Origin of the sequence: Desulfovibrio gilichinskyi (assembly GCF_900177375.1) — a bacterium.
Classification (GTDB): Bacteria; Desulfobacterota; Desulfovibrionia; order Desulfovibrionales; family Desulfovibrionaceae; genus Maridesulfovibrio; species Maridesulfovibrio gilichinskyi.
The window spans coordinates 1-57671 of record NZ_FWZU01000007.1 but is presented as its reverse complement, the minus strand read 5'-3'; the positions used below and the strand labels follow the sequence as shown (position 1 = coordinate 57671).

At 43.1% G+C, this 57671-nt stretch carries 39 protein-coding genes and 2 pseudogenes (1 of these 41 running past the window's edge); 20 read left to right on the top strand and 21 right to left on the bottom strand.

The window, feature by feature from the left end:
* Window positions 1-1930: the 5' portion of an MASE3 domain-containing protein gene (locus B9N78_RS16905; protein ID WP_085104482.1), read on the bottom strand. Its footprint begins 1652 nt before the window's first position; the window shows 1930 of its 3582 coding nt (coding positions 1-1930); its start codon is at window positions 1928-1930; its stop codon lies off the left edge, out of view.
* Window positions 1923-3035, bottom strand: coding sequence for an HD domain-containing phosphohydrolase (locus tag B9N78_RS16900; protein ID WP_085104480.1), 1113 nt, complete (start codon window positions 3033-3035; stop codon window positions 1923-1925). Before B9N78_RS16900 ends, B9N78_RS16905 begins: the two co-directional genes overlap by 8 nt.
* Before the next feature lie 308 nt (window positions 3036-3343).
* On the opposite strand from B9N78_RS16900, the pseudogene B9N78_RS16895 reads away from it, so the two are divergent.
* The 5 genes and pseudogenes from B9N78_RS16895 to B9N78_RS16875 form a co-directional block, all read left to right on the top strand.
* A pseudogene (locus tag B9N78_RS16895) lies at window positions 3344-3817 on the top strand (IS3 family transposase); the annotation flags it as partial.
* 214 nt (window positions 3818-4031) lie between these two features.
* Entirely contained in the window at window positions 4032-4964 is a 933-nt protein-coding gene (locus B9N78_RS16890; RefSeq protein ID WP_085104475.1) for a glycosyltransferase family 2 protein, read from the top strand.
* 18 nt (window positions 4965-4982) lie between these two features.
* Window positions 4983-6479 (top strand): glucosyltransferase domain-containing protein, encoded by a 1497-nt coding sequence (locus B9N78_RS16885; protein WP_170921461.1) that lies wholly within the window; start codon window positions 4983-4985, stop codon window positions 6477-6479.
* Window positions 6480-6487: 8 nt separating this feature from the next.
* Window positions 6488-6877, top strand: a complete 390-nt coding sequence (locus B9N78_RS18580; RefSeq protein ID WP_085104471.1) for a GtrA family protein — start codon at window positions 6488-6490, stop codon at window positions 6875-6877.
* Window positions 6878-7139: 262 nt separating this feature from the next.
* A complete protein-coding gene (locus B9N78_RS16875; RefSeq protein WP_085104470.1) occupies window positions 7140-9563 on the top strand; it encodes a bacteriohemerythrin in 2424 nt (807 codons plus the stop codon).
* A gap of 38 nt (window positions 9564-9601) precedes the next feature.
* Here B9N78_RS16875 and B9N78_RS16870 read toward each other — a convergent pair whose 3' ends face one another.
* The 6 genes from B9N78_RS16870 to B9N78_RS16845 form a co-directional block, all read right to left on the bottom strand.
* A complete protein-coding gene (locus B9N78_RS16870; protein ID WP_085104468.1) occupies window positions 9602-10720 on the bottom strand; it encodes an AI-2E family transporter in 1119 nt (372 codons plus the stop codon).
* A 26-nt stretch (window positions 10721-10746) separates the two neighbouring features.
* Complete coding sequence (locus B9N78_RS16865) at window positions 10747-11844, bottom strand: FUSC family protein (protein ID WP_085104466.1); 1098 nt, start codon at window positions 11842-11844, stop codon at window positions 10747-10749.
* Window positions 11841-12938, bottom strand: a complete 1098-nt coding sequence (locus B9N78_RS16860) for an FUSC family protein (protein WP_085104464.1) — start codon at window positions 12936-12938, stop codon at window positions 11841-11843. Before B9N78_RS16860 ends, B9N78_RS16865 begins: the two co-directional genes overlap by 4 nt.
* Window positions 12939-13081: 143 nt before the next feature.
* Window positions 13082-13846 carry an amino acid ABC transporter ATP-binding protein gene (locus B9N78_RS16855; RefSeq protein WP_085104463.1) on the bottom strand — a complete coding sequence of 255 codons (765 nt, stop codon included), beginning with the start codon at window positions 13844-13846 and terminating at the stop codon, window positions 13082-13084.
* Window positions 13847-14884, bottom strand: a complete 1038-nt coding sequence (locus tag B9N78_RS18225) for an amino acid ABC transporter permease (protein WP_085104461.1) — start codon at window positions 14882-14884, stop codon at window positions 13847-13849. It abuts the gene before it with no gap.
* A 3-nt stretch (window positions 14885-14887) separates the two neighbouring features.
* A complete protein-coding gene (locus B9N78_RS16845) occupies window positions 14888-15679 on the bottom strand; it encodes an amino acid ABC transporter substrate-binding protein (protein WP_085104459.1) in 792 nt (263 codons plus the stop codon).
* Window positions 15680-16023: 344 nt separating this feature from the next.
* On the opposite strand from B9N78_RS16845, the gene B9N78_RS16840 reads away from it, so the two are divergent.
* The 3 genes from B9N78_RS16840 to B9N78_RS16830 all read left to right on the top strand — a co-directional run bounded on the left by B9N78_RS16840 (window position 16024) and on the right by B9N78_RS16830 (window position 19804).
* Entirely contained in the window at window positions 16024-16446 is a 423-nt protein-coding gene (locus tag B9N78_RS16840) for an Hsp20/alpha crystallin family protein (RefSeq protein ID WP_085104457.1), read from the top strand.
* 19 nt (window positions 16447-16465) lie between these two features.
* The gene (locus B9N78_RS16835) at window positions 16466-18955 is read left to right on the top strand and encodes a Lon protease family protein (RefSeq protein WP_085104455.1); all 2490 of its coding nucleotides are present in this window, start codon (window positions 16466-16468) and stop codon (window positions 18953-18955) included.
* A 129-nt stretch (window positions 18956-19084) separates the two neighbouring features.
* Window positions 19085-19804, top strand: a complete 720-nt coding sequence (locus tag B9N78_RS16830) for a phosphorylase family protein (RefSeq protein WP_085104453.1) — start codon at window positions 19085-19087, stop codon at window positions 19802-19804.
* A 133-nt stretch (window positions 19805-19937) separates the two neighbouring features.
* Here B9N78_RS16830 and hpnH read toward each other — a convergent pair whose 3' ends face one another.
* The 5 genes from hpnH to B9N78_RS16805 all read right to left on the bottom strand — a co-directional run bounded on the left by hpnH (window position 19938) and on the right by B9N78_RS16805 (window position 26808).
* On the bottom strand, window positions 19938-20951 hold the full coding sequence (gene hpnH, locus B9N78_RS16825; protein WP_085104451.1) for an adenosyl-hopene transferase HpnH: 1014 nt from the start codon (window positions 20949-20951) through the stop codon (window positions 19938-19940).
* A 39-nt stretch (window positions 20952-20990) separates the two neighbouring features.
* On the bottom strand, window positions 20991-21848 hold the full coding sequence (locus B9N78_RS16820; RefSeq protein ID WP_085104449.1) for a tetratricopeptide repeat protein: 858 nt from the start codon (window positions 21846-21848) through the stop codon (window positions 20991-20993).
* Window positions 21845-22639 (bottom strand): PhnD/SsuA/transferrin family substrate-binding protein, encoded by a 795-nt coding sequence (locus tag B9N78_RS16815; RefSeq protein WP_085104580.1) that lies wholly within the window; start codon window positions 22637-22639, stop codon window positions 21845-21847. Before B9N78_RS16815 ends, B9N78_RS16820 begins: the two co-directional genes overlap by 4 nt.
* Window positions 22640-22647: 8 nt before the next feature.
* Window positions 22648-25338: an MMPL family transporter gene (locus tag B9N78_RS16810; RefSeq protein WP_245805580.1), complete on the bottom strand. Its 2691-nt coding sequence runs from the start codon at window positions 25336-25338 to the stop codon at window positions 22648-22650.
* An 87-nt stretch (window positions 25339-25425) separates the two neighbouring features.
* Window positions 25426-26808, bottom strand: coding sequence for an aspartate aminotransferase family protein (locus B9N78_RS16805; RefSeq protein ID WP_085104447.1), 1383 nt, complete (start codon window positions 26806-26808; stop codon window positions 25426-25428).
* A 218-nt stretch (window positions 26809-27026) separates the two neighbouring features.
* Between B9N78_RS16805 and ispH the strand changes: the two genes are divergently transcribed.
* Window positions 27027-27875 carry a 4-hydroxy-3-methylbut-2-enyl diphosphate reductase gene (gene ispH, locus B9N78_RS16800; protein ID WP_085104445.1) on the top strand — a complete coding sequence of 283 codons (849 nt, stop codon included), beginning with the start codon at window positions 27027-27029 and terminating at the stop codon, window positions 27873-27875.
* 98 nt (window positions 27876-27973) lie between these two features.
* Here ispH and B9N78_RS16795 read toward each other — a convergent pair whose 3' ends face one another.
* Genes B9N78_RS16795 through B9N78_RS16785 form a run of 3 tightly spaced genes read right to left on the bottom strand, consistent with a single transcriptional unit; the run spans window position 27974 to window position 32812 of the window.
* Window positions 27974-31057: an efflux RND transporter permease subunit gene (locus B9N78_RS16795; protein ID WP_085104443.1), complete on the bottom strand. Its 3084-nt coding sequence runs from the start codon at window positions 31055-31057 to the stop codon at window positions 27974-27976.
* Entirely contained in the window at window positions 31054-32133 is a 1080-nt protein-coding gene (locus tag B9N78_RS16790; RefSeq protein ID WP_085104441.1) for an efflux RND transporter periplasmic adaptor subunit, read from the bottom strand. The genes B9N78_RS16795 and B9N78_RS16790 overlap by 4 nt, the downstream gene beginning before the upstream one ends.
* 4 nt (window positions 32134-32137) lie before the next feature.
* Entirely contained in the window at window positions 32138-32812 is a 675-nt protein-coding gene (locus B9N78_RS16785) for a CerR family C-terminal domain-containing protein (protein ID WP_085104439.1), read from the bottom strand.
* 203 nt (window positions 32813-33015) lie between these two features.
* On the opposite strand from B9N78_RS16785, the gene B9N78_RS16780 reads away from it, so the two are divergent.
* Entirely contained in the window at window positions 33016-33537 is a 522-nt protein-coding gene (locus B9N78_RS16780; RefSeq protein WP_085104437.1) for a cysteine hydrolase family protein, read from the top strand.
* 73 nt (window positions 33538-33610) lie between these two features.
* Here B9N78_RS16780 and B9N78_RS16775 read toward each other — a convergent pair whose 3' ends face one another.
* Window positions 33611-35776 carry a RelA/SpoT family protein gene (locus B9N78_RS16775; protein ID WP_085104435.1) on the bottom strand — a complete coding sequence of 722 codons (2166 nt, stop codon included), beginning with the start codon at window positions 35774-35776 and terminating at the stop codon, window positions 33611-33613.
* Between the two features lies 1 nt (window position 35777).
* Window positions 35778-37442: a peptide-binding protein gene (locus B9N78_RS16770; RefSeq protein ID WP_085104433.1), complete on the bottom strand. Its 1665-nt coding sequence runs from the start codon at window positions 37440-37442 to the stop codon at window positions 35778-35780.
* Window positions 37443-37679: 237 nt separating this feature from the next.
* Here B9N78_RS16770 and B9N78_RS16765 point away from each other — a divergent pair, with 237 nt between their 5' ends.
* The 7 genes from B9N78_RS16765 to speB all read left to right on the top strand — a co-directional run bounded on the left by B9N78_RS16765 (window position 37680) and on the right by speB (window position 47769).
* Complete coding sequence (locus tag B9N78_RS16765) at window positions 37680-40889, top strand: DEAD/DEAH box helicase (RefSeq protein WP_085104432.1); 3210 nt, start codon at window positions 37680-37682, stop codon at window positions 40887-40889.
* Between the two features lie 149 nt (window positions 40890-41038).
* Window positions 41039-41701, top strand: a complete 663-nt coding sequence (locus B9N78_RS16760) for a PilZ domain-containing protein (RefSeq protein WP_085104430.1) — start codon at window positions 41039-41041, stop codon at window positions 41699-41701.
* A 41-nt stretch (window positions 41702-41742) separates the two neighbouring features.
* Entirely contained in the window at window positions 41743-42270 is a 528-nt protein-coding gene (locus B9N78_RS16755; protein WP_085104428.1) for a tetratricopeptide repeat protein, read from the top strand.
* A 308-nt stretch (window positions 42271-42578) separates the two neighbouring features.
* Complete coding sequence (gene speA / locus B9N78_RS16750; RefSeq protein ID WP_085104426.1) at window positions 42579-44492, top strand: biosynthetic arginine decarboxylase; 1914 nt, start codon at window positions 42579-42581, stop codon at window positions 44490-44492.
* A gap of 48 nt (window positions 44493-44540) precedes the next feature.
* A complete protein-coding gene (locus tag B9N78_RS16745) occupies window positions 44541-45731 on the top strand; it encodes a saccharopine dehydrogenase family protein (RefSeq protein ID WP_085104424.1) in 1191 nt (396 codons plus the stop codon).
* Complete coding sequence (nspC, locus tag B9N78_RS16740) at window positions 45710-46900, top strand: carboxynorspermidine decarboxylase (RefSeq protein WP_212637033.1); 1191 nt, start codon at window positions 45710-45712, stop codon at window positions 46898-46900. Before B9N78_RS16745 ends, nspC begins: the two co-directional genes overlap by 22 nt.
* A gap of 11 nt (window positions 46901-46911) precedes the next feature.
* Complete coding sequence (speB, locus tag B9N78_RS16735; protein WP_085104420.1) at window positions 46912-47769, top strand: agmatinase; 858 nt, start codon at window positions 46912-46914, stop codon at window positions 47767-47769.
* Window positions 47770-47860: 91 nt separating this feature from the next.
* Here speB and B9N78_RS16730 read toward each other — a convergent pair whose 3' ends face one another.
* The 3 genes from B9N78_RS16730 to B9N78_RS16720 all read right to left on the bottom strand — a co-directional run bounded on the left by B9N78_RS16730 (window position 47861) and on the right by B9N78_RS16720 (window position 53127).
* Window positions 47861-49219: a dihydrolipoyl dehydrogenase family protein gene (locus tag B9N78_RS16730; protein WP_085104418.1), complete on the bottom strand. Its 1359-nt coding sequence runs from the start codon at window positions 49217-49219 to the stop codon at window positions 47861-47863.
* Window positions 49220-49318: 99 nt separating this feature from the next.
* Window positions 49319-51814 (bottom strand): plasma-membrane proton-efflux P-type ATPase, encoded by a 2496-nt coding sequence (locus B9N78_RS16725; protein ID WP_085104416.1) that lies wholly within the window; start codon window positions 51812-51814, stop codon window positions 49319-49321.
* 725 nt (window positions 51815-52539) lie between these two features.
* Entirely contained in the window at window positions 52540-53127 is a 588-nt protein-coding gene (locus B9N78_RS16720; RefSeq protein ID WP_085104414.1) for a PDDEXK family nuclease, read from the bottom strand.
* A 118-nt stretch (window positions 53128-53245) separates the two neighbouring features.
* Between B9N78_RS16720 and B9N78_RS16715 the strand changes: the two genes are divergently transcribed.
* From B9N78_RS16715 to B9N78_RS16700, 3 genes and pseudogenes are all read left to right on the top strand, one after another.
* On the top strand, window positions 53246-53500 hold the full coding sequence (locus tag B9N78_RS16715) for a helix-turn-helix domain-containing protein (protein WP_212637032.1): 255 nt from the start codon (window positions 53246-53248) through the stop codon (window positions 53498-53500).
* 543 nt (window positions 53501-54043) lie between these two features.
* A complete protein-coding gene (locus tag B9N78_RS16710) occupies window positions 54044-56677 on the top strand; it encodes an AAA family ATPase (protein ID WP_085104412.1) in 2634 nt (877 codons plus the stop codon).
* A 651-nt stretch (window positions 56678-57328) separates the two neighbouring features.
* Window positions 57329-57671, top strand: a pseudogene (locus B9N78_RS16700) (transposase); the annotation flags it as partial.

Here is a 57671-nt window from a genome sequence, read left to right as displayed (position 1 = left end):
TAATATATACATTCATGATGTCCAGAATAGTCTCAAGCCGCAATTCAGCCTTCTTCCGGTCGTCAATATTTCTGGCCATTTGTATCGAGCCGATGATCTGGCCTTGTTCCGAGACAAGTGGAGTTGCAGACATCTGATAATATCCATTGAATTGTTTCTCATACATTTCCGCCTGATGAATCTTACCGTCTTTGAGAAGCTGCATGGTTGGTGAATCGCTTGGTGGTATAGAGCCACCATAAAGAACTTCAAGAATATTTTTTCCGGTTAGCTCGTCCTGTTCAACACCAAGAACGGTTGCCAATTGCTTGTTAGCGCGAACTATATTTTGAGAGGTATCAAGGATTGCGATCATGTCCTGCACGGTATTGAATGTCATCTCCCATTCATTTTTGGCCCGTAATAATTCTTCCTCTGCCGCCACCTGTTTGGTCACATCCGCGACCATGCAGATGGCATATAAAGGCTTTCCGTCCCAGCCCCGCACAGCTGAGGCGCTTAGACGTCCCCATCGGGTTTTTCCGGCACCGGTGATATATCTTTGTTCCAACATGTAACTATCCCGCTTCCCCTCCATGAGTTCCTGAAACAGTTTCAAATCCGCTTCAACATCATCAGGGTGAGTGAGCTTTGCAAAGGACAATGATGTCAGTGTTTTTTTGTCATATTCCAATATGCTGCACATTTCGTTGTTGACCATGGAAGTGTTTGCATCCGCGTCTACAATCGCCACACCGATAGGGGCGTGATCGAAAATAGCTCTTAATTGCTTTTCACTTTGCTCCAAAGACTGCTCGATCATTTTCCGTTCGGTTATGTCTGTTACAACAGCAATACTGCCTGAAAACTTACCTGCCTTATCAAACAAGTAACTCGGGTTAAGGATGGTAACATACTTGCCCCCGCCCCTGTTGGTCCATGTCAACTCATAAGAATCAATTGTCGCCTGTCTCCGAAGAAGTAACTGCTCCTGAAAGATTCTACTTTGTTCTGAGTCCAGATAATTGAAGATATTGTTCCCGACCAGCTCTTGTCTGGAATATCCCAACATGTCGCAAAGGCTTTGGTTAACGAGCGTAATCATGCTATTATAATCACAGCCAAGGACCCCCTCGTTCATCCTTTCCACGATGTTTTTGTGATTTTCTTCGCTTTTTTCCCAATCCCTGAACAGAGTGCTGTACGGTTTTTCAAAACTGGCCAGAATAATTGTCCGATAAAGAAAATAGAAACCGATTAACTTTAATATATGTCCGCCAAGATAGGCAAAATCAGTAAGGCTGAGATAGAGTGTGAAGCATAATTCCGATGCAATGAACAAGACTAGCGCCCATGTGAGGAGTCGCTTTGTAGCATCATCAAATGAAGTCCTCCCCCAGTGCAATAGATATATGGTAAAAGCTTGCACCACGCATACCGCATATTCGCCGCCCGTCTTAAAGGGAGTAATGCCTACTCCTTCTAGAAAGCATCTTGGAAAGATAGAAAAATATACTGTGCCCAATAGAACGGCCATAGCCGATATAGCCCAAAACATTGCATAATCTGGCCGGACAGATTTGTTTGCCAGCATGATGGCTGCCAGTAGCCCACCAGCCTGCAGGAATCTCGCAACCATCCAAAATTGTGCCGTAAGATCTTTACCCATTTCCGGTATGTATATGACATCGACAAAGGCAAGAGTGTGAAGTAAATCGACAAACCCTACGCAAAGAAACACCGGACCGATAATCGTGCAGAATGAATTGTAGGCAAATTTAGAGGAATGCCAGGACACCAGAAAGATGCTGCACGAAATAATGATGCATGCGATCTCGGCAATGAAATGGAAAAATATATAGTTAATTGAGGAACTCCATATAGCGCCAATCAGCAACGCGACCCAAAGCAGATTGATGAATATTTTCTCGGACAATATATTGTTATTCATTGCCCACTCCGGGACTTAGTATTGAATACACCTTGACCTCGTCATGACCATTGGAGTGCGCCCTAAAAATAGAAAGGACTTCGTCCTGCGCGGCAAAGAAGGCATCAATCACCTGCGGGTCAAAATGGGTTCCGCGTCCCTTTTCGATAATCACGAAGGATTCTTCAAGTGAAAAAGGTTCCTTATAGGGACGTCTTGTTGTCAGCGCATCGAAGACATCGGCTATGGCCGTAATACGCCCGACCAAAGGGATAGTCTTTCCTTGGAGACCATTTGGATAACCACTTCCGTCCCATTTCTCATGATGAGTGAGGGCAATGATCGAAGCCAACTTGAGAAAACCATGTTCTGCTCCATGGAAGACGTTACTTCCGATGGCTGGATGCTGTTTCATAATAATCCATTCCTCCGGGGTTAGAGGGCCGGATTTCAAAAGAACATTGTCCGGGATACCGACTTTGCCGATATCATGCATTGGAGCGGCATACAGGATTGATTCCTGCGTGTGAACATGAAGACCGAGCTGTCTAGCCGTTGCCACAGAATACAGGCTCATACGGAGGATATGGCCGGCTGTATCCTTGTCCTTGTATTCCGCAATTCTGGATAGCCGATTTATGGTGTCGAGAGAGGCTCCCTTGAGTTTACCTAAAGCCCACTGCAATTCTATGTTTTTTTTAGCCACTTCCTTTACGAGCATGGCCTTAGAATCACGCATATAGTCGTTGTACGCCTTTACTTTTAAAAGGGAACGTACACGCGCCACAAGCTCGCTTTTGTCAATAGGCTTGGACAGGAACTCATCACCACCCGCTTCAAGCGCCTTGACCCTGCTTTCCACATCCTTGAGGGCTGTAACCATGACAATAAGAATGTCTTTGGTTGCTTCATCTTTTTTTAGTTGCCTGGCGACTTCAAAGCCGTCTATTTTCGGCATCATAATGTCCAGCAGAACGAGATCAGGTGAGTGCTCATGTGCCATGGTCAACGCATCTTCCCCGTCTTTTGCGGTGAAAAGGATGTAATCTTCAGGTAACAGCATAGCCTCAAGCAGGCGGATATTGCGCTCTTCATCGTCAACTAGAAGTATCTTTGCTTTTTTCATAACAGTCTCATGCCAGTGAAAATACAATTATGTTGTTGCCAATAATTTTGCCTCATTCAAGTGCCTCTGGAAGTGTTACTGAGAAGAATTGATCACAATAGCTTGTCAAAACATGAAGGGATCTTTTATAATATTTATACTACACCAAACGAAAGGTGAGTCCATAGAAAGATTGTTGCGGCGAACTGCTCTATAGATGACGGACACAGCGCGAGAGGTTAAGGTCAGCTCATGCAGGAGAAACAACGGGAAATAATTATTGAGGCTGCACGCCAGTCTTATTTGGACAGTGGGAAGGTGTATGGGTTTCGGAGATAACATACATCCCGACGAGAGAAGGTTGGCTCTACCTTGCCGCTGTGCAAGATATCTTTTCCAGGAAAATAGTGGGTTGGGCTATGTCTAACCGTGTTGATGCAGAGTTGGCTTGTAAGGCTTTAGATATGGCGTTCCGCAACAGACGGCCTTCGGGAAATGTGCTTTTTCACACGGACCAAGGGAGTCAGTACACGAGTTCTTCTTTTTCATCGGCTCTTCGCAGATCCGACTGTATAAGCAGTATGAATCGTAGAGGAAACTGTTGGGATAATGCTGTCGCAGAGAATTTTTTCAGTAAACTGAAAAGGGAACGTGTTTATCGTACGACGTACAAAACCAGAGAACAAGCAAGGCAGGATATTTTTATTTACCTTGAAATTTTCTACAACAGGAAACGAAGACATGCCAGTATCGGTTATGTTTCACCGGAACAGTTTGAACAAGAATATAACCGTAAACAATAAATAGCTGCCTAACCTAAAACTGGCTGTCCGTTATTTATGTAGCATTTCAGTAATTGCCACTTTAATTGATCACAATCAACAAATGACAACAATCAATGAGCTTATACAGGTATACCTCTCTCCCCCTCTATCCTTGACTTCTCCATACATTCACAATAAAAGTTTCACGATCCCAAAGACATGTGCAACACAATACACTCAAGGACCGTAACAAGTGGCAGAAAACAAATTATTATCCCTTATTGTTCCTGTATATAATGAAGAACATGTTCTGAGCATGTTTATGAAACGTGTTGCCGAAGTACTTAAAACCATCCCTGATATTCAGGCCGAATATATTTTCATCAATGACGGCAGCACGGACCGCACTCTGGAAAACCTCATTGCCTTAAAAGCAACCTATCCGCAGATTAAAATTATTGATTTCAGCCGCAACTTTGGCAAAGAAGCAGCTCTGACCGCTGGTTTGCAGCATGCAAAAGGTGACATAACCATACCGATTGATGTGGATCTGCAAGACCCGCCTGAACTTATTGCTGAGATGGTGGTTAAATGGCGCGAAGGTTTTGATGTTGTCCTTGCGCATCGCAGCAACAGAGACAGTGACTCATTTTTAAAGCGTTTCAGCGCAAAATGGTTTTACAAGTTGCATAATAAAATCTCATCACCGCCGATGCCTGATAACGTGGGGGATTACAGATTAATGTCCCGCCAAGTTGTGGATGCACTTAACAGCCTGCCGGAATCCACGCGGTTTATGAAAGGACTTTTTGCATGGGTGGGCTTTAAAAGTACCCAGATTGAATATGTACGTGAAGAAAGAGCTGCCGGAGAATCCAAATTTAACGGCTGGAAATTATGGAATTTTGCGCTGGAAGGATTAACCAGTTTCGGAACTGTCCCTTTACGCATTTGGACTTATGTAGGCATTCTGGTGGCAGGAATATCTTTTATTTTAACACTCAAGATTTTAATACAGGTCCTTTTCATGGGTATTGATGTGCCCGGTTACGCGTCACTTATGGTCGCAGTCACATTTTTAGGCGGGCTGCAACTGATAGGAATAGGAACGCTTGGAGAATATCTGGGCCGCACCTATATGGAATCAAAAAACAGACCTGTTTTTATTATACGTGAAATTTTATAAGGCAATTCTGGAGAAATGATGCAAGAGTTTAAACTGACCAAGGAAGATAAGATTTTCATCCTGCTCTTTGCCGGACTGACATTGCTGTATGTTCTGCCGATGCTTATATCGAACTGCCCTTACAATGATGATTTTTCCAGAATCTTAAAAGGCAATTCATGGGATGATGACGGTCGTCTGCTTCCGTCGATAATCGTCCGTTTTCTGGTTCATTCAACATCCATTTTCGACCCAGCCCCGCTACCGCTGCTGTTATCCGTCCCTATATTCACCTTCGGCGGATTTATGATTAAAAGATTGTTCATTGATGTGGACAGCCCGTATATTTCAGCAATAATCGCTTTGGGATTTGTCTTTAATCCTTATTTAGTCCGCCTGTTTGTCTATCAACTGGATAGTATAGGCCTGGCCTTAAGCTTAGTATTGCTTATAATACCTTTTACTCTCGCCGTTCCAGAAAGCGGTAAAAAGAAAATTTCTTATTATGCCAAATGTATTCTCTGCATATTTTTAAGCATGAATTCATATCAGGCTTCACTAGGCTTCTTTATGTCGTTGGCTGTGATAGAACTTGTGCACAGCGTATATAAAAACCAGTTTACCGGAATTTTCAAAACACTTCTAAACCGCGTAATACAACTTGTGCTGGCTTTTGCTGCTTATAAACTTTTTTTAAAATTATTCTTTATCGCCAACATTGCACGCCGCGCCGCTAATGCAAAAACACTTAACTTTTCAAGTGACAGTGTAAGTGTCTTTTTTGATAACTGTCTGAGAATGGTTACAGCAATATTTGATTCATTAAGCCAGCAACAGACAATCATTTTGGCATTGTTACTCGTCATAAGTATTCTGTTTGTTGTTCATTTATATAAGAAAAACATCACCGCAGCAAATATCAGCGCCGGAAGTAAAACAGCTCTGCTGTTTATTGTACTTGCACCGCTGATTATATTTGTTTTTTCTTTTGTACATATGGCCTTTTTAAAAGGATCTTCCAGAGTAATCTTACAGGTTTTAACATCTTTCAGCGGCTTAACTGCGTTCCTGATGCTTGTGCCCAGCTGGGCAATTAAAAACAAGAAAATTTTATGCTGGCTGATTGTTCCCGTAATGCTGTCTGCGTATGGATTCAGTTATATAAGCGGAAATCTTGTTAAGATAGAATACGACTTTCAGCAGCCGATGATATCTTCCATTGTCTCGGAAATTAATGACACCCTACCGGATAACAGAACCAGACTTTACTATTCCGGTTACCTTCCACGCTCAAATTATTTTAAACGTATTATCAAAATATTCCCGATTATGAGCAACTTGGACACCAATAACCCTTGGGGATTTAAGTACCGCCTACCCTACTTAGGATGCGCTCTGGCAAAAGAAAATTATCAGGACATTGAACAGGAACCGCTCAAAGCAAAAATAGACATCACAACACTGCCTATTATAAACGACAGCTATTACTACACACTCTACAAGTATAACTCAGATTTATTGCTGAAATTTAAATAATATTAAATATGAAAAACATTCTCGACAGACATCTTGTTCTATATATTTTGATAGGTATATGGGGAGCAGTGGTTGATTTTGGGTCTTTTTACATCTTAAATTCAATTTTTGATGACCACTACATAATTGCCAACACAATAAGTTCATGCCTTGGCATATTGAATAACTTTATTTTTAATTACAAATTCAATTTCAAAGTTAACAATAACTTCTTTAAACGTTGTTTTATATTTTTTACTATAGGATTAAGCGGCATAGTTGCATCAAATTTCATTATGCTTACGCTGGTGGAATATTTCCATATCAACAGTGTTCTTGCTAAGATGGCAGCACTTTGCATTGTAGTTGCCGCGCAATACACAATTAATCGTTTTTTTACTTTTAAAAAAGATATGTAGGCGGACTAAAACAAAATAACTTCAAAGGGTTTACAGTTAAGGCTGTAGACCCTTTTTTATTGCTAAAGCATAAAATTATATAGTCCGGACTATTCTCAGAAAATAAATCACCACGCCTTCACCTTTCAAGATTATAATACAGCAAGCTTGAACTTATTTATGAAATATGTATTATTAACTATCGTTATCTACTTTTTTATCGGACGTATACAATACTAAATGCGGCCTTGCCACTTAATCACCTGATGCAGAAGGGATAAACATGAAGAAAAAAAATCTGAACGGTCTGCTTCTGAAGCGCTTACTGCTGATTACAGGAGCTATAATCATAGTATGCTGTGCAGTCTATTACTACAAAAACAAAAAAATCACAGCGGACGTGATGCAAGAAAAATCGCAGGAATTAATTCGAATCCTTGAACAACGCATCGATAAAGGGAAAAAAATCGCCATCACAAATACCATTTCCCTCGCAAACTCCGGCGAGATTCCTAAACTGCTTGCAGGTCAGAATCGTTCAGAACTGACGAGGATTGTCGATAATATCGTCGCAGCATTCAAAACTGAATCAAACTTTCATGACATAAGAATTCAAATATTGGATTCCGAAGGGAAAATTTTTTTCAAAAGCTGGGCCCCGGGACAATTCGGTGAAACATCTGAAGAAATAAAGCCAATACTTATGCAAGTCAGGAAATCAGGTAAAGCTGTAGCCGGATTTGTAGTGGACAAAAGCGGCATAACTCTGCGAGGAACCGCACTTTTGAACTATCAGGGTAAACATGTTGGATATCTGCAATTCATTCAAGGATTAGGAAATATTGCCAAAGACTTTGAAACTGAAAACAGTTTGTACATGCTGCTTATCACACCTGAAATATCAAATAGCATTGCAAAGATTAATAAGAACATCAAAATCGGCCAATACCACTCTGCAAATGACGAATGGTTTTCCAAAAATGTTTCCAATTACTTCAGCAGAATTGACCTGCCGACACTGCTCGCAAACACATACGGAATACAAAACGGATATTTCATTACATCAAAAACGCTGAGTGATGTTAACGGCAACCTGATGGGAATTAATCTCATAGCAGAACCCAGTGCTGGAGTCTTAACCAGCCTGAATCAGACAATGAAGACTGCAAAGCTGCTCATACTCATTATATTCTGTGCGCTCCTGACAATCATAGCCAGCGTATTTTTTTTCGTAAATCGCAACGTAACCTATCCGATGAACAAAACCATTGACTTTGCCAGAGGTATAGCCCGTGGTAAAGTCACAGAGAGGCTAAGCTTGGAGATGAACAATGAAATTGGTATTCTGGCGAATTATCTCAACTCCGTTACTACGGAAGTTGGAGGGATCGTATGCAGGATTCAAGATATAGTTAACAACTTGACTTATAACGGCAAAGACATGGATCACGCATCAAAAAAGCTGGATCAGGCCTTTTCTATTCAAGCCGCCGGCCTAGAAAACATTTCATCATCCATGGAACAGATGACTGTATCGATCCAGCAGAACACAAAGGACGCAAGTCAGGCTGAAGAAGGTTCATTACGCCTTTCCGAAGACGCTGAAATAAGTGGTAAAGCAATGACAAAAGCCGTGGATTCCATGAAAACCATTGCAGAGAAAATCACGGTAGTCGAAGAAATAGCACGCCAGACCAACTTGCTCGCCCTCAATGCAGCAATCGAAGCCGCGCGAGCAGGCGAGATGGGCAAAGGGTTTGCGGTGGTTGCGGCAGAGGTTCGTAAACTAGCAGAACTGAGCAGAATAGCCGCCTCCGAAATCAACAACCTTGCAAAATCTACGGTTCAAGTGGCAACGCAGGCCGGCCAACGGCTGGAAAAACTGGTTCCGGATATCAAGGGCAACTCTGAGTTGATACAGAAAATAGCTGCGGCCTCTGTTGAACAAAGAGAAGAAACAGAAGAAATAAACAGCGCCATACAGCAGTTAAGTCATGTAGTACAAGATAATGTTTCTACTGCGGAAAATCTCACGTCCATGTCGGAATCGTTTTACACTCAGGTCAACACATTGCAGCAGACTATGGATTTTTTTGAATTAGATGAAAATAGCGCATATGACGTTAACGAAGATTCAAAGGATCACGAACCGCTTGAATTGGTATCGAAAGTGCTGCCAATCGAAACTAACACATGGCTGAAATCCTCGCCAAAGCGCAAACCTGCGCAGCCGGTTCCACCGGTAAAACCAGTTATTGCAGTTCCTTCTTCACAAGTAAAAAAGGTTAGATTGAAAGAATACAAAGATCTTATCAAGTGGAATGATTCCCTTATGCTTGGAATTGATGAGATCGACAGCCAGCACAAACGGTTGGTGGAATTAATTAACCTCCTGAATGGCGCCATGAGCCAAAGCAAAGGAGCTGATGTTCTTGCGGAAATTTTCAAGGAATTAAGGGAGTACACAGTCAGTCACTTTGAATTTGAAGAGAACATGTTGGAAAAACACGGCTACGAGGACATCGAGCAACATAAAGAAATTCATAGTGACCTTGTTGCCCAGGTTAAGACATTCGAAAAAGAGTTCAAAAACGGCAAGATAGCCATGAGCTCTGAACTCATGGCTTTTCTTAAACACTGGCTCACTGACCACATAAAAGGAATTGACACAAAATACGCCCCTACCATCAAAAGTGCCATAGAATAAGGCCTCTAAAGAACAAAATAACTTCAAAGGGTTTACAGTTAAGGCTGTAGACCCTTTTTTATTACATCCCGCCCCGCAACATACTGCCGATAAAGAGCAAGCGCCATACAGCTTAGCGGCAATGCCATAACAAGCCCTAAAAAGCCTAACAGCTTTCCCCATACGGACAACGACAGCAGAATCATCCACGGCGACAGTCCCAGACTTTCACCCTGAAGCTTAGGAACCAGCACAGCATCCTGTATAATCTGCACAACTACAAAGACCGCGGCAACTCCGGCAAATCCAGCCCACAAACTTGTTCCTGTTGCAAGCGCGCTCACTCCTGCAAACAGAAATGCAGGTATAAGCCCTGCTATCTGTAAATATGGAACCATATTGAGCACGCCGATGAGAAGCCCTAACAGGATGGCTAGCGGCAAGCCTATAATAAGGAATCCTGTTGAAAAAAGACACCCGATAATAAGAGCAATGAAAGCCTGCGTGCGAAAATAGCGATTAGATATATGGGTGAATTCGTCAATAAATGAGGATACCCTGTCACGATATTTTTCAGGAAGCTGTGAACGCCAACTGCGAAGTTTATCATAATCAGCCAGCAGAAAAACAAGATATAAAATTATCACAAATATACCGGCGAATGCGACAAGAACCTGCGCGGAACCGCTTACCAGATTTACAATTCCCGGGACAGCCTTATGCGCTAAAGTTTGAAGCATATCGGTCACGCCTGCTTCGCTCAAAAAACTACGGACATCGTCATTTTTCGCCAGATCCGTCACAAACTTCCATAAGTCTGCCGGTAAATATTCTGCAGCGCGTTTTGCCGCAGCCGAGTCATTAACAAGAATAGCAAGTAACTGCCCGATATGACTTAGTTCTGATCCAACCATTCGCAAAGCTACCCAGAGAAGTTTGCCAGCCGGAACAATTATTACTGTCAAGGTGACGAGCACCGCAGCCATCCGGTTTTTAATGATTTTACCAGTCAGTTCAACAAGCGGATTAAGCAGATATGCGAGTGTCAGCGCAACCGCAAAAGGAAGCAACACTTCGCTTAAAGACGAAAGTAAAAGGACCGTAAGCCAAAGAGAAGTTCCCGCCAGCACAAGCCGGACTACCCTGTCAAAAGTATATGGAGTATCGCTTTGCGACATTTATCACTTTCCTTGGATTAAAGAGGTTAAGACGATTCCTCGCGACCGTAACGAAGTTCACAGATTCTGCGCCCTGCGCGCGCTATTTCTCCGCCAAGTGAACGGATATTCCATATGAACGCTGAAATATTGTTCCGCCTTTCAAGCGGCACATCTTCAAAATCACCGCGAACGCGGGCATCCCCGACTGCGAGCATAAAATCGTTAATAACATTTTCAAAATCAGGATGAATTTCGCAGTGCTCAGACTCAAGAGCGTAATTTTCAAGCCATGCATAATGCTGCTGAGTCATCAGCAAAACATTTCGCATTCCGTCAGCTATAGCTGGAAGAGGGCCGCCATATCCTCTGCGAATAATGGTAGACATTGCTATAAGCAAACTGTGCATGCGAACAAAAACTCTGATTAATCGAGTGAGGTTCTCTCTTTGCCATGATCTTAATCCCGGCTCAGCGCAAGCTTCGCGGAAAGCTTCAGCACATTCATCAAGCTTTTGAGATGCGGCAATGCGGGATTCAACCAGCTCGCTTTCACTTACACCGCCGGAAAGATATGACTCACTTAGTTTTTCAAAGTGAACACCCTGCGAGTGTATAAGGTCAGCCATCTTCTGGCGAAGATTTTTCCTGGCCATGTTAGGCCACACACCGAAAGAAGCGGCAATTCCTATGGCAACTCCAAGAACAGTATCGAGAACACGCTCTACCCCGAATTGCCAGCCATCAACAAAAAAGATGCCCAGCAGTAAAATGACTCCGGCCGTTAATGCGCATGAAAAAGCCGTATAGTTATAGACGCGGAGCAAAATAACCAGAAAAAATGAAAGTATTATCAACCCGGCTAAAATTTTATTCCCCGGATCAAGAATAAGGATTCCTACTCCAAGAGAAGCCCCGAGAACTGTCCCCCACAGCCTGCGCCAACCAAGCCGAAGTGTTCCTCCTACAGAAGGGCGCATGATCACGATAACACTTACCGGAAGCCACATGGCGTGACGTAGGCCGAGATATCTTGAAGCAATGACTGCCACGGTAATTGCTATCGCCGCCCGCACCGCATGTCTGAACGGAGGGGAATCAGAGCGCATTTCTTTGCGTAAAGTATGTAAAGCCTCCTTTATCACACCGCCCCCCCGCCGAGGGTAACGCGGCTCATTTCATCAAATTCAAGACTTAAATTTCTAAGACCGTACAAGGCTCCCCACGCTTCCAAAAACTCATCACGAAGCCCGCCATCCCTTTTATATGCGCCAAGATCCAACAATTCTCGTTCAAGCTCTGATATTCCAGAATTTATCTCACTAAGATCAATATTCCCTTTACCGGTAGAAACTTTTGCAGCCAGAACATCAAAAACAATCGAACTTTTCAAAGTTAATTCTGAAAATTTAAATCTAAGCATGGTAAAAGCATGGCTATGCTCAGCGAAATTAGCACTGTTCGCAAGTCCCACAACGGCTTCTAGCAACCTTATCAGCAAAGCATAAAGAGCAGACGGTCCTTCGTATTTACCAAGATTCTTCACAGGATCAATGTTCATGGCCTCCATAAATCTTCTGTAACGCCTAAGCGACTCAATTGATCTGTCATGAATTACCGTAATGCGTTTACGGTCTTCAGGAGTACCGTCCGACTCTGCCACGGCCCTGAAATAATCGCCTATATCAGACAGCGCGACCCCGCCTGCTTTTGAAAGAATTTTCTCAGGATGCAAGGGCCAAAGGTGGAAAATAACAAAATATGAAATTGTACTGCCAAAAAGAATACACCCTGACCGCAAAAGTCCGGCTGTGAACGTATCAGGCGAATTTAATGCTATAAGATTGACAATTAACACCCCGATTCCTGTCGATGCAGCCGTTCCGCCGATAACAGGCGTAAAAAAGATCAAAAAAGATAAAATAAAAAGATAAGCAGCAGAAAGATATAAATGACTGGCTAAGACGGTGGTAACAGGTACAAGGATGATAGTGGCAAAACAAATAGCAGCCGCTACCATTTTGCGTTTTTTAAGTGTGTTACCGGCCCTGAAGATAACAACAATCAATGATCCGTACACGCACCAAGCCAAGTTATGACCACGGAAACCGACCAAGTACGAAAGAGCGAGGGCAACAATACATGCAACAACAGATTTAGCTGCATATTTTGTTATAAATAAGCCTGGATCAATTGGGTGGATGAAGACTCTATAGAAGTCTGATATTATTTTATTCATTACCTACATCATTAAAACAGCATAGCCTGAACTGCAAGCACGCAAAACCTGAACTAACCGAAAAACAAAACGCCCGCGAAATAATTCGCAGGCGTTTCTACTTTCAGCTCCGACTCGTTATCGGTTTCCCCGGGAGGAAAAGTCTACAACAACTTATCTAAAAATTCGCTGATTCTAGGGTGCAACTCTGTAGCGGAGAAAAACTCGCCCGGAGTTCCTTTTGCGATAAAATCGCCTTTTTCCATAAAAATTACTGTATCTGCAACTTCTCTGGCAAACCCCATATTATGAGTGACTATTACCATAGTCATTCCATCGTTTGCAAGCGAACGGATTGTATCAAAAACTTCTCCGACAAGTTCAGGATCAAGTGCAGAGGTCGGTTCATCAAACAGCATCATTTTAGGCTGCATAGCAAGTGCGCGCGCAATGGCAACACGCTGTTTCTGTCCGCCTGAAAGAGTCACCGGAAAAACATCCGAGCGATCAGGAAGGCCGACTTTATCCAGCATCTTGTATGCTGTATCTTTAGCTTCTTCCTTACTTTTTTTCAGGACAGTAATCTGCCCTTCCATAACATTTTGCAGAACTGTCATATGCGGAAAAAGATTGAACTGCTGGAAAACCATGCCTATTTCAGAACGTAACGCACATAGATTCTTTTGAGAATCAAGCACCAGCTTACCGCCGCGGGTGACATATCCGCATGGTTCTTTCTCGAACAAAATTTCACCGGAATCGATGGTCTCAAGAAAATTCATAGTCCGCAAAAGAGTCGATTTACCGGACCCGCTCGGTCCGACAATAACAACCTTCTCTCCGCGCTTAATTTTCAAATCGATATGGTTCACCGCAGTGAGAGAGCCGAATCGTTTAACAACCTGTTTTAATTCTAAAATGGTTTCCATTTAACGCCTTTCGTATACCCCCACCCTGTATTCGATTTTTTCGAACGCAAAGGTGAACACGGTTGTAAAAACAAGATAAATAAATGCAGCAAGAACAAGCACGGTAATATTGAAATATGCGTTGAACATCTGGTCTGCCGCGCGCATGAGCTCAACCATCGCAATGGTTGAAACAAGTGCTGTATCCTTAATAAGAGCAATAAATTCATTAGCAAACGGAGGAATAATCCGCTTATACGTCTGAGGGATTATAACCCGGCGCATGGTCTGAGCGTATGTCATACCAAGAGCTTTCGCTGCTTCTGTCTGGCCGTGATCTATTGACTGAATTCCGGCGCGGATGATTTCGGCGAGGTATGCGGAATAGTTTATTCCTAAACCTATCAGAGCTGAAAGAAGCGGCGACAGAGTTATCCCCATTGCAGGCAACCCGTAGTAAATAAAGAAAAGCTGTAAAAGAAGCGGAGTGCCGCGGAAAAACCAGATAATAAACCAGCTTATACCAGAAAACGGCTGCATCTTGCTTATCTTGCCAAGGGCAATAAGCAGCCCTCCGACAGGAGAAACTATCATCGTAAAAAATACGAGCAGAAGCGTCATCGACGCGCCTTTCATCAGCGACGGCAAAAAGCGTAAGCAATCATCAATGACTTTACGCCACTGCGGACGTACAGCCCTGTCGACAGAAACTATAAAATTTTTAGCTTCAATATTATCCGGATAAACAGCAATAATTTCTTCGCTATATTTTTTAGCTTTACTCAGATTTTTTAGAGAAAAACTCATCCGCGCGAGCTGCATGCGGGAATATACAAACTCACCGTCGTCACCTTCAGGACCGGGAGCGGGAATCTGCTCAAACAACGATTCAGCCTGATCGATATGACCAAGCGCAAGAGCATCACGAGCCTGTTTTAAAAGCACGTCGGACTTTTCACCGGCAACGGAAACAGCTGCAACAGTCAGGAGAGTAAACAGCAGAAAAAGCGAGGCAAAAAAAGCCCCGCTTTTTCCTAATCTATTAACTAATATAATCATTTTTTACCATTTAGCAGGATTGGTAATATCTTCACCAAACCATTTACGGGAGAGCTTGCCCATGGTTCCGTCAGCGACCATTTCATCAATGGTTATCTGAATTTTTTCTTCAAGTGACTTATCATTCATGCGGAAAGCTACACCGAAAGGTTCGCTGGAAATGAATCCGGGGAGACCCATGTATTTTCCGGGACGTGTAGCCATATAATAGCGGCCGGAGATATTATCTACAACAACAGCGGCTATGCGGCCTGCTTCAAGATCAAGAAATGCTTTAGGGTTGGTATCGTATTCACGGATTTCAGAAGGAGCAGGTTTGAGGCTCTTAGCAGCTTCTAAAGCAGGTGAACCTTTCTGAACACCGACAATTTTTCCGCCAAGGTCTTTGAATGATTTAACAGCCTTGCTACCCATAGACACAACTGCGATCTGTCCATCCATAATGTAAGGTTTTGTGAAAAGAACCTTAGCCTGACGTTCAGCAGTGATTGTCATTCCGTTCCAGATGCAATCAAATTTATCGGAATTGAGTGAGTGGATGACGCCGTCCCATGCAGTTGGCTGCCATTCAATCTTGAGTCCAAGACGCTTTCCGACTTCTTCAGCTGCGTCAACATCAAAGCCGACAAGTTTGCCATCGTCAAGACGAAAACCCATTGGCGGGAAAGCATCATCAAGCCCGATTCTGAGCTTTCCGCTTTCTTTGACCTTGTTCCATGAATTGTCAGAAGCCTGAGCCATAACCGCGAAGGCCAACATCATAGCAACCATAAGAATTACTAATAATCTTTTCATGTGCACTCCTCAAATATTTGTTACATTCCACACCGGCAAAAGAATTAAAAACATCACAAAAAATAATTTTAACCCTTCCTTAATAATCCTGAAGCGATAAACCAAATATCTTATGAACCATGAACATGCAAGGCTGAACCGATACAAAAAAGCAAATTCATACTGTTTATAACATTAAAGTCATTTTCCCACTTAATTATTATACGTGCAACCTCCAAATAAATCATTTTTTACAAAAGAAACTTGAAACTACTTTTATTTGCTAAAGCGGTTGCTAATCTTTTCAGCCATATGATAACTTATTCTCAGATTATATTTCCACTCGAAAAGAAAGGAGATCACAAATGCCCAACCTGAATTCGTGGGGAAGCCGGGAAATAGAAAAACTTAAAAATGACATGGATAGACTCTTTGACAGTCTGTGCCTTGATTACGGCATTCCTTCAGTTTGCGGAATAATTGACTGCACCCCCAGAACAGAAATGCGCGAGCAGGAAGGATCACTTGTTGTGCGAACCGTCATGCCAGGTTTTCAAGCTGAAGATCTGGGAGTTACTGTGACAGAAACAACAATGACTATTTCCGGTGATAAAAAAGTCACCTTTCAAGGCGGCAGGAAAACCGATCATTTCAAAAAGACTATCCCTCTGCCGTGCAAAGTAGATCCGGAAAATGTACGCGCCACGTTTAAAGACGGAGTACTGGAAATCGTATTGCTCAAATGCATCATTAAACCGCAGAGAAAAATCTTCATAACAGCTGAATAGAATAAAGACGGAGATCAGTATGACTTCTATAATCAAACGCAGAGAACTCAATCACGAACAACTACGATGGACCCTCGCGCCCGAAGAGTTATCTTTCAACTCGACAAAAGATCTTGCAGCTGACGAAGAAATTATCGGACAGAACCGCGGTGTTGAAGCTTTTAAATTCGGGATGGGTATGGGCCTTAAAGGGTATAATATCTTTGTAACAGGCCCGGCCGGGACAGGTAAACAGGCAACAGTAAAAAAGCTTCTGAAAAATCTTTCAAAATCTGATAAGATTCCGGATGATCTGATTTATGTTAATAACTTCAAAGCAAACGAATCTCCCATCCTCATACGCATGGCGGCAGGCGAAGGTAGCATATTCAAAAAGGATACTCACGACTTTTTAGAGAGCATTAAGCGTGAAGTTCCTCAACTGTTTGAAAGTCAGGAATACATTGCCCGCAAAAATGAAATTATTGAATTACACGAAAAACAAACCCGTGAATTCTTTCAGGGAATTGAAGATAAAGTTAAAGATTCCGGATTAGTTATTGTAAATATGCAAATGGGCCCGTTTCAACGGCCTGACGTAGTTCCGTTAGTAGACGGAGAACCGATGCGTATGATTCAACTGGAAGAAAAAGTTGAAAAAGGACGCTATCCGCGTGAAGAATTTGAAAAACTTAAAGAAAAGCAAAAAGAGCTGAAAGAAGATGTAGATAATATACTGAGCCAGGTCCGCAAGCTGCAAAAGGAAGTTAAGAAAAAGAGTGAAGATGTGGACAAAATGATGTTCATGACTCTGGCTCAGGATCTGATGATCCCGCTGCGCGATAAATATACTGATCCCAAAATAGTAAAACATTTCGACGATATGCTTGAGCATATGAGCGAGGATCTTGAAACCTTGCGCATGATAGGCAAACAGCCGCAACCCGGTGAGGGTGGAATGATGTTTATGCCGCCGCAGGCAGAAGCAATCATGCATCCGTATCAGGTAAATTTACTGGTGGATAACTCTGAGCAAAGCAGTCCTCCTGTAATTTTTGAATCCTATCCTACTTACCGCAATCTTTTCGGATCGATTGAAAGAGTTATGGACCGGCACGGGGGCTGGCGAACTGATTTCACTAAAATTCAGGCCGGGTCGTTTATCAAAGCTAACGGCGGATACTTGGTCATCAACCTTATGGATTCCATTGTGGAACCGGGAGTATGGCCCACCCTCAAGCGTTCGCTTAAAACTGAAAAAATTGAAATCCAGACTTTTGACCCGTATTACTTCATATCCCCGTCAGGTCTTAAACCTGAGCCGATTGATATGGACGTTAAGGTTGTTGTTTTGGGTGAACCTCATCTCTACCAGTTACTTCGTCATTATGACCCCGATGTTTCTAAAATATTCAAAGTCAGAGCGGACTTTGAAACATCTATGGATCGTAATGATGATGCAATTACAGCTGTTTCAAAATTTGTAAGCAACATGGTTAAAAAAGATAAGCTGATGGATTTCGATCGCACTGGTGTTGCAGCCATCATTGAGCAAGCTGTACGCATGGCAGGCAGGCAGGAAAAAATATCAACCTCATTTCCGTTGCTTGCAGACCTGATGGGAGAAGCAAACTACTTTGCAGGACGCAACGGATCAGAGTTTGTGACCTCATACCATGTTGATAAGGCTCTAAGCGCACACCGAAAACGTTCCAACCAGATGGAAGAACGACTTCAGGAAATGATCGACCGCGGCAGTATCTATATCAATACGGACGGAGAAAAAGTCGGTCAGGTAAACGGATTGGCGGTCTACTCACTTGGTGATTACTCCTTTGGAAAGCCATCGCGCATCACAGCTGTTACAGCTATGGGTAAAGAAGGAATTATCAACATTGAGCGCGAATCCGACATGTCCGGCCCCACTCACAACAAAGGTATATTTATTCTCTCAGGTTTTCTGCGCCAGAAGTTTGCTCAGGACAAACCGCTATCCCTTACTGCAAGTATAGCCTTCGAACAATCCTACGGCGGAATCGACGGAGATTCAGCTTCCTCCACCGAACTTTATGCACTGCTTTCAAGTTTGGCAGATGTTCCCATCCGTCAGGATATAGCTGTTACCGGCTCAGTTAATCAGAAAGGAGAAGTGCAGCCTATCGGCGGAGTGAATGAAAAAATAGAAGGATTCTATCTGTGCTGTAAACATGCAGGATTAACCGGTAAACAAGGGGTAATGATCCCCGAGCCTAATGTTAAAGACCTCATGCTGCGCAAAGATGTTGCCGAGGCGGTTAAAGACGGTAAATTCCACATCTGGTCGGTTGAAAGCATCTCGCAGGGAATTGAGATTTTAACAGGAAAACCGGCTGGAGAATTGGACCTTAAAAAGGGATACCCCGCAGATTCAATCTACGGCAAAGCTAATGTGAGATTGATTGAACTTGCTGAAGGGTTAAAAAAATTCGGCGGTGGCGATGAAACGTCCAAAGAAAAGAAACCCTCCTCCGGTGGATGTTGTTCTGGTTAAGAATCACTCTTATAAGATTACCTCAGCAAAATGAGAGCCGCAGGACAAATACAGTTCTGCGGCTCTTTACCATACAGCCCTTCTATTCTATCCTGCCGATTCATCAGTAAAAAGTATGAGGGAATATATATGCCGGATAAAATAATAGGGATTGTAGCCGCGATGGAACAGGAAGCTCAGGCTATTTGTCCTGTATCTGAGAAAAGCATGCTTGGTAAATTTGAACTGCTGTCTGGAATCCTGCCGGATGGAAATAAATTTTTGTGCATTATTTCCGGGATTGGAACCGAACGTGCAAAACAGGCTGCAACACTGCTTGCCGATAAAAAACCCAGCCTGATACTCAGTGCCGGAGTTTCGGGAGGACTTGCCCGCGGAACAGCTGCCGGAGACCTGCTGGCAGCATCTACAATTCATTCAGAATTAACGGATTTCGAACCCTGGCATGAATCTGATCAGGATGAGGAGCTTCGTAACAAGCTCCTGCCTGCCTATGGAAGAATTCCCTCCGGCCCCATGATCACAGTGTCAGCTCCGGTGCTGACGACAAAAGATAAAAATGCGCTACACGACACAACCGGAGCACTTGCCGCAGATATGGAAAGTATCGCAGTAGCAACGGCTGCCGCTACAGCGGGAATACCTTTCGCCTGTATCAGAGCTATCAGTGACGGAGCTGACAGAGCCATCCCTGCAGAATCATTAAACGGAGTAACGCCCGACGGTAAAACTCAACTTATGCCTATCTTAAAAGCGATCTTTACCCACCCTACCCTGATATTTGAGTTGATACCTATGGGGATGGATTATTCAAAGGCTCTAAAAAGCCTCGGCAAAATTTTCATATAAACTGCTAAATTATAGCTCAAAAAAATCCCGCCCGAGCAACGCTCAAGCGGGATTTTTTTAATGAATACTTTAGATAAATCAGATCAGAGAAAACACTTTTAAAAAAGGTTACTCTTTAGTCTGTGATGTAAAACTAATCAACTTTCACACCTTTAAGCGCCAGCATTGCGCCCTTAAGCGGACGCCTGACTGAATCGGCAACAGCGGTTGGTTCAAATCCGCAATGAACCATGCAATTTGCACAGCGCGGATCATTACCGACTCCGTATTTATCCCAGTCAGTTTTTTCCATAAGTTCCTTATAGGTTGAAACAAATCCGTCTTCGAGCAAATAGCAGGGACGCTGCCAGCCGTGTACGGAACGACAAGGATTGCCCCAAGGGGAGCAGGAATAGTTCTGGTTTCCGGCGAGGAAGTCGAGATAAAAGCTGCTGTGGCTGAAATCCCATTTTTTGCCTTTACCGAGTTTAAAAATTTCGCGGAAAAGTTTTTTGCTCTGTTCGCGAGTAAGGAAACTGTCCTGATCGGCTGCGGCTTCATAGCTGAATGCGGCGGAAAGAGTCATTCCGTCAACACCTAGGTCAGTTAGAAAATCGAAGAACTCAGCTGCTTTTTCAGGAGTCTGCCCGCCAAAGAGAGTTGTATTGGTATTTACTCTGAATCCCTTTGATTTAAGCAGCTTAATTGCTCTGACGGCAGACTGGAATACGCCCTGTTTGCAGACAACACGATCATGAATTTCTTCCAAACCATCAAGATGAAGATTGAAAGTCAAATACGGGCTTGGTTTAAACTCGCTGATGCGCTCAGGAATTAGAATCCCGTTAGTGCAGAGATATACAAACTTTTTACGTCTGATAAGCTCTTTAACGATTGCAGGCATTTCAGGGTGAAGGAGAGGCTCTCCGCCAGGAATAGAAACAATTGGTGCTCCGCATTCTTCAACAGCTGAGATGCATTCGTCAAACGACAGACGCTGATTTAAAACGGCTGGCGACTGATTAATTTTACCGCACCCTTTGCAGCGCAGATTGCACTGAAACAAGGGTTCGAGCATTAAAACAAGAGGATAATGTTTGTTACCCTTAAGTGCCTGTGTAAGAATATATTTACCAAGTCTAGCTATTTGTACTGCAGGAATTGCCAAAATCCTAACCTCTTTGCCGCCGCAAAAACGACGGGTTTATTATTTTTCAGCAGCAGATGGATTTTTACATGCATCTACTAACTTGTGATATGTATCATTTTTCAATGATTCTTTATTAAAACCTTTACTGCTTAGTGCTGCGTTGTACTGAACACATGCCTTATCTTTTTCACCGTCTTCAAGCAAAGCTGCTCCGTAACCAAGATGATTCAAATAAAAATCAGGAGCTAGTTTCACAGCTTTTTCAAAATGATCCAAAGACTTACCTAAATTCCCGACACTAAATGGAGGGGAAGGCGCTTCAAGATAAAGTTCGCCAAGCATTCTGTCAGGCCCTCCGAAATCTACTTCCGGAGAAAGCTTTTCAGACAGCAGTGCTTCTTGCTCTAAGACAGGCACAAGGTCAAGTCCGCTCAAGGGCGAAAGTTGCGCATGTTTACCAACTAAATAGGCATAAAGATAGTGTCCGACGCCACTTTTAGAGTTTTTATCGAGATAAGCTTTTATCGCCTTTTGTCCGGCTTCGGCATACTTGGTTTTATCAATAGATTTGCTTTCAAATAATGAAGCATAGCATGCGGCGGACTTAAGCAGATCGCTATCTTTTGTACTCGCCCCTAATTTTTCAGCGTCATCAATTGAACATGGTTTCCAAAGATGGACATCTTTATCCTCGTATACGGCTCTGGGGGTAGCGCCAGGATTAGAACTCGAATCAGAACTTTTTGCAGGACTCTTTTTTGATTCGGACTTCGCAACGGTTTTAGACGCGACTTTCTCTGTAGACGCATTTTTTTTCGTAGGTTCAGAGCTAGTTTTCGCTGTTCCCTTTACCGCGCAGCTGCACAAAAAACAGGATAAAACAGCGATCATTACGATGCGAAGTGATAAAATCATTTAAGCTCCTTGTCAGCAGTTCCGAATCCGTTTGTCTGCAAAAGTTTCAGTAAACTTTCAGCAGCAGGATCCTTTTTCATATCAAGCAAAATCGCCTGAAGTCGAAAAGCATCATCAGTCGCCTTACCGAACCATACTACCGGACTGTTAGGAAGTTTTTTTGATTCATAAACAACCTTTAAACTCGACAAGCTATCCATACCGCTGAGTACCGAAAACTGAACTGAATTCAGACACACTCCGGCAGCCTTGCCTCTATTAACCCAGCGTAACTTGCTAAGAGGCGTTGATGTTCCTTCTATAACAAGCGGTATTTCAGCTTCACCTTTACCGAAAAGGATTTTACGGGCATCAGGAGTGTAAAGCATTGAACCGTAAACAGTCCCGTTAATATCTTTCACAGAATCCGGCCCGTCAGAAGGGGCCATAATTCTCCAGATATCCTTATCCAGTCCCTGCGGCATGGTGGACGCGACAGGAGTCAGCATAAACTTATCTGCGTAACTTTTAAAAAAAGTCAGTCCGCAAATTCCCCATGCCGGTTTATTATCAGCAAGATATTTCAGAGCTGGTTTGAGTTCATTAAAATAAACTCCGCTCACAGAAGTTCCCATTTTAGCAGACAGATACTTTGCTAAGTCATCCATTACAGGCTGGGCATCAGCGGATGTTCCGGGTTGCCCCGGCTCGATAATTACAAAATCAAATGATCCGTTTTTGGGGGAAGCGTAAGCGGCTCCCGAAACTGTAACAATAACGAGTAAAGTAATAGCTAATATTTTCCTGAGCATTATAAAAATCATCCTTTCTTAAACTTTTCCATCAGTCTGAAAATAGCAGGTAACACTATCATACAACCAACCATACAAGTTGCAGATCCGGCAACCATTATCCCGCCAAGAGAAGCAAGCCCTCTGTGATGAGCTAAAAGCAACCCTCCGAATCCGATCATAGTGGTGCAGAAACTGAGTCCGACTGCAACGGGAGTACTTGTGTCATAAAGTCTCTCGCCATTTGAAAGTTCTTTCCATCTGGCAAAAAAGTGAACACCTCCGTCAACCCCGATTGCTATAAGAATAGGTATCGCAAAGAAGTTAGCCAAGTTAAAACTGAGCCCCGTGACTCCCATCATTTCAAGCAGCCAGAAAATACCGACTACAAGCGGAATAAGAGTAAGCAGGACATAGCTTAGACTGAATGACGTTAAAAATAAAATTATTGAAACCAGTATAATTGTGACCACGGCGGCGTCTGTGAAAGTGTCCCGCATCAGCAGTGAAGATTCTAAGACAACAACCGGAACTCCTGTAACTATCGGGTCAATTTTTCTAAGGTCCGCAACAAAAGATTTGAGCAAATCAAAATCCCATATATTGCCGACCGGAGATATTTTAACCATATAGCTACCGTCTCGGCCTATATATAAAGAACGCAGATGTTCAGGAAGGTCATCAGGTTTTACTGAGCGAACTTCTAAAATTTCTTTAAGCCATTTAAATGAAGACGAAAGCTCGCTGACCAGTCCCGTCTGAAGCGGTACAAGATTTTGCGCAGACGCTGGATTCTTCTTTATAAGAGCCATACACTCTGAAGTTTTATCCAAAAGAGCTGAAACGAGCTTAAGTTCATCTTTAGCTCCGGCAGAAAATAATTTTTCCTCAAGCCCTTCAAGTGAATCAGTTAAACTTTCAAGTGAACTTAGAACCTGCTCAGGCTTAAGAGCGACAGGATCGGCGTTAAAGTCCATACCGTCTAAATACTTGGCTTCACCCCGTAAAATATGAGCTTTTTCCTTTTGACTTTCGGGCAGAAAATTTAAAATAGAATCAATCCGCCCGACAGAGGGAATTTCTTTTAATTGTTGTGTTAGAGCCTTTACACTTTCAAGGTCAGGCCGTGTCATAACTGCGAACCATGTTGATTCATCGGATTCGTTAATTATTTTATGTTCAAACTCAACTGACTCAAGACCTTTTGCCTGAAGATCAAGAAGATTATAGTTGAATCCGGCCTTCATCAACCCTGGAAAAGCTACAGCCGATAATATTACCGCGACAACAAGAACGGTTTTAGGACGGGAGATAACCTTTTCCATGAAGGGCATGGTCGTCATGCGCGGATGAGAAGACGGGAATAAATTCCGCCTGCCGGCAATGAGCAAAAGTGAAGGAAGAACCGTCAGCATGGAAATAAGGCAGAAAATGATTCCTGTTCCGCCGATGAGCCCAAGCTCTGCAAGACCTACAAATTCATGCCCGAGCACTGCGTAAAAAGCGCAGACTGAAGTTATTGCGCCGAGAAGAACGCCCGGTCCTGTATGTACCAATGATTCCCTGACGGCTTCATCAGGCGAAAGACCCGCTGCAGTACCTTCAACATAACGCAGCACAATATGAATACCGAAATCCACACCGATGCCGACAAGAACAAGCGCAAAAACAATAGATAAAAGATTAAGGCTACCCAGCGAGACCAGTGCAAAACCGAATGTCCACGCCATAGCGCAAAAAAGAGAAAGCATGACCAGCGCAGGTCTCAGCCAGCCGTGAAGAACTACCATAAACAGCAGCCCGACCAGCAGAACAGAGACAATCGAAGCAATAGTCATATCATTATTAGTCGTGATCATTTCATCAGCGGAAAGAACAGGTCTTCCGGTAAGTCCGGCACTGACATCTGGAAATTCTAAACGGGTCTGATCAAGTGATTCACGTACAATTTTAAGAGCCTGACCGATAACGGTCATTGCCGCAAAATCTTTTTTCGGCAGAATGCGCATAATCAGGAGTTTGCCGTTGCGGGTATAAAAATACTGCATTCCGGCTTTATCCAGATCCAGCACGGAATCTGAGCTCTTAAAAGAATCCGCCCCGTCTTTTAGAGCATTATCCATTTTCCCGACGAGCGAATCTAAAGCTCCTATCATCGGCGTGAGCATTTCAGGAGCTGTCGCGCCGCCCATATCTTTTTTACCGCTGAGCAGTTCTGCATTCATATCCAGAAACTTTGCCAGTCCCGGACCATTAAACCATTCATGTCCAAGCGGCCCTATATTACGGGCAAGTTTGACAAAATCATGCAGTTCGCTCTCCGAAGCGAACATGAGTACGCCCGGCCCCATATCTTTTGCAGACATGGCGTAATGAACTTCTTTAATTATATTAGGCTTTTTTTGAAGCTTATCGGCAAGAGACGTTGCAAAAAGAGCAGCCTGTTTTTTACCCTGCTCAGTCCCGCCTGTTTCAATAACCACGAACATGTATTCCTGATCACCGAAATTCTTAATCTGCTCAAGATTCCGTTTCTGGAAAGGAAGATTATGCGAAATAAGGTTATCCTGATCACTGTCCAGTTTAAGGTACAGCGCGGAGGAGACACCGCAAATAATGGCCAAAATAAGACCGCATATGACCACAGTCCCCGGGCATGTGCGAACCATGCGCCAAAGACCGAGTATCAAAAAATCTTGAACTTTTTTAAATATATCCACAGAAAATACGCCCGAAACGTTATAAAATATTCGGGTCTTTTCAATATGTTGAGAAGTTTAGGCAGCCATTATATTTTGCTGAAACTATTAAGAAGTACGAGCTGTACGAATCCCCAAATCTTTAACAGTTTTCCAGCCCGAACCTGTAATTTTATGAGCTTCTTTAAGCACTGCGTCCATTGCAGTAAGGAACTTATCTACATCTTCATCGTTAATCATTAACGGAGGAAGTATTTTAACAGTATCAAGACCGTGACCTGCGACCTGACTTAAAATATCATGTTTAGCAAGTAGCGGCATGGTTATCATCTGGCAGAATAAATCATCATTCATTTTATGGAGCAGCTTCCAGCTGGCTTTAAGAGCCAAAGACTTAGGCTCTCCGAACTGCATACCGATCATTAAACCCTTTCCGCGTACTTCAGTCAGCATTTCATACTTCTCAGCAAGCTTCTTCATACCGACAAGAATTCTGTCACCCATTTTTGCTGCATTTTCTGAAAGTTTTTCATTTTCAAGAATTTCGATTGTAGCAAGCCCCGCAGCCATAGCCATATCATTCTGGCCGAATGTATTTGAATGGGCAAAACACCTTTCCATTGAATCGAAAACCTTAGTGTGTATAGCACGGGTGGTAATAATCGCCCCGACAGGGATATATCCACCGGAAAGAGCTTTAGAGATAACGAGAATATCCGGTTTAACACCCCAGTTGTCTACTGCAAACATTTTACCTGTCCGGCCGAGACCGCACTGAACTTCATCGGCAATCATCAATGTTCCGTAACGGTCGCATAATTCGCGTACACCTTGGAGGTATCCGTCTTCCGGTACAAAAACTCCCTTTCCCTGCACGGTTTCAAATATAAATGCTCCGACATCTCCGCCGGAAAGAGCTTTTTCAAGAGCACCCAAATCATTAAAAGGAACGCTTGAACAGTCCGGCAGCAAGGGTTCATTTCTGTTTCTGAATTCTTTATTACCGTTAACAGAGAGCGAACCGAGAGTCAGACCGTGAAAAGCATGATCGCAATGAACAAGTTTGTGGCGGCCTGTTGCCTGCCGAGCAAATTTAAGAGCACCTTCAACACCTTCCGTTCCGGAGTTTGTAAAGAAGACAGCTTCAAGATCACCGGGAGCTATTTCCGCAAGCTTTTCAGCAAGCATCCCGGACAGTACTCCTAAATCCATCTGTACAAGGCTGGCGGTTTTCGCATCAAGAGTATCATGCAGAACTTTTGCGACATGAGGATGGTTACGGCCAATATTATAAACACCGAAACCGGCAAGAAAATCTAAAACTTTTTTACCGTTTGCATCTGTAAGGTATGCGCCTTCGGCGGACACATAATTCCGATCATATCCGATAACTTCAAGCACTCTTACAAAAGACGGATTAACAAATTTACGATGCAGAGTATAAGCCTCTGCAATTCTTGTTTTATATTTATTTACAATCTCAGAACTCATTATTTAAAACTCCACTATAAATTTAATATTTTTTTCTATTTAAAGAAACTTACGAAAAAATACTCTGCTTGCTCCCCGCGGTCAATCTCTTGCCAGTAATTTATAATATTGACAACAACATTGCCAAAACGGCTTTTGATCTGTAGATTTGCGCCGATATTTATGATTAAGAAAACAGGCTTAAATATAATTGCTGCCTGCAAAGGAGACTATAGATAATGGAGAAAGTCGTCAGGGCTGAAACAGCCGGATTTTGTATGGGAGTTGACCTTGCTTTAAACAAGTTAGACTCATTGATTGAAAGCAAGGACCGCGGATCTATATATATTTTAGGACCGATCATTCACAACCCGCAAGTTCTTGAAGAGTATGAAAAAAAAGGTGTGATTACAGCCGAATCTCCTGAAGAAATTCCTAAAGGTTCGTTTGCGGTCATCAGAGCTCACGGAGTTCCGCAAAATGTGGAAGAAGAACTCCGCGTACGTGGCATCAACGTAATTGATGCAACATGCCCTAAAGTTAAAAAAGCTCAACTTCTTATCAAACGTAACACAACAGACGGACGAGTCCTTTTGCTCTATGGAGAAGACAGCCATCCTGAAGTTAAAGGGCTTTTGAGCTATGCTCCATCAGGCACATGCCTTTTTGACAGCACAGAAGAACTCAAAGCCATAGAGCTGGACCCGAACAGAAGGTACTGTTTAGCAGCCCAGACCACTCAAGACCGCGTTATCTACGAAGAGATTATTAAATACCTTGAAAGCAAAGGTCTTGATGTAATTGTACTGAATTCCATATGTGATGCAACCCGTCAGAGACAGGAAGAAGCTATCGCTCTTTCCAGCGAAGTGGATCACATGATAGTTGTAGGCGGGCGCATCAGCGGGAACACCCGCAGATTAGTTCAGGTTGTCGAAACAGCAGGAATCAGATGCACTCATGTTGAAATGGCTGAGGAACTGCCGCTGGAAGAACTTAAAAAATTCAAGCGAATAGGACTTACAGCCGGCGCATCCACTCCAAAGCGTCTTGTCGACAGCATTCAGCAGATCCTTGAAGAAATTTAGTTTCAGTCGAATCAGCTGAAAACAGTTAAAATTAAAACAGCCCGCAATTTTTATTTAAATTGCGGGCTGTTTTTGTATTAATTCAACTTAAACAGATTCTATACATCTCGTCCCTTATCAATAACTGCCGGATTCCATGTGTAGGATTTAAACCCCTGCTTAAAAAACAGGGAATACAAAACCGGACACAAAATCAAAGTAAGCACGGTCGCAAACATTAAGCCGGACATAATGCAGTTAGCCATTGGCCGCCACATTTCTCCGCCTTGCAGTGACAGCGGAACCATTCCGATAATTGTAGTTGTTGCGGTCATAATAATCGGCCTTGCTCTTTCAAGCGAAGCAAGCACAATGGAGTCTGCCAGATCAATTCCTCTTTTACGCTGAATTTCAATTCTATCTATCAGCATAATCGCATTGTTAACAATAATCCCGAGCAGGCTGATCATTCCGAGCATAGGCATAAATCCGAAAGCGGAATTAGTGAGTAGCATTCCCGGAGTAATCCCGCACATCATAGGCGGCAGTGTCAAAAGGATAATAAGCGGCCGTCTGAATGAGTTAAACTGGAATATCAAAACCAGCACGAGCAGCCCCATTGCCAGCGGCATATTGGCAATGATTGAATCCTGACCTTCCTGACTTTTCTCAAACTCTCCGCCGTAAGCTACCGAGTACCCGACCGGCCAATCAGGAGACTTCATCATTTTTTCTATCTTCGGGCGCACGGCATTAATTGTCTGCATTGCAAAATAACCATCATATAAATCAGCTTTAACAGTCATTGTTCTGGTCTGATCTCTGCGGCGAATATCCGAAGGCTGCCAAACCAGTTCAGTCTTGGCAATCTGACTGAGCGGTACGCTTTTCCCGTCCTGATAAGAATAAATATTTAAACTCTCAAGCTTATCAAGTCTATTACGGAACGAATCTTCGCTTCGAAGTACAATCGGGATATTTATGTCCCCTTCACGATAAGTTGAAGCCTGATAACCGGACATTCCGGACTGTAAACTGAGTGCTACGTCGAAACTTGATAATCCGGATTCGCGCGCTTTATCCTGATCAACATCAACCTCCATCTTTTTGGCCCATTGCCCCCAGTCATCCCACACACGGGAAACTCCCGGAGTCTCCTCAAGGATATCCCCGATGTTATCCCTCAGCTTATAAAGCATCTTTTGATCAGGCCCGGAAAGACGGATTTGAACAGGTGCTCCGACAGGCGGGCCGTTCATTAATTTCTTAAGACTGAAATCAGCATCAGGGAAATTGTTCTTTAGACCAGACCGAACTCGTTCAATAACCTCATCAGCATCTTTCACGGTCTTGGTGTTGACTATAAAAGTCGCTAAATTATCATTACGCTGTTCAAGGTTAAGCGGCAGATACCATCTTGGTCCACCGGTTCCTATGAAGGTCCCGATACTTTCAACACCTTTGTCTGCCAGAAGAAACTTCTCAAGCTTTGCGGCTTCCTCAGCAGTTGTGGTAATGTCCGAACCGAATGGCTGCCAAAAATCAATTGTAAACTGCGCCCTTTCGTTAGGCGGAAAGAACATCTTCGGAACAAACTGGAATCCCCAGAAAGAAACAATACAAGCCGCCACAACCAGCCCGACAAATGCAGGCCGATGCTTTAGACACAAGAGCAACAGCTTTCTGTAAAGGTTGTATATCCGGCCGGAAAAGGTCTGAATTATTACCTTTGGTTTGAGTACATAATAACAAAGCATAGGAATCATAGTCATGGACAAAACCCATGAACACATCAGGGTCAGCGTAACCACCACAAATAGAGAAAAACAGTATTCACCGACTGTGCTTTCAGCCAGCGGAATGGGAAGAAAAGCAAAAATCGTTGTCAAAGAAGCGGCAAGCAGCGGCATCCAAAGTTCTGAAACAGCTCCTACAACGGCTTTCATCCGCTCTTCTCCGGCAGCAAGCTTTACTAAGATGGCCTCTGATACGACAACACCGTTATCAACCAGAATACCAAGTGAGATAATCAATGATGCAATTGATATTCGCTGTAATCCCACACCGAAAGTAGGCATCAATGAAATACATCCGAGCATCGCCATAGGAACCAGCGAACCGGCGACAAGCCCTGTCTTAAACCCTGCAAAAGCAAGAATAACGATTACAACAAACACAAATGATTCAAGCAGATTGATCATAAAATCGTTAACAGCTGTTTCAACATACTTCGGCTGATATACGACAATATTATAATCCATCCCTTGGTAAAGATTTGCGGAAAGCTGATTAAGCTTAGCTGTAACTCTCTTACCTAATTCCATAATGTTATCACCGTCTGCCATTGAAACAGCAAGCATAATAGCAGGCTTGCCATCATAACGGGTCATTACGGACGGAGGATCGGAAAAACCTCTGGAAACCTTTGTTACATCTGAAAGTTTCATACTGGACTTCATGCCTTCAACTCTCATTGAAAGAGAGGCAATATCATCCACAGATTTGAATTCTCCAGTCGGTTCAATATAGATTCTATCCGGTCCCACCTTAGATGAACCACTCGGCCTTATGGAATTTTGATTATTAATCATCTGCGCCAAAGCAAAAGGGCTCACCCCTGCCGAGGCCATGCGCGAATTGGAAAAGTCTATATATACTCTTTCATCCTGCAATCCCCAACGCTCGACCTTACCTACGCCTTTAACTGAAAGCAGTTCATCACGGGTATAATCTGCGACATCCTTGAGCTCACGGTACGAAAAACCGTCTCCAGTCAGCGCAACAAGGATGCCGAATACATCACCGAATTCATCATTAATAACAGGCGACTGCGCTTCGGACGGCAAAGTAGACTGTGCATCTGCTACTTTATTACGCAGTTTCTGCCATATGGGATCCATATTTTTGATTGAATCATTAAATTCAACTTCAATAATAGAGATACCCGTCATTGACTGAGAACGAACAACTTTTATATCGCTTAGTTCGCGTACCTTTTCTTCAAGTTTATCAGTGACAAGCTCCTCAACACGTTGCGGAGAAGCCCCTGGAAAAACGGTTGTTACAACGGCGGTTCGGATAACAAAATCAGGGTCCTCAGCCTTCGGGATACTCATAAAAGTCATTACTCCGCCAAGCGCAATGAGCAGAAATATGGCTATAGACGTGCGATTGTTTTCGATGCACCATTTTGCAATGTTCACGAAATCCCTCCGACTGTTTTAACCTTCATACCTTCTTTAAGGGAATGAACACCGCGCGTAACAACAGTCTCTCCTTTTTTTAAGCCATCTTTAATCATTACACCTAGAGAAGATAATGCACCGATCTCTACTTTCCGGGATTTAACAACATTTCCGTCCTCGACAACCCATACATATTTGCTGCCGTCAGGATCACCGACTATTGCGGAAGCCGGAACAAAAATATGAAGCTCTTCTGTACGGGATGCAAAATTCACATTTCCTGACATTCCACTACGCAGAAGCTTCCTTGAATTATTCAAATAAACTTTAACGGGGAAAGAAGCCCGCTGAGTCGCGCCGATGCCCACTTCCATAACAATGCCTTTCAGCGTTTCTCCGGGCAGTGCATCAAAAGTTACATCAACTTCCTCTCCTTCGCTAATCTGAGAAATCAAAGTATCAGGAAGAGAAATATTCATCTTCATCTGCCTACCTGCATTGAAAATGATTATACTCTGCCCAGATTGAACATTTTGGTGAATATTAACGTTCACTTTACTGACCCAACCATCAAAAGGAGCCTGCAAAGTAGTATACCCGGTTTTCTTACGGGCTATATCGAGCATTTTGGCAGTAGCATGCAGTTGGGCTTCCTTAGACTTGAAATCGGCAACAGCCTGATCGAGTTCACTTTTTGAGGTGACTTTGCGCTCATAAAGCTGAGTGACTCTTTTCACATCAGCTTTTGCAAAGGTATAATTTGCACGGACCTGCTCAAGCTGAGCTTCAATCTGATGAACTTCAAGTTCATAGTCAGATGGGTCAAGCTTAGCTATAATCTCTCCGGTTTTGAATTTTCTACCGATCTGATCCCCTGGAAAAGAAACAATTCTCCCGCTTACACGAAATGAAAGTTCAGATTCAAGAGCATCTTCTGCTGTACCGGAAAAAGACCACTGCCTTCCGGAGCGTGATTCGCCTACTTTTACAGTTTTTACAGGACGTATCACTTCTTCAACTGTAGCTTTTTTATTTTCACATCCAGATACAACTAAAAAAGTCATACACAGTATTATAAGCAATCTTTTTTTCATTTTATTATTCCCCGCAACACACAAAAGCGACAGCTCTTCTGCATAAAATTTCTATTATCTTTTCTATGTTTTCAGGAGTGTATTCATCCCAGCCAATCCTGAAAACAAATGCTTTCCGATTCACAAAATGGAGAGCCATACCCATCAGAGCATTACCTACAATTATACGCTCTTCTTCAGATACATCACTTCCCATTACAGCTGTAAGAAGTTCAGTCAGACTTAAAAATGACGGAGAAAAAAGACCCTCTTCAAGTAAATAATACAGCTCACTCGGGGCCGCCAGCTCTCGTATAATAATCAGAGCTATCCATACATTTTCCGTGTCGCCTACAATGCCTCTGATGAACTTTGTGAAAAACCAAGTTATCAAATCACTTTTTTTAAGTTGGCCGAGTTCAAGCATAGCTATCTGACTGCGAACCTCATCGATTGCAGGAAAAACTTCATGGGTCCGATTAACGGTATGACGCAATACAGCCTCGTAAAGTCCAAGCTTGCCTCCAAAGTGATATCCGACAGTCGCAAGATTAATTTGCGCTTCAACGGCGAGAATTCGCATGCTCACACCTCTAAAACCATTAAGAGCAAACAATCTGGCTCCGACCTGTATAAGCCGCTGCCTAGTATCTTCTCCTCTCCCCATCTTACTGTTCTGCTTCTTCGATATATTCGTCATTTTGTACCTCTTACTCGTTATATTTCAGAGCAATGTAATGACATCACAGACCAAAGTCAAACGTTTGTTTAAAACTTTCGTTTAATTTATATTGATGCCTATTGATTACTATGAGTGACTACTTAACTCTTTCAATATGAATCTAAATAAATTATCAAAAAAAATCTGATCAGCCTGATTAAACAGACAAAAAGGAGAAAAAGATGAAAGCTCTTATAGTTATAGATATGCAGCAAGGTGTATTTGCTAAAAAAAGATATGATGACGTGAATATAATTAAGCGGATTAATCAACTTATAGATAAGGCGCGAGAAAAAGACATTCCTGTCATTTTTATCCGCCACAACACCCCAAGAGAAGCTGCACTTAAATACGGCTCTGACGGTTGGCAGATCCTTCCTGACATGCACAAAAAAGATCAGGATACTATCGTTGAAAAAACATGCTGTGATGCTTTTTGCAAAACAGATCTTGAAGATCAGCTAGTCAAACTTGGTGTGAAAGAATTAATTGTAACTGGATGCTGCACAGACTTCTGCCTAGACACGACAGTACGCGTCGCAGCCAGTAAAGGCTTTGAGGTTACAGTTGTTTCAGACGCACACACAACTGCTCAAAAGCCTTATCTTGAAGCACAGATTATAATAGAGCATCATAATTTTGTCTGGTCGGAAATGGATACACCGCACCCCATAAAGGTTTGCCCTGCTGCTGAAATTTTCTAAAAAAACAGCCCCGCATAAAATATGCGGGGCTGTTTTGTAATACTATCCTATTTAATTTTGCATCAGCACACTATTAACTGATTCTAGTCGTCTCAAGCACAGCGTCGATGGTTTTGAGCCTGTTTAAAGCGCGGTGCAAATGCCCCAGATCTCGGACTTCCACAGTGAATTCCAGCAGTGAAATACCGTCCACGTCAGATTTAAATGAGCCGGAATCAATATTCACATCCTGCTCAGCCAGAACTGAACATATCCTTGCAAGCAATCCTTTGATGTTTTTGCAACGGATACTTATCTGCGCAGGATGAGAGGTTTCTTCCTGCCCGCCTGACCATGAAACACTTAAGAGACGCTCTTCTTCCAGACTTTTTACATTCGGACAGGAGGCCGTATGAATAATCACTCCGCGCCCACGGCTGATATACCCTATGATAGGTTCACCCGGCAGCGGAGTACAGCATCCGGCAAACCGGATAAGAACGTTATCAACTCCTTCAATTTCAATAGAGTTGGCAACCTTTTGATTTTTCTCTTCTTCAGTCGTCTGCGGCTCATGAAGCACAGCCTCTTCCGGTTCCCCTTCAATATTATTAATTACCGCATAAAGGCGACGCAAAATTTTATTGGGGGTAATCCGTGAATAGCCGATGTTTGAAAGCAGATCATCAACTGAACCGCATGAGAATTCATCCGCAAGCATTACAAAATAACCGTCTTTGATTGCTTTCGGAACATTAAGGTTCATGCGGCGGCCTTCTTTCTCAAGCATTTCTTTAGCAAGAGTTATAGAATGCGCTCTTTCTTCTGTCCTGATATAATGCTTGATGCGGGTACGCGCTTTTGCTGTCTTTACAAACTTAAGCCAGTCGTGACTCGGCTTGCGCTTCTTGTCAGTGAAAATTTCAACGGTATCACCGTTTTTAAGGGCAGTTGTAAGCGGGACAAGCCTGCCGTTAACTTTTGCGCCGGTACAATGGTTTCCTACATCGGTATGAATCGAGTAAGCAAAGTCAACAGGTGTAGCCCCGTCCGGCAGTTCCTTAATATCACCGCCCGGAGTGAAAATATAAACTTCTTCAGTAAACAGGTCGAACCGGAGTGAAGACATAAATTCACGAGGATCTTCAAGTTCGCGCTGCCAGTCCATAATCTGCCTGAGCCATGAAAAACGCTCGGCATCTCTATTCTGTTTTGATGCACTTACACCGGACTCTTTGTACTGCCAATGCGCGGCAACACCATATTCAGCAACCTTCTGCATTTCTTCAGTACGTATCTGAATTTCGATGCGCTCCCCTTCGGGACCGACAACAGTAGTATGCAGACTCTGATACATATTGGCTTTAGGAATGGAAATATAATCTTTAAAACGCCCTGCAACCGGCATCCACATGGAATGAACAAGCCCGAGGACGGCATAACATTCCTTAACAGATTCTACGACAACCCTGAAAGCGATTATGTCATGAACTTCTTCAAGCTTGAGATCCTGACGAACCATTTTGTTATAGATGCTGTACTTATGCTTAGTTCTTCCGGTAATAGAACCTTTCAGCTCGTTACTTTCCAGAACATCATGCAGCAGCCCGAGCACCTTATCAATGTACTCCTTACCCAGAGTATGCTGGCGTTGAAGTCCGTCGGTAATATTCTGATAAATATCAGGTTTCAAATAATAAAGGCACAGATCTTCAAGCTCGCGTTTGACCATATACAGCCCGAGTCTGTTGGCCAGCGGAGAATAAATATCAAGAGTTTCCTGGGCTATTAACAGCTGTTTATAGCTTTTCTGAAAATCAAGTGTGCTCATATTGTGCAAACGGTCAGCAAGCTTAACCATAAGCACGCGAATATCTTCAGCCATAGCCAGAATCATTTTACGAATATTTTCGGCTTTGGCGATTGCTTTGGACTCAAAATCCATCATCCCGATCTTGGTCACACCATCAACAATATCCGCAACCTCTTCTCCGAAAAGATCCGCGATATCATCAATTGTTGTATCGGTATCTTCAACGGTGTCATGCAGAAGACCGGCGGCCACAGTCGGCTCATCCATTCTCATATCAGCTAAAATTTTCGCAACATGAAGCGGGTGAGACAAATAAGGCTCGCCCGAAAGACGCACCTGTCCCTCGTGAGCACGCGCGGAGAAAACATACGCTCTCCGAATGAGATCCAAATCAGGATCATCTATATAAGTACTGACTATGTCAGTGATTTCATTAATTCTTATCATATTATTGCTGCATCCTGATCTTCGTCTGGGAAGCTGTCGGTATCCACCAACGGTTTGCATTGTAGTCGAGCCCGGCTGGTTCTATCTTCAATCCTTTTATACGGCTCTTATATATCGGGAGTGCCATCGGCACATACAGAAAACAATACGGCTGTTCTATGTGCAGTATTTCCTGGATGCGATCGTAAATTTTCTTCCGTTCTGCCTGATCTAAAGTAGTCCGCCCTCTTTCGAGCAAATCATCTACTTCCGGGTTACGATATTTTGTAATATTAAGTCCACCGGCCACGGCCTTGGAAGAGTGCCATACATCATAAATATCCGGATCTTGAAGAATGGTCCAACCGAGGATGATGGCATCAAACTGACTTTTATTAACAAATTCATTGATAAAGGCTGCCCATTCCACCGTTCTTATTTTAACCTCAATCCCTACATTCTTAAGACGATTCTGAATAATTGTTGCAGTCTTAATTCGCAAGGAATTTCCCTGATTTGTCAAAATAGTAAAGGAAAAAGGAACTCCGTCGCGGTCAAGAATACCATCGCCGTCAGTGTCGGACCATCCGGCTTCTTTCAAAAGCTCTATCGCTTTATCAGGATGATATCCGTACGGAACAAGTTTAGTATTATATACCCAAGTACCCGGTTTATAAGGTCCGATTGCCGGATACCCGAGTCCTAAAAGTACTCCTTTAACTATCTCCTCTTTATCAATAGCGTAGGAAAGAGCCTGTCTAACCCTGATATCTTTAAACATCGGCCTGTCTAAATTATAGCCGAGCCATGCATACCCGAAAGAAAGAAATTTAAATTTCTGAAAATCTTTTTCCCAGCTTTTGCCCTTAGTTTGGAAGAGATACTGTTCAGGAGTCAGCCCCATGTCATCCAGCTTTCCAGTTTTAAGCTCAAGAAACTGAGTTGAAAGATCAGGGATAATTCTGTACACAATTTCATCAATATAAGGTCTTCCTTCAAAATAATCATCATTGGCTTCAAGTACAACCCTCTGACCGGGAATCCATTCTTTAAGTTTATACGCACCAGCCCCGATCGGAGCACGGGCATAACGTGTTTCAGTCAAATTTTCGTGTTCAAGCAGATGTTTGGGTAAAATAGGAAGTGCCCATGTAACAAGTGATCTGGCAAAGACCTTGTCATAAGTTACTTCAAATGAATATTTACCGGTAAGTTTGAATTCTTTAATATTCTGATAGTCAGAGGCGTAAGCTGTAGGCGTTTCAGGATCTATCATCAATTTATATGTAAATTCAACATCTTCTGCGGTAAGGGGAACTCCGTCTGTCCATCTTATATCGTCGCGCAAAGTAAATTTTAAGAGTTTTCCACCATCAAGGACCTCAAAAGATTTTGCAGCCTCAGGCACTAATTCAATATCTTTGTTGTACTTTAGCGGAGAAACAAATATCTTACTTTCAATGGTGCTACTTGCGCTGTCCGTCGATAATGGAGGAATAAGGTTTATAGGCTCCGCAATAAGCGGCTCCGTAAGTCTCCCTCCATACACAGGTTCACTCTTTTCGATTGATGTTACAGAGCTATTTGTGCTAGTAGTTCTTTTTTTTGCATTCTGGTCAGGAGTTTGCCCGCATGATGACAATAAAAGACAGCTTGATAAGATAAAACAGACTATACTTCTAAGCATGTTTCCCTTGTTTTTTTGTAGAAAATATTTGATAAAATTATATAAACTGCTACTAATGTTCAGTATGTACTAATGTTATTGAAAAGCCAAGCAATGTATAGCTGCGGATTGACCAAAAACATTTTTTACTTTACGCAAGCACCGTAACAAGCAAAAATTTGAAAGAAATATACTATAAACAATATAACCTGTTATGAAATTACTTACTAACGATAGGGTTCGGGGGTCCAAGTAAGGATGTCTCAAAATGAAGAAGCAGTAGTAAAAAAAATACTCAAGGATTTTGTATCACATACCGTTCCGGAATATATTCTGGACGGTTCTCGTAATATTGTAAATTCAGGTGGAGTCCAGAAGTTAGATTTAAATAAACGAGAAAGATACTGGGATGTAGATGCATCCATTCAAGGTGATGATTTCCAGATTTATACATCAGAGTTAGGACTTAATCTGGCTGAAGAAAATATTAATCATTATTGCAATTGCCCGGACTCATATTCCGGCGTCTGTAGACATGTCGGAGCCGTCGCCTTAAAACTTTTACTGACACTTGATACAGAAGAAGAAAAAGCTGAATCAATTAAACAGGCTGACTGGCGTCAAAACTTCAGATCATTCTTTTCTACAGAACTAGAGCCGGAGGCCGGCAAACATTACATCATTTATCGCATGTATCCAGAACCGGAAAGATTGCAAGTATCATTTTTCAGAGCAAGACAAAACAAATCCGGTTTGTCACAAGTTCAAAATGAAATAGATCTCGAAAGCATTATAGCTAATCCTGACTGGAGCGAAACATCTCCGAACCTTCCGCTGGTTGCGGAACAGATCGGCCATTTTCTTGACTACCGCGGGCATAGAGTTGATATCCCGGCAGGCCTTCATGCGTGGTTTTTCCGGTCTGTTAAAGATGAATACTACATGTTCCTGCGTGACACTGATATTCCCATCAGGATTGAAAGCAGAACAATGCAGCTTAAGCTGTCCCCTCAACTTGCGGACGAAGGGCTTAGCTTTGATATTCTGCTATCTGATGAAGGTAAGCCTCCTTTCTCCATTATGGATGATGACGAGGTCTTCTTTTACGGCAGACTGCCTCTGTGGGTTTACTGGAAACACGGCTTCTACCCGGTCCAGACAACTTTAGACCCTAAACTTGTTCAAGAAATGAGAATTCAGAATCCCGTAATTCCTCCGGGAGACATTCCTGAATTTCTTGACCGCGTTTGGACCCAGATTCCTGTTTCCGATCTTTATGATCACGAGGAATTTCTTGAAAAGATGCAGCCGTTCTTTGTGCCGGCAACTTTCAATCCTAAGCTTTACCTGAACGAGGAAGGAAGCCTGCTCACCATCAGAATCGATAACGTATACGAGACTGAACACGGTGAAGTAAGCATGTCCGAACCTAATCCTGATTTACAGACAGGAAGTTACAAAGACGGTGATAAATCTTATCTGGTCCGCCGCGCTCAGGAAGAAGAAGCTCTGCTTTTCTCCGAACTGAGAGATATGGGTTTCCAGCCGCGAAACAATTCCATTTGGTTCATGGAACAGGAAGCTGCAATCACCTTCCTGCTTGATTTTTATCCGCAGCTTGTTGAAGCGTATAGAATTTACGGTGAAAAGAACCTTACCCGCTACAAAGTAAGACTTACTAAACCGCAGATTATTGCTGAAATCGACACAGATGATGACAATAAGTGGTTCAACCTCGATATTACTGTCGAGTACGATGACCAGCGTGTCCCTATAGACAAAATCTGGGAAGCATGGAGTCAGGGTAAACGGTATGTTCAGCTTAAAGACGGATCATACACAAGCCTTCCAGAGTCATGGCTCAAAAAACTGAGCCACAAACTCAAAGCTCTCGGCTATGACCCGGATCAGCCACCAAGAGCTACGTATGAACAGTACGAAACCCCCGTTCTGGACAAAATTATTGAAGATCTTCCAAATACCAGAACAGACGAACAGTTTGTTAAACTGAGAGAAAAAATTCATAATTTCGAAGAGATAAAACAGCTGGAACCTCCACTGGGACTCGACGCTACCTTGCGCCCGTATCAGCTTCAGGGATTAAGTTACTTGAACTTCCTGCGTGAATATCACTTCGGCGGAATTCTGGCGGATGAAATGGGACTTGGTAAAACCATTCAGACCCTTTCTTTCCTCCTGTCTCTTTACGAAAGAGATATCAAGGGGCCGAACCTTATTATCGTTCCGACTTCAGTTCTTCCCAACTGGGAACGTGAAGCTAAAAAATTTGTTCCACAGATGTCAGTTTTGACAATCTATGGTTCAAGACGTGAAGACCTGTTCAAGCAAATCAGCACGTCCAACATAGTTATTACAACTTACGCATTACTGCGTAGAGACCTTGATGAACTGCTTAAGCAGGAATATACCTCGGTAATTCTTGATGAAGCACAAAATATAAAAAACCCGAATACCATAACCGCAAAGTCTGTTCGTCAGCTTAAATCTGATATGAGACTCTGTCTTTCAGGTACTCCGATTGAAAATAATTTATTTGAACTATGGTCCTTATTCGAGTTCCTTATGCCCGGATTTCTCAGCTCGCAGCATGCTTTCCAGCGCGGCATAATTAAACCGATAAAAGACGGCGATGAAGAAGCTCTTGAGTACCTGCGTACCAGAGTAAAACCGTTCATTCTTCGCAGAACTAAATCTGAAGTAGCTAAAGATCTTCCGCCGAAGATCGAAACTGTTCATTACTGCGACCTTATCGAAGAGCAGCGTGACCTTTACAACGCTCTGGCAAAACGCCTTAAAGATCAGGTTCTCAAAGATGTTGACGAAAAAGGTATGGCGAAAAGCCAGATGTCTATCCTTGATGCGCTTCTCAAACTCAGACAGATCTGCTGTCACCCGAGACTGCTCAAGCTGGACATGCCCGGTTTTTCAACCAACCTGCCGTCAGGTAAATTTGATGCATTCAAAGACCTTATCTTTGATATAGTTGAAGGCGGACATAAAGTTCTTGTCTTCTCACAGTTTGTACAGATGCTTCATGTCATCCGCTCATGGCTGACAATTAAAGAAATACCGTTCACCTATCTTGACGGTTCCAGTAAAGACCGTTTTGAGCAGGTTGACAAATTTAACGACAGTCCGGATATCCCGATCTTCCTGATATCCCTGAAAGCAGGAGGAACAGGTTTGAACCTGACTTCTGCTGACTATGTAATTCACTATGACCCATGGTGGAACCCTGCTGTAGAAAATCAGGCAACTGACCGTACTCATCGTATCGGGCAGAAGAGACAGGTTTTTGCATATAAAATGATCTGTCAAAACACAGTTGAAGAAAAAATTCTTAAACTGCAGGAAATGAAAAAGAGTGTTGCGGACGCAATTATTCCAGGCCAGTCCGCTCTTAAATCTCTCACTCGCGATGACCTTGAAATGTTATTTGAAATTTAAGCTTCACCTAGCTTATTCATAACTCAAATATATAAACCCTCCGAGCTCTTTAAACAGGACTCGGAGGGTTTATTATAGAATTTAATATGCAAGCGGAATAAAACTTAGTATTCTTCTTCAATCACATTTCCTAAATCCAGGAGCAACCTATGGCCAGCAATGAGAAAATCTCAATAATCGCTTTTGTTGATAGTCCTGAACCATATAAAAAATCCAAATTAATCAGTGAATTTAATATAAAATACTGCTCAACTTTAGATAATTTTATTCACGAAGTTCTGGAAGAAAAGTTTACAGGATTGATTCTAGATATTCAAAAAGTAATGAGAACACCGGCTTATGCAAGAAATAGAATTTTCTCTGTTGCAGCAAACCGTTCACTTATAAGAACTAAAGTTGAATCCGATAAAGTAGTTTTCGTCGATGATCTGTCAAATTTCAAACAATGTTGTATAGATAGCAACTGTATCATGACCCGTATAAATGAACGGGTAAAAATAAATATTCCAATACGGATCAGTTCTGAAAACGACCCTGCAATGGCTAACAGCTTTGCAGGAATCATACAAAATATTTCAGCATCAGGCTGCTTTATAAGCACTACAGCTGATATTTTCGATCAGGATTTTTTACATCTCAAATTTACTGATCTATCAAACAAACTACCTATATATGCTGGAATTCGCTGGATTAAATCTACAGATGACAATATGGAAGGAGTCGGTGTAAAGTTCATAACCATAGAACCTGAACAATTCTCTGAATTACAGCAGAAATATATTACGCCGAACTTGAAATCAAACGATTCCTAACTTATTAATTCAGCATTACAAGGCAAGCAATAAAGGGACGCATGAAAAAAGACAGCTCGTTAATGGTCTGCGTAGTAAGATCAATAATACAGATTGCCTTTTTAACCGGGCTTCTCCACGGATGTGCACTCTTCGGCAATCCCATAAACAATGCAATTGAGCTGAGCAGTGAAAAACAATACGATAAGGCAGTTCAACTGTTAGACAATGTTATTGAATCTGATGCATCAGACATAACAAAAGCGCAGGCTTTCATGCTTCGAGGTAAAAATTATACCAGCTTGCATGAATATAAATATGCGTACCGCGATTTGCAGGTAGCGTGGAAAATATCATGCGAAATTTATCAAAATTATCCTGAGCATAAATTGCTCCCCAAGACTGCCGATTCTAACTCAACTGACACAAAGCCTTCACACTCCACGTTTCATCCGGCATATGCCTGTGTGGAAACAATTCCGATATTGCTCGACAATTTGAAACCGTTTACAAGCGATTTTGCAGCAATAATGGCAACGCAGGAGGCGTCCAAAATTATTAAAGAAATGTTTCCGTCACTACCTAAGTGACAATTACAGGACTAATTACAACAGATTAAAAGTATTAACAAAATTAAATATACATTTCATAAATAGCGGCATAAAATATAATATTAATACTGGCGTAGCCAGAATCTTGAACTTAATAAATATTTTTTATAAATAATCAATTAATTCAAGGTTCAGACTCTACAGGTATGCAATTTGTCTTTATTCATATTGACATTTATTGCTACCATCCATAAATGCCGTTTTTCAATAGGTGAGAAACAGTTTATCCATTAAACTATCCGGCACGGGGGCATCCCCGATTCACTTTTCATATGGAGGATTTATGAGTGACCAATACACTGGAAAGATGGACCGCTGAAAGGTCTACAGAACTCTACGGCGTCCGCGAATGGGGCGCTGGATTCTTCGGCATCTCCGATAACGGAGATCTTCAGGTTTCTGCCAACCCGGGTCATTTTGACAATGCGGTAAGCATACCGGAGATAATCGCCGGCATTCAAGAACGCGGATTGGACATGCCTGTCCTTCTGCGAATCGAGAATATCCTCGACACCCAGATATCCCTGCTTAATGAAAGTTTTCTTTCAGCCATCGACAGCCTCGGCTATCGCGGGTCATATCTCGGGGCATACCCAATTAAAGTTAATCAGCAGCAACAGGTTGTTGAAGCTGTAACGCGCCACGGTGAAAAATATCACCACGGCCTCGAAGCAGGAAGTAAAGCAGAACTCATCGCGGCCATGGGCATGATGCGTGATACTGAAGCTGTACTTATCTGCAACGGATATAAGGATGAAGAATTTATAGACCTTGGTTTACATGCAACCCAGCTCGGCTTTAAGTGCGTTATGGTTGTCGAGATGCCAAGTGAACTGGCCCTCATAATTGAACGTTCCAAAGCAAAAGGTGTAAAGCCTATTCTCGGAGTGCGTGTCAAACTTTCCGCTCAAGCAAACGGCCTCTGGTCGGAATCCGGCGGAGACCGCTCCATCTTCGGACTCAACGCAACTCAAATTATTGATGTAATCGATCGTCTAAGTGAAGCGGACATGCTCGACTGTCTGCAACTGCTGCACTATCACCTTGGTTCACAGATCCCGAATATCCGCGATATCCGCGGAGCGGTATCAGAAGCAAGCCGTGTTTACGCAGGACTGGTCGGTGAAGGCGCAAACATGCGTTACCTCGACCTCGGCGGCGGTCTGGCTGTTGACTATGACGGAACTCAGACCAACTTCATGAGCAGCCGTAACTACACTGTAAACGAGTACTGCGTTGACGTTGTTGAAGGCGTAATGACCGTGCTCGACGAACAGGGAGTTGATCATCCGACTATTGTTACTGAATCAGGACGTGCTGTTGTAGCCTACTACTCAATGCTCCTTTTCAACGTGCTTGATACAGCTCGCTTTGAACCGGAGCCGTTGCCGGAAGAGCTTCCTGAAGAAACAAATATTCATATTCAGCACTTATTTGAAGCGTTGAAATCTCTTAACCTGCGTAATATTCAGGAATGTTTTAACGATAGCCTGTATTATCGCGATGAAGTCCGGCAGGCGTTCAGCGCTGGAAGGATTTCCTTCAGAGAACGCGCTATGGGTGAAAATGTCTTTTGGGAGACAATCCGCCGCATAGCTATTCTGACAAAGGATCTGCCTACTCTGCCGCATGAACTTGAAGGCATAGTACACGCTCTTTCAGATATATATTACTGTAACTTCAGTGTCTTTCAATCTCTGCCGGATGCTTGGGCAATAGGACAGCTATTCCCCATTATGCCGGTACATCGGTTGAATGAAAGACCCACGCGTGAAGGAATTCTCGCCGACATAACATGCGACTGTGATGGTAAAATCGACAGATTCATCGACAGTCAGGGTGTTAAAAAAACAATGCCGCTGCATGAGTTGAAAGAAAGTGACGAGTACTACCTCGGAGCTTTTCTTGTCGGAGCTTATCAGGAAACACTCGGCGATTTGCATAATCTGCTGGGCGATACTAATATCGTGACAGTAAGAATACGCGAAAATGGCGAGTTCGACTTTATCGGTGAAATGGAAGGAGACACGGTTGAAGAAATTCTGACTTATGTAGAATACGATACCAAATACCTTCTGACCCGTTTCCGCGAGACTGCTGAGAATGCTGTGCGCAAGGGGCTCATAACCCCGGCACTACGCAGAGAAATTCTTCAAGCTTACAAAATAGGCTTGCAGGGATACACTTACTTCGAAAGATAAACTATAATGGTGTCTTCGTAAAAAAAGACACCATATGAGGATAAATCTATGTCTAAAGTTCTAATCATAGGTGCCGGAGGCGTCGGCAGTGTTGCTGTTCACAAATGCGCTCAGATTCCGGAAGTTTTCACTGAAATACATCTCGCCAGCCGCACCAAGGCTAAATGCGATGCTATTGCTGAATCCGTTAAAACACGCACAGGCGTAACGGTAGCAACATATAAGGTTGACGCTGACAACGTACCCGAAACAGTTGAACTTCTCAAAAAGATAAAGCCTGATCTTTTGGTCAATCTTGCCCTGCCGTATCAGGATCTGACCCTCATGGACGCATGCCTTGAGGTCGGAGTCAATTACATGGATACTGCCAACTATGAACCTCTTGATGAAGCTAAATTTGAATATAAATGGCAGTGGGCATATCAGGAACGTTTCAAAGAAGCCGGTTTAATGGCCCTTCTCGGTTCAGGTTTCGATCCGGGTGTTACCAATATATATGCAGCCCACGCCATGAAACACCACTTTGATGAAATTCATGAGCTGGATATTATAGACTGCAACGCAGGTGATCATGGTCAAGCGTTTGCTACCAATTTCAACCCTGAAATCAACATCAGGGAAATAACTCAGCGCGGTCGCTATTGGGAACGCGGGGAATGGGTGGAAACTGATCCGCTGGCTTGGTCTATGGATTATACTTTCCCTGACGGTATCGGTGAAAAAAAATGTTACCTCATGTACCACGAAGAACTGGAATCGCTTGCCATAAATATTAAAGGGCTCAAGCGCGCCCGTTTCTGGATGACATTTTCCGAAAAATATCTCACTCACTTAAAAGTGCTTGAGAATATCGGCATGACTTCCATTGAGCCTATCGAATACAACGGGCAGATGATTCAGCCCATTAAATTCCTGACAGCAGTCCTGCCGGAACCGGGGTCACTCGGTCCTCTTACAAAGGGACGCACCTGTATAGGCAATGTCATGACAGGTGTAAAAGACGGCAAAGAAAAGAAAATGTATATTTACAACATATGCAGCCATGAAGCAGCATATAAGGAAGTAGGCTCTCAGGCTATTTCCTACACTACCGGAGTTCCTGCCATGATCGGAGCAATGATGATGCTCACCGGAAAATGGACAGGCAAAGGTGTTTTCAACATGGAACAGCTTGACCCTGACCCTTTCATGGAAGCACTGAACAAACACGGTCTGCCATGGGTAGAAGTGGAACTGTAGTGGACGGGCACACAGAATTCCGCTTCAGTACTTCTGAACTGGAAACTCCATCTTATGTGATTGACGAGGGCCTCCTGAAAAATAATCTGGAGGTCCTCTCCTCTATCAAAGAGCAAACCGGCTGCAGGATTCTTCTTGCACTCAAATGTTTCGCCATGTTCAGCACTTTTCCGGTACTCTCCGAGAAACTGGACGGGGTGTGCGCAAGCTCACCTCATGAAGCAAGACTCGGGCGTGAAGAATTCGAACGCGAAGTTCATACTTTTGCCGCAGCATATTCTGAAAAAGATATCCGTGATCTGTGCCTGACAAGTGATCACATAGTTTTCAACTCATTTGCGCAACTTGATAAATTCCGGCATCTCGTAAAAGAGCTGGCATCTGCGCAAAATCGTGAAATTGAACTTGCAGTCCGGATTAATCCGGAGCACTCTGAAGGTGCAACACCGATCTATGATCCATGTTCACCGGGTTCTCGTCTCGGTATTCGCAGAGCTCACTTTGACCTGAGCAACCTTGAAGGAGTGACGGGGCTACACTGGCACAATCTTTGTGAACAAGACGCGGACTGCCTTGAGAGAACCATCAGGGCAGTAGAAAAAAGTTTTGCCGATGTTCTGCCGCGTATGCGTTACGTCAACTTCGGCGGGGGCCATCACATAACAAGGCCGGACTATGATAGGAATCTACTGGTAAAACTCATCACCGAATTTAAAAATAAATGGGATGTTGAAGTTTATCTGGAACCCGGTGAAGCGGTGGCGTTAAATACAGGCTACCTCGTTTCAAAAGTGCTGGATGTGACGCAGGCGGACATACCCATAGTTATTATGGATTCCGCTGTTCCGTGCCATATGCCGGATGTAATCGAGATGCCGTACCGCCCGCATATTGTCGGGTCAGGTGAAGCCGGTGAAAAAGCTTGGACTTGCAGAATAGGCGGCCCTTCCTGTCTTGCCGGAGACGTTGCTGGAGAGTACTCTTTCAATACTCCGCTTAAAGCCGGAGACACTCTGGTTTTCACAGATATGGCTATCTATTCCATGGTTAAGACTAATACCTTCAATGGTATTCAATTACCTTCAATAACCATCTACAGACCTGAATCAGACGAAATAACAGTTATTCGTCAATTCGGCTATGAAGACTTCAAAAATCGCCTGTCATAGGAGAATGACTGATGGCTACGCATTTTCTTGAAGGGGAAATTTCAAACGAAAGCCCCGAAGACGCTTCTTTCCATATTATTCCAGTTCCACTTGAATCATCTGTTTCTTACGGAGCAGGTACTGCATCAGGTCCTGAAGCAATCATAGAAGCATCCACACAACTGGAGCTATGGGACGGCAAATCCATTCCCGCAGAAGGCGGCATTCATACTGCAGAACCTATTGATTGTTCAAAAGATATTTCTAAAACAATTGATGATGTAGAAGATGCTGTTTCCTACGCGGTAGAGTGCGAAGCTATACCTTTCATCATTGGCGGTGAGCACACCGTCACAATCGGAGCACTGCGTGCTTTACAGCAGAAATATGGACGCTTTGGGATAGTTCAGTTTGATGCACACGCAGATCTGCGCGACACGTATGAAGGCTCTCTTTACAGCCACGCCTGCGTAATGCGCCGCGCAAGTGAAGATTTGAAACTTCCAATTTTCCAGATAGGCGTACGCGCTCTATGCTCAGAAGAAGTTGAATACCGTAAAGAAGCAGAAGTACTGCACCTTGATGCGCGGAAACTTTACTTAAGAGGAATCCCTAAAATCCTTCTTCCGGCTGACTTTCCGGAAAAAATCTACATCACTTTTGATGTGGACGGTCTTGACCCGTCAGTTATCCGCGCAACAGGAACCCCTGTCCCTGGCGGATTAAGCTGGCACGACGCCCTGACTTTGCTTGAACGGGCTGTATCAGGAAGAAAAGTCATCGGAGCAGACGTTGTTGAATTAGCTCCGAGCGAAGGCGATCACGCTTCCGACTTTGCAGCTGCTCAGCTGGCCTATCAGATCATGGGGTTATGTTCTCCTGAATATTAAATCCGATAAAGGCTTAAAGAAAAGATATAAAAAAAGAGGATGCATTTGCATCCTCTTTTTTTATATTATTCACCATAATCATCTTATTTGATCATGAAAACATGTATCGCAGAGTATAACCGAAAGATGGATAGGCCCAAGGATGATCCATCAGGTTCTCCCTTGTCAGGCCATGCCTGATGGCCATGCCGAAGATGTTGGCAACCTCTTCAGCATGCTGTCCGAGATAGTGCGCACCAACTATACGCCCCGAAGATCGATCCTCAATGATCTTGTAACCTGCATGTTTCAGCCCGAGACGCTTGTGTTCGGACCATTTTGCTGCGTCACCGGAATGAATTATGACATCGAGTCCCTGCTTTCGAGCCTCTTCTTCAAGCATCCCGACACTCATAAGCGGAGGATGGGTAAAAACCACACTCGCCGCCCCGCGTAAGTCCGACTTAGTCAAAAGCTCGTCAATAATATTACGAGCTACTGTCGTAGCCTGCAAAACCGCCAGAGGAGTCAAAGGAGTGCCGGGCTCGGCGCAGTCACCTGCCGCAAAAACTCTGGGATTGGAGACACTCTGCATGAAGTCGTTAACCACCACTCCGCGTTTGGAAACTGTCACTCCTGCAGCATCAAGATTAAGCCTGTCGACATTGGGAATTCTGCCAACGCCGATAACACCAAGTTCGGCAGTAAAATACTCCTTTTCTCCGTCATCATTTCGAGACGTAACAACTATTCCGGAGTCAGTCTTCTCCACACCGAGAACCGGTCGATCTATAAAGACCTTAATACCGAGTTCCTTCATACCCTCTATCAGCGAAAGACTAAGATCGTGATCAAACCCTTTAAGCACCCTGCTGCTTCTATGTACAATGGTCACATCAGCACCGGCCGCGGCTGCAACACAGGCAAATTCAAAGGAGATGAACCCGCCGCCGATAAACAAAATAGATTTTGGCATTGTATCAAGCTCAAGAAACTGTCGACTCGCCAGCAAAAGTTCCTCGCCGGAAACGTTCAATGGTCTAGTTCTGGCCCCGGTAGCAATCACGACATGTTTTCCTTCCAAGATCCCATACCCGGAAACTTCTACCTGTCCTTCACCGACAAAACTTGCGTGACCGGAAACAGTCTTAATACCGCGTTTCTCCAGAGATTGGAGCACCGCATCCGGAATGGGATCAATAAGGGCCCGTTTGAACTGCATTAAATTCTGCCAATCTATAGAAACGCTCCCCACAGGTCCATGCCCTTCCATATCACGGATTCGGGATACTGCATGCGTCGCATCAACCAGTACTTTTTTCGGTTCACAGCCACGCAGCGGACAAACTCCGCCCCATCCGTCCTCCTCGACAACAACTACATCAAGGCCCGCTTTTTGACACATTCCGGCCACGACTCCGCCAGCAGGTCCGGAACCTAAAATAACAACATCATGCCGCTTTATCGTCATAAATCTACTCCTGCGTTAATCCATTCTCTCCCATCTACCTAGTTTATACATCAGGCTTATGGGTTACTTAGATGTCTTTGTCATCCCGCATAAACGGTCTCATAAGGGGTGAAGTGATTGACGCACCTTGTTCAAAAAAGACATGTTATGTGAAGATCCCGTATCGACATGCCTGTAAATCATGACCTTGACGTAGTCGGTCAAAAAAGCCCAGACAATCGAATAGCCCCAGACCAGACCGATTGACTTCCAACCGATAGGTGAAATAAGGCCGAATCCATATGCGGCCAAAAGCGTTCCAAGAATTTTTGTTCCCAAGGCTGACCAGACCATCACCGGCGCAGGATATGGCGATTTCCAAAAATAGCCGCGGCTGCGTGAGACGAACAGTGTCAGATGTCCGGAGACGGCCATCTTCAGGAAGATATATGTTTGCACTTCAGGAATGGTAAGGTGCAGCCAATTCAACCCCAGATAGAGCATCAGAAAGCTGCCGAAAACGCCGGTCAGCCCCATGGCTGTCGAGACCGTGATGACCCGTCGCATATTCCAGCGTACCGGATTCGGGTCCAGCCAGGTGCGGTCGTAGGCGATGGTCACTATGGGCACGTCGTTCAGGAATGCCAGCAAGATTATCATAATGGCGGTGATGGGGTAGAAATCAAATGCGATCATTGCCAGCACTACAAAAATCATGATCCGGATGGTTTCAGTGATACGGTAAATGGCGTAACTATTCATGCGCTCGAAAATGCGCCTAGCCTCTTCCACTGCGTTGATAATCACCGAAATTCCAGAAGCCGTCAGTACCAGATCCGCAGCGGCGCGCGCCGCATCGGTAGCACCGCTCACAGCTATGCCAACATCGGCCTGTTTCAAAGCAGGAGCGTCGTTAACTCCGTCTCCGGTCATTCCAACTATATGGTTCTTTGATTGCAACAGCTTGACGATATTATATTTATGTTCCGGAAAGACTTGGGCAAACCCATCTGAATCTTCAACTTCTGTAGCGGCATCGGCGGATAATCCTTTAGCGTCATCTCCGATTTTCAACCATTGCCCGGCAAGAGAAATATTTTGTCCCAGATTAAGTTGGCTGGATATCTCTTTGGCTATGGCTAAGTTATCGCCAGTCACCATCTTAACTTCAATGCCGTGCTTTCCGGCCTGTGAGATGGTCTCGCGGGAGTCCTCACGCGGTGGATCAAACAGAGGCAGGATGCCCATAAATTTCCATGATTCATCGCCATCTGCTCTTGCCACGCCGATGGTGCGGTATCCTTTAGCAGCAAAACTTTGGGAAGATTCTTCAGCCTTAGCACGCGCATCATCGCTCACCTCGGCAAGGTCTAGAATAACCTGCAAAGCTCCCTTGCTGACCTTGAAAGAATTTCCATCCTGATCCTTGATTAAAGCTTCGGTTCTTTTGCTCACGGGATCAAAGGGAATAAACTTCTCCTGAGAATATGCAGTAAGGAACGCTTTATCCTTCACTCCTTCCAGAACGGCCAGATCAATGGCGTCCTCGTTTTCGGCCTTGGACGCAAGACATCCGGCGAGAATGAGATCGTCTTCACCCTTTGCTTCAAAGGTGATTGAAGTCCCGAGCTTCAACTTATTCTGGGTCAGGGTTCCGGTTTTGTCCGTACAGAGGATGTCCATACCCGCCATTTCCTCAATGGACTCCAGCCGCGAGACGATAGCCTTTCGCTTGGAAAGAGCCAGAGCACCTACGGCCATGGTCACAGACAGGACGGCAGGCATAGCCACAGGAATAGAAGCCACCGTCAGGATCAGCGCAAACTGCACCAGATCAAGGAGATGAGCCCCGCGGAAAAGCTGCACAACGATAAGTACTGCGACCAGAACTAAGCTAAGATAGATCAGATAATCACCGATCTGCATAACAGCTTTCTGGAAGTGGGATACCGTTTTGGCATTTGATACAAGCTTAGCTGTTTTGCCGAAGAACGTTTTCTCACCTGTTGCCATTACCACTCCGACCATCTCGCCCTGCTTGGCTACGGATCCGGAATAGATAAGATCTCCGATCATTTTTTCCACGGGAAGAGATTCGCCGGTCAGCGCAGACTGGTCCACGCTCAGGTAGTCGCCGTCAACAAGTCTGGCATCGGCCGGGATAATGTCCCCCATGCGCAAACGGATGATATCGCCAGGTACTAAGACCTGAGCATTAACGCTTTGCCACGAGCTGTCACGCAGGACCCGGCTCTTCAACGCAAGTGTGTTCTTAAGTGCTTCAACGGCGTTACCGGCTTGATATTCCTGCCAAAATCCGACCACGGCGTTGAAAATTAGCAGGGAAAGAATAATACAGAAGTCAGCCCAATGGCCGACGATCATGGACAGAACGGCTGCGCTCTCAATCATCCAGGGAATCGGTCCCCAAAAGTATCCCAAAAATTTTCTAACCGGGCTTACTTTTTGGTCCTCCAATGCATTGGGACCATATTTTTCAAGGCGTTTAGCAGCTTCATTTCCACTCAACCCATTCGGGCCGCTATCAACTTTTTTAAAAGCATCCACGGGTTGAAGTTTTTCCTTTTCATGTCCTTCTGATTGATACGATTCCATATTTTATGCTCCTTTTGCAAAAGGTCACGACTCTTCATGTATGGGCAAAAGACAAGGATAAACTCTACTATCAGTCTTGCAGAGGGGATATGAACACTTGCAGTGTTGCGAAAACTATACAACAGCCTGCCATCGCGAGCTCTTGCAAGATAACAATGATTAGCATTTATATTACTGCATATCACATTCATCCTGTCTTTAAAAGGCAGCAATTTATTTCCTCAAAACTCTCAATCCAAAAAAAAGGGGAGGCAAAATGCCTCCCCTTTTTCCAGGTAACTTAACTACCTATCAAAACTATCTTAATTATAACTTTAGCAAATACTGACAGAACTCAAACTAGACTCTCGCGACTAGAATGGTTCTGCTGCGTGTTTGAGTGTAAACTTAACATATAAATTGATGAAGTTTAATAATTAATTTATATAAATATACTAACAACTGTCTAGTTTTAGATTGTCCACTTAATCGCACAACAGAACAGAAGTGGTGGTTCTGCTTCGTGGGCAAGACATGTCAACTGGAATTACACTTCGTGCGGAGAAACGCTCTTCTAATAAACTGAAATAAACATAGATTCATCCATCCCAAATAAAGTCAGTCAAAACAAACTGGGGCTCTTATTTATACTTTGTTTAGATGTCAAAAAGGACTTATTTATTTATGCAGAATCGGCATAGTTAGCATCAAGTAAAACACAATTTTCTACACACTCAACCAATACATTAAACGCAAAATTCATGGAACAAATTGTATGGATTGCCGTTAGCCCAATCCAGCTCTCCACTTTCAATTTCATTGACTTTTTTTTCTATCTGTTTGCTCGTTACCACAGAAGGGACTTGTATATCATTTTTGTACGGTCCTTTAATCCATCCGGGCCATCTTATTGCAATAAGACCTTTATCCATGGTCACAGTATATTTGTAGAGATAAACATTCTGCATCTGCGCAAGTAAAAATCCCATCGCTTCCGGGTCAAATAAATCTTCACAAATCAACATCCCCTGAACAAGGACATTGTTCAGCGTGCAAAAATTTTCATTTTTCAGTTCATTGAGGCTCAACTCAACTGCTTTCATATATCGACATAGCTGTGCTAACCCCTCAACCCCAGCCTTCCCTTTCTTCACTTCGATTACATGGGCCAGCAAAGTTCGAGAGTCATCTTCGTTAATCACTGTCCATGCAATTATGTCCGCAATTCCGTATGACCCTAAGTTAGGCTGCTGAAGTACGCTTAACCGGATCTCCTTTTCAAGAAAACTGCAAAGATATTCCTCCACTTCTTTTTCTGATTCAACCGTCACCATCCTTGTTCCTCCTTTGCAAAATAAATATTAATCATGATCAACATCTCTATGTACAGTATACTCTGTAGAAATATACTCATCACGTCAAGCATCCTGTGTGGCAACCAAGGAGAATCCTGTGCCCACCAAAAGCTTGGAACAATACTCAGAAACAGAACGTAAAATCATGACCGATTTTGGCAACAGAGTTCGGCGAATCAGAATTGAAAAAGGTTTGTCTCAGGAAAAACTTGCAGAGCTAACAGACGTGCACCGTACATACATCAGTGGTATTGAACGTGGACGCCAAAATATTTCGTTATTAACTATGAATAATCTTGCTCAAGCGCTATCGACCAGTATCGCAAGCCTGATCACTGACGCTCGAACATAGATTCTCCTAATTGGATTTCCCAATCCGGTTATCACCAACATTAAAATTCAATAACACCACCACAAACAACACCTCCTAAATTAAACCGAACAACGCAATACCCCAAACATATTATCCAATTGCAGCAGGAACGGCGCAGTGCTGATTTCATAATCCGCAAAATCTATATAAACAGGCTCTGAATCACAGATTATGCATGATCACCATACCTTCATCGTCAAATAAAATCCGCATGGGCGGCCTTAGCGATCCCTATGGATGATGAAGAAATTTGGTGGACTGAGCTCTAATTCTATAGAGAAGAAATGTTATACGATAATATACAAAAACACATCATTTAACACTTAACAATATATTATCTATGAATTTATTTAAAAAATAGTTAGTTTTAGATTCCTGAACAATCATAGATACTATGCTAAAAATTACGCTTTGATTCTCACCATTAGATTTGCATAATATAGCATTGTCGAAAAAAAGGATAACGACTATATTCACAACCAAATCATATTAACACTTCCCTACATAAGCATAGGTCTAAGCATGGCTGACACAAACAATGGAAACACACCAATCCCCCCACAACATGCTCTGTTAACTGAAATTCTAGACTGGTCCCAAAACCGTCCTAATTGGATTCGCGATGCAATTAGAATTCTAATTACTCAATCCGGGGTAATAACAGAAGCAGATGTCCTAAGGTTGGTTAGCATTTGTAAAGCAGAATTGGGAATTCCTAGCGAGCCAACTCAACCACATTTCTTCACAGAAGAGCATTTCATAACACAGCAAAACACTAAAGAACCAATCTCACTACTCGGTGTAAGTGATATCCAAGGAGTCAATGCTCTTGCTAAAAACACAAAACTTGAACTTAACCCCACCGGCATTAATTTAATCTATGGAGATAACGGAGCAGGAAAAACAAGCTACACTAGGATCCTTAAAGAGAACTGTAGATGCGCGGCTCCTTCTAAAATTCAGCCAAACGTCTATGAACCGCCGACCCAAAAGCAAGCTAAAATAACTTATGCTGTGGGTGAAAATTCATACGAACACTCCTGGACAGAAGGAAAACATTGCACGCCCGACTTAAATGGAATCAAAATTTTCGACAGTAAATGTGCAGACATCTACGTGAGTAAAGAAAGGGAAACTTCGTTCACTCCATACGGATTAAGTATTCTATCGAATTTGGCTGATAATGTATGTTCTCAACTCAAAATGATCCTTAACAAGGAAAAGGAATCGTTAACTAGAAAACTACCAGACTTAACTAATCTGCTTCCTGACCAGCAAGCTCGCACTTGGACTACTTCGCTCAGTGCCAGAACCAAACAAGTTGATATTAATACGTGGACTCAATTCCAACCTGAACATGAAGCTGAATTGAATCAATTAGCTACAGTATTACGAGTCCAAGATCCGCAACAACGGATAACAGCACTAGAATCGCAAAAATTACGAATCACCCAATTGTCACAATTCATATCAACAATTGAGGACTACTTTTCAGTTCAGGGAATTGACGCTCTAAAATTTTTCGCCAATGACCATTCCCAAAAAAAACAAGCAGCTAATATAGCTGTCAAGAATGCTTTTGGCGAAACACCTGTTAAAGGGACTGGAACAGAAGAATGGAGACACCTATGGGAGTCAGCAAGACAATTTGTTCAAACCATTGCCTATCCGAGAACACAATTCCCTAACACAAAACGATGTCCTCTTTGCCAACAAGAATTAGGGGCTAACGCCCTTAACTTAATGAACAGCTTTGAAGAATATGTAAAAAGCGACATCGAGACTAAAGTCCAAACAGCCCATACCGCTTTGAGTAACTACTGGACAAAACTACAGCAAGTATCGCTAGACACGACTCCTCACATTCCCCTGCTCAACGAGCTAGAACCTATAATACCTGCAAGTGTTACCACATTCATACAATCTGCTAACGCAATCAAAAATATGCTCGCAGACACAATTCGGCAAAACACATGGAGTCAACTTACGACATTAGCAGAGTCCCCTCGGCAAACAATTCTTAATTTAATCCCATATATTGATTCAGAAATAGCATTCCTCCAAAAAAGCATCATACCAGGAGAAAAGATTGCTCAAGTAAACAGATACAACCTTCTTTCGTCATGCAAAATCCTGCATTCAAACACGGAAGCCATTAATTTAGAAATTACAAGATTACAAAATATTGCGAAATATGATGCTGCCATAGCAACATGTAATCCTGTAACAATATCACGTAAAAGCGGAGCCCTTGCGGAAAAATATGTTACCCCCGAACTTCAAACCGCTTTCAAAAATAGATTGAAGCAACTTTTTGGCGAACGATGTTTCGTTGAACTACAAAAAACTCGCACATCAGCTGGCACAACTTACTTTACACTACGCCTTGCCAATGCAGATCCAAAAGTTCAAATAGCCGACATCGCGAGTGAAGGTGAATTTAGAGCAATTGCTCTCGCAGCATTCTTAGCAGAGGTAGACCTGACTCAAAACTCAAGCGGAATCGTGTTTGATGATCCTGTTTCTTCTTTAGACCACAGGTTTAGGGAAAGATTTGCTCACATAGTCAGGGATTTGGGAAAACACAGACAAACAGTTGTCTTCACACATGACTTGTTCTTTTTAAGCTGTATTCTTTACCACGCGAACCGTAATTCTGAGGCCGCACCGCATTGTATCGAACTAATATCAATGGGAAATAAACATGGCTACACAAAAAATGGAGCCCCCATGGAAGTCAAAAATTTCAAGGCAAGAAGGAAAGACATCCTTTCCGAAATAGATTTTGCTAAGCAGTGCCTCGGATCAGACGATATTGAGGGATGTATGCGTGTTGCTGGTAATCTTGCACCCCAAATGAGGAAAATAACAGAACGTGCTGTTGAAGAAATTTTGTTTAATGGTGCAGTTATTCGATACGACCCAGCAATCCATACCACTAAACTGGATTCAAGATTATTAGTAATTAAAGCAAAAGATATCAAACTAATAGTAGGCTTAATGGACAAATACTCACTATACCCTCATGATCAAGCCCCAGACAGGAAACCCGTACAAATTGATATAGCTACCATTGAAAAGGACATGAATGCTCTTCAAACTTGGGTAACGGAGTATCAAAAAAGAGCGAAAGATCAAGCAATTGACTTCCTATAATATGATTTAACAATACTCGACTAAGCAATCTTAACGTGGGCATTAAATTAACCACTAAAAAGTAGTCTTCAATCTGAAAAAGGACGGATAAAACATATGCCTGAATCTGGCGGCCCAACAACACAACACGGTATTTTTATCAAAATAGTATTGCAGCATTAGCCCTTCTCGATCTTCTTGAGCTTGGAAATATTCCTCCTAGAGAACGTGTTGTCGAAGTCCGTGTAGAATCACCTGAACATGTGGATGACATTGTTATCCAGTACGCAGATAGGCACAATGAATTCCAAAGCGTTAAGTCAAAAATACAATCAGGAACTAAGCCATGGAGAAAGCTCTGGCAGGACTTAGAAAACCAACGTTTCAGCCCTCTGTTTAGGACAGATGACATTCTCACCATTATTTTCGAATCACATGACACAATAGCGACAGCACTTAGCGATATATGTGAACGTGCAAACACATCAGTTAACGAATCAGAATGGACTCAAAGGCTAACCCAAGCACATAAAGGCCAACTTTCGGTTATTCTCCCACATCTAAAAAATCAAGAAAATCTTTTTGAACTGCTAAAAAAACACGGTAATCCCCCCGAAAATTAATTGTTCTGAAAAGTAGAATTTTCTCGTAAACTAAACGAAGGAGATTCACATGAAGAAATCACGTTATACCGACAGCCAAATATTAAATATTTTGAAGCAGGCCGAAAACGGACCCCCTGTAACCGAATTATGTAGAGAGTACGGCATGAGCAATGCTGCTTTTTACAAATGGCGCGCTAAATATGGCGGTATGGACGCATCTTTGATGGCCAGAATGAAAGAGCTTGAGAAGGAAAATAGTCAACTCAAAAAGATGTATGTCGAATCTCAGATGAAATATGAGGTGGTAAAGGAAGCCCTTGAAAAAAAGTGGTAAAGCCATCTCTACGCCGAGAGATGGCAAAAGAAACCGTGAAAGAGGAAAAGCTGAATATTCGCCAATCGTGCGAAGC

Bases quoted from the DNA above. Each gene is read 5' to 3' on its own strand.
- B9N78_RS16870 (WP_085104468.1), bottom strand. From the start codon at position 10,720: ATGTCGCAAAGCGATACTCCATATACTTTTGACAGGGTAGTCCGGCTT.
- B9N78_RS16875 (WP_085104470.1), top strand. From the start codon at position 7,140: ATGAAGAAAAAAAATCTGAACGGTCTGCTTCTGAAGCGCTTACTGCTG.
- B9N78_RS16830 (WP_085104453.1), top strand. From the start codon at position 19,085: ATGCCGGATAAAATAATAGGGATTGTAGCCGCGATGGAACAGGAAGCT.
- B9N78_RS16855 (WP_085104463.1), bottom strand. From the start codon at position 13,846: ATGGAAACCATTTTAGAATTAAAACAGGTTGTTAAACGATTCGGCTCT.
- B9N78_RS16885 (WP_170921461.1), top strand. From the start codon at position 4,983: ATGCAAGAGTTTAAACTGACCAAGGAAGATAAGATTTTCATCCTGCTC.
- nspC (WP_212637033.1), top strand. From the start codon at position 45,710: ATGGGTAGAAGTGGAACTGTAGTGGACGGGCACACAGAATTCCGCTTC.
- ispH (WP_085104445.1), top strand. From the start codon at position 27,027: ATGGAGAAAGTCGTCAGGGCTGAAACAGCCGGATTTTGTATGGGAGTT.
- B9N78_RS16720 (WP_085104414.1), bottom strand. From the start codon at position 53,127: ATGGTGACGGTTGAATCAGAAAAAGAAGTGGAGGAATATCTTTGCAGT.
- B9N78_RS18225 (WP_085104461.1), bottom strand. From the start codon at position 14,884: ATGATTATATTAGTTAATAGATTAGGAAAAAGCGGGGCTTTTTTTGCC.
- B9N78_RS16835 (WP_085104455.1), top strand. From the start codon at position 16,466: ATGACTTCTATAATCAAACGCAGAGAACTCAATCACGAACAACTACGA.
- B9N78_RS16845 (WP_085104459.1), bottom strand. From the start codon at position 15,679: ATGAAAAGATTATTAGTAATTCTTATGGTTGCTATGATGTTGGCCTTC.
- B9N78_RS16815 (WP_085104580.1), bottom strand. From the start codon at position 22,639: ATGCTCAGGAAAATATTAGCTATTACTTTACTCGTTATTGTTACAGTT.
- B9N78_RS16770 (WP_085104433.1), bottom strand. From the start codon at position 37,442: ATGCTTAGAAGTATAGTCTGTTTTATCTTATCAAGCTGTCTTTTATTG.
- B9N78_RS18580 (WP_085104471.1), top strand. From the start codon at position 6,488: ATGAAAAACATTCTCGACAGACATCTTGTTCTATATATTTTGATAGGT.
- B9N78_RS16820 (WP_085104449.1), bottom strand. From the start codon at position 21,848: ATGATTTTATCACTTCGCATCGTAATGATCGCTGTTTTATCCTGTTTT.
- B9N78_RS16790 (WP_085104441.1), bottom strand. From the start codon at position 32,133: ATGAAAAAAAGATTGCTTATAATACTGTGTATGACTTTTTTAGTTGTA.
- B9N78_RS16765 (WP_085104432.1), top strand. From the start codon at position 37,680: ATGTCTCAAAATGAAGAAGCAGTAGTAAAAAAAATACTCAAGGATTTT.
- B9N78_RS16775 (WP_085104435.1), bottom strand. From the start codon at position 35,776: ATGATAAGAATTAATGAAATCACTGACATAGTCAGTACTTATATAGAT.
- speB (WP_085104420.1), top strand. From the start codon at position 46,912: ATGGCTACGCATTTTCTTGAAGGGGAAATTTCAAACGAAAGCCCCGAA.
- B9N78_RS16760 (WP_085104430.1), top strand. From the start codon at position 41,039: ATGGCCAGCAATGAGAAAATCTCAATAATCGCTTTTGTTGATAGTCCT.
- B9N78_RS16755 (WP_085104428.1), top strand. From the start codon at position 41,743: ATGAAAAAAGACAGCTCGTTAATGGTCTGCGTAGTAAGATCAATAATA.
- B9N78_RS16805 (WP_085104447.1), bottom strand. From the start codon at position 26,808: ATGAGTTCTGAGATTGTAAATAAATATAAAACAAGAATTGCAGAGGCT.
- B9N78_RS16860 (WP_085104464.1), bottom strand. From the start codon at position 12,938: ATGAATAAAATAATATCAGACTTCTATAGAGTCTTCATCCACCCAATT.
- B9N78_RS16725 (WP_085104416.1), bottom strand. From the start codon at position 51,814: ATGGAATCGTATCAATCAGAAGGACATGAAAAGGAAAAACTTCAACCC.
- B9N78_RS16840 (WP_085104457.1), top strand. From the start codon at position 16,024: ATGCCCAACCTGAATTCGTGGGGAAGCCGGGAAATAGAAAAACTTAAA.
- B9N78_RS16900 (WP_085104480.1), bottom strand. From the start codon at position 3,035: ATGAAAAAAGCAAAGATACTTCTAGTTGACGATGAAGAGCGCAATATC.
- B9N78_RS16780 (WP_085104437.1), top strand. From the start codon at position 33,016: ATGAAAGCTCTTATAGTTATAGATATGCAGCAAGGTGTATTTGCTAAA.
- B9N78_RS16710 (WP_085104412.1), top strand. From the start codon at position 54,044: ATGGCTGACACAAACAATGGAAACACACCAATCCCCCCACAACATGCT.
- B9N78_RS16730 (WP_085104418.1), bottom strand. From the start codon at position 49,219: ATGACGATAAAGCGGCATGATGTTGTTATTTTAGGTTCCGGACCTGCT.
- B9N78_RS16785 (WP_085104439.1), bottom strand. From the start codon at position 32,812: ATGACGAATATATCGAAGAAGCAGAACAGTAAGATGGGGAGAGGAGAA.
- B9N78_RS16745 (WP_085104424.1), top strand. From the start codon at position 44,541: ATGTCTAAAGTTCTAATCATAGGTGCCGGAGGCGTCGGCAGTGTTGCT.